Consider the following 57,671-nt stretch of genomic DNA (forward strand, 5'->3'; position numbering starts at 1 on the left):
CGACCGCAGCGTGTGAGGCATCGTCCGGGCCGCGTCCGCGATCACCGCGGCGTCCTTCGCGTCGGTTTTCGCCTCGCCGGATAGAGATCGGCGATCCGCCGCATCGCGAGTCCGGGCAGGTAGGCGACCTCGCAGCCCGCGTCGCGGGCCACGGTCAGCGGCAGGGCGCCGATGGACGCGGGCTGGTCCACGATCACCAGGACGGTGCCGAACTTGGTCTTGAGCTTGTCGAAGACGGCCCGCAGCTTGGGTTCGCTGTTGGGCATCGGCTTGTCGAAGACCTTCTTCCCGGCCGGGGTGAGCCCGTGGCCGTGGTGGGCCGTCCTGCCGACGTCCATCCCGAGGAAGACGCCCACGCCTTCGATGTCGAACATCGCACCCTCTCCAGGGTCGTTGACCATGCCGGCCATGGCGGTGGCACCGTGCTCGCGCATCCACGTTATGCAGACCTGCCGCCCACGTCTGTGCCCGGCATTGCGCCGGACCGGGCGGTGGCCGGGTCTCTCATCAGCGTCTCCGACGGCACCCCACAGGCCCGGCGACACCACCCCCCCCCAGGTCATCCGTTCGACAGAGGGGACACAGTCATACCGGGCCCGGAGGCCAGCGGCCCCATTGCAGGACCGCGAAAACCATAACGGGGGGCAGTGCCGGGGGCCGATGCCATTTGGGATCACCGAGGTTCATCAGTGCCCGCTATGGGCCCCTTACTGCACCAGTCATCGAGAATCCGTACTTTTTCCTCGAAGCGTCGGTCAGCGAGTGACATGGGAGCACGCAGCGATGCTCGCCCACCGCTCTTGAGAATTATCGATACTTGCCGTACGCCCAGGGTGCTTCGTACTTCGATTCCGTGGACGTCCTCGCGTGCTATCTGGGAGCGGCGGTCTCCGAGGACGATGAGGACATCCCGAGTGATTGTCACTCCGTAGCGGCGTGACAGCAGAGGAATCACCACGGTGGCAATCGCAGCAGCCACAAGGCATTGGATGAGTTCGGTGGGTTGCATCGGTGATGAAGTTGCCGCCGAGGCCGCGTAGACCAGGCCGCTGCCGACCAACGTGCCGACAAGGACGGGGAGCGCGATCTGGAGAGTACCCAGCCGGAAAGTGACCTCGGCGCCCGGTGAGCGCGGAACAGCAGGGAGGCCTGGACGATTCAGCATGACGCCTTCGATTCAGTGGACAGTTGGGTCGGGTGCCGGTGGTGTCGTGGACACCACCGGCACCCGTCAAGTCAATGCTGGGAAGTCACCGACTCGCTACTTGCGCTTGCAGTACTTGTTTTTCTTGCTCACGTTGCCGGGACGTGCCCAACCGTAGACTCCGTGGCCCACGGTGGCTCCGAACTTCCAGGTGAAACAACCTCCCCGCTTGACAGCCGCGTTGATGTTGTTGACTGACCACCAGGTGTAAGCCCAGGCGTAGGCCGTGCATGCCCCGGCAGCCACGGGGTGTATGAGCTTGGAGCACATGTACGCCTCGGCGACGGCTGCGCCCGCAGCCCCCATGGTGCTGATGTCGTCCTTGAGGATCTCCGTGTGGTAACGGGTGACGTAGAACTTGCACCAGAAGGAGTACCCCCTCCAGCCCCAATCGGTGCCGCACTTGCGCACCCAGCGTCGCTGCCCGTTGAGGTCGTAGCTGTTGACCGGATCCTGGTTGACGTAGTCGTAGGCCGTCGCCGAGCCGCCGTACACGGGGTCCGACTGCAGGAATCGTCCGGTCGACGGGTTATACAGGCGTACGCCCATCAGCACGTCGCCCGTCACCGTCTCCGTGGAACGCTGCTTGCTGCCAAGCCATCCGTAGCGGGCGGATGATTGTCCAGTGCGAGGATTACCGAATTCATCGTGGTCGAGCGCTACCGACGCCTTCGTGGTGTCCAGTGGCAGCAGCAAGGCAACGTCACCGTGGATGGTGCTCAGCTGTAGAACTGTGTCACCCGTCTTGCTCGTGGTGGCACCGAGGCTGCCTGTGGCGGAGGTGACGTTGCGAGTGACGGCTCCGGTGACGGTGTCCTCGACGATCCATCGAGGGCTGTCGCCGTCGTCACCGTAATGGTTCACCTTTGCGGCGGTCTGGGTCCAGCTTGTGCCGCTACCGGTCTCGACCTTCCAGGACCGCAGTCTCTGTGCGGCGTCAAGCTGCCACGTCTGTCGCTTGGTGCCGGCGGACTGCTGGTGGATCAGGTCGTTAACGTAGTAGCTGAGCGTGCTACCGGGCTCTGCTGTGGTGCGGCCCAACGCGTCGTAGGTGTACCCGGTGTCGACAAGGCGGTCAGCGCTGTCGTAGGTGTGGTTGGCTGCAGTGCCTCCAGAAGTCGGGCAGTCGGCGCCGGGGCCAGCGACTGCAGTGGTCAGAGACTTGCGGTTGCTGCGGGTGTCGTAGGCGTAGCTGCGTCGGGTGCAAATGGTGTCGGTTGTGTCTTGCACAGTGCTGAGCCGGCCCGCGTTGTCGTAGGCGTAGGTCTGGTCGGACCAACCAGCATGTGAGGTGACCTGGCCGTGCACGGATTCGGTCACGTTGTCGGAGTAGACGAGGGCCGAGTCGCTGTCCCGCGTGTACGTCCGCTCGACCAGGGCACCGGTGGTGTCCCGGCCTTGGGTGAGTGTGTACCCGCCGGGCAGTGTTTCGCTGCTGACGCTGCCGTCCGAGTCGTAGGTGGCCTGGAAGCTTCCAGCTATCGAGTCGGTGACCTTGGAGGTGAGTCCTCGCGGGTCGGTGTTCGTGTCGTAGGTGTAGGCAGTGGTGGAGGGGGCGCCATCGGTGACCTTGACGGGCCGATCGAGCAGGTCGTACTCGATGGTTGTGGTGCCGTTGTCTGCGTCGGTGTAGGAGACCTGTCGGCCGAGTTGGTCGTACTTCCTGAAGATGGTGCCCCCGGTCATCGACACGGTCTTGACCGGCTTGCCGGAAGTGGAGTCGTACTCGGTCGTTGTCTCTGGCAGGGCCTGGCCCAGGCCGCCGGTCACCGTGACCTTGCTCGGGCGTCCCGCACCGTCGTAGGTCGTGGTGGCGGTTCGGGTGACCCCATTGGCACTTGTGGTGACCTTGTTGGGGTTACCCCACCAGTCGTACTCGGTTGTGTTGGTGGGCAGTCCGGTGGGGTTCGAGCCTCCACCAGTGATCGCACCGCCCGCGCTTGTCTGGCAGGGCAGGTCTGCCCATTCGGGTCGACCGGCGCAGGTTCCGGTTCCGGTCGCGGACCAGTATTTGGTGATACGGGATCCTGCATCGGTGCCAGTGGCGCCGGGTTGGAGTTGCTTGGTCACCCGGCCTTGGGCGTCGTACTGGGCGGTCTCGGTGATGGCCGAACCTCCAGGGTCCTGGACGGTCTGGGTGTTGACCCCCTTGGTCCAGTCATAGACGGTCTGCACGGCTCGCTGCTCACCCTGCACCGTCGAGTGCTCACGCACCTGTGCGCCCGTGGTGGATGTGGTGAGCTGATCCTTGATCACCGCCGTGCCGTCGGTGGGCCGACCGGCGTCGAACTCGTTCTTCGTCCAGCTCCTTGCGGTCACTGGGGATCCGGCGGCTGCGAGAGTGGTCGAGCCGGACTTCAGATCTGCTGTGAGGTCGATGCGGTGAAGAGGGCCGAGTTCTTCCAGCTCTCGCGCACCCTTGTCATCGAACACCCAGCGGGTCGAAAGCAGATCCGCACGCTCGTCGCTGGCCAGTGCTGCTATGCCGAGCTCGGCCTGAGCCGCGCGGTCAGCTGCGGTGAGGCCCAGAGCGATGGCTCGGTTGGAGGCGGAGAGCTGGCGGACCGTGTTACCGAACCGGTCACCTTCAATCGTGGTGATGTGGCCGCCAGGAGCGGCGTTGTTGCTCTCCTCGCCGGAGACGCCGAGGTAGTGTACGCTGGCCCTTCGGTAGTCGGCCGTGGTCAGGCTGCCACCAGCGTGGGACGAGGGCACCACGTCAGGCGGGAGGATCGCGGTGGCGTCTGTCGGAGCGTCGAGCTGACCCCACTTCCGGACATCTGTGGCGCCCATCTGGAACGGGGCTTTGGTACCGGTCAGGGGGACGTCATAGACCACCGAGGTGGCCGCCGTGCCTTCCTGCACATCGACTGTGCCCTGCTTAAGTCCGCTGCGTGCGGCGGACAGCAGCATGCCGTCGGCCGCAGTCGCGCCGCTGCCCACCTTGCCGTAGGTAAACGTCCAGGGCAGCTCACCAGGTGGTGTGATCTTGGTGACCCGGCCGGCACTATCGTAGTTGTACTCGGTCTTGAGCGACGGGCTGACCTGTGGGTGCCATGCCTGCCGCAGACGGCCGTTGTCGTCATACAGATACGTCTGCACTGCCTTTGATGTGGCGTTAGCCGCTCCGGAGGCTGTCGACCACAGACGAATCTCCTTGACCTGCCCCGCGACGTCTCCCAGAGTACTGGCGGTGGCGGTCGTAGTGCTGGCGTAGACGAACTCCATCAGGCGGCAACCCTTGGTGGCCGGATCGGCCTTGCAGACTGCCAAAGTGGCCCCAGAGGTCGGGGCGAATACCTTCTTCGGGCGGGCCAGTTGCTTGCCGTCCACTGCGACGGTCTCGGACTCCATACTTGTGGTCGAGTCCTCCTGGCCGTTGTTGCGGGTGCTGCTGACCTGCCAGGTGCTCGCGCCGGCGGGCTTGGCGAAGTCGGTGATCGTGCCTGCCGTGTCGTTGAGGGTGAAGTTGCCCGTGACGCTGCCGGTCAGGATCAGAGCTTCCGAGCCCGGCTCAGGAACCCAGCCGTTCTTGGCCGCGTTGGCCGTGAAGTGAGTGGAATCACCGTCGATGGTGACCACGTCCACGGCGGTGTCGGAGATCTTGCGGATGTGACTGTAGCCGGACTCGGTGACCTCGGCCTCGATACCGGATACCCACTCCTTGCCGAAGATCGGCGCCTGACCGTCCTGGCGGGTGGCTGCATCGGGTGCACGCGAGGATGCCGTACGCGCGAGTGACAGACCCAGTCCGGACGCGTCGGTCGCGGTCAGGGAGTAGTCACCGGTCAGAAGATTGAGGCTGCCGGGACCTATCTCGTTGGTGGCGGCGCCTTCGGCGTTACGGTCGATGACCAACGTCAGTGGCTGCGTGCTGCCGGCGGCGCTGCTGGGCCCTGTGAAGTCGGCCTTGATCTGCACTGTGCCGTCGGGGTCGACGGTGTCGGTGGCGTTCCATACCAGGCCGCTGTTCTTGCCGCCGGTTAGTGGCACCGGCCATGCGGTGAGCGCGGTGCCGCTGGACGTGACGTCCCCGGCGGGGATCTTCACCCACGGGTCCGCCTCCGATCGGCGCCAGGAGAAGGACACAACGTTGTACTTGCTGCCGTCCGCCTCGGCGATTAGCGGCAGACGACGGGCCGTGCTCTCTCCCTCCGACGGCTGGATGAAGCCCCCGGGACCGGCATGGAAGTCGTACTCGAGAGGCTCGGACTTGTTGTCAGCCTTGTCCACACTGCGGACCTGCAGGGTGTGGCTGCCGTCCTTGGGCGGCTTGATCGAAAGGGCCTTATCGCCGACTGCGCCGTTGGTGGCTGCTTTGGTCCAGGTCGTGCCATCCAGCGACCACTCCAGCCAATTGTGGTCCGAGGCGGGCGGGGTGACGGTGAAGGTTCCCGCTTGACCCGCTCCCTTGACCCACGAAGCAGACGGGTAGTCCGTGGAGATGATCTTCGTCGGGGCGGAGGGGGTGGTGGTGTCAACGGTGAAGTTTTTCCACGCCGACCAGCCGACGTTGTAGTGAGCCCCGTCGTACGGTGAGGTGCGGAACTTGTACGTCTTGCCGTTGGTCAGCACACCGGTAGGGACCTTCACCGAGGCGACCTGCCCGGAGGACACGTACGGGGAGACGATGACCTCGCCGACCTGGGTGTTGGTGACGTTGTCGAAGATCTGGAAGGTGCCGTTGACCTTGTCACCGTTGGGATCGACGAAGGTGTCGCGCAGCGTCGGTGTCACAGTGTTGACGGTGTAGGCGCCGCCGTACGAGAAGTACGGGGGGCCGGCTTCCTGCTTGGTGCCGGTGCGAGGCCGGTAGTTGTACGTGACCACCAGCTTGGGCGGGTTGGAGACGGCGTTGGCGGAGTTGACCCGCTTCCACTGCCCCGTGACGCTCTCGTCCGTAGCACGCAGGCCCATGTGGCCACGGGTGGCCTTGGCCGAGGCCCACTCCTGCGCCAGCGTGGTCACGTTAGCGTTGATCCAGCCGTCGGGCTGGGCCGAGCAGGACGCGTGTCCTCGGGTTTCTGAGGAGGTGGCCTTCTTCGCGGTCCACGCCGGCTGATTCGGCGCTGCCCATCGCGACGAGGTCGATGCGGCCCCGGCGGACCACACCTCCCACGGCTGGATGGGACACGAAGAGCCGGTGTAGTTGCCGGAGTGGAAGTTCCACAGGGACAGCTTCGCGTCCGTCACCAGCGCGTCGGAGATCGGAGCGGTGTTCCAGGAGATGAACGACCGGGCGGTACGGAAGGTGCCGTCGGCGTTCGTGGTGCCCGGGTTGCCCAGGTCGAGCTCGACATCCGTGGACCAGTCACGAGTCTCGCCCTGCTGAACGTAGGTGTCGAAAACGTTGGAGAGCGCCGACGTGGACGGGTCGACGATCACCGGATACACGGTGGCCGGGTCGGCGAGGAACTCCGCATCAGGGGTGACGACCAGGTCGATGGACGTCCCCCTCTTCACGACCTTCATCGCCACGGGCACGCGGCGGGTGTGCTCACCGGATGCCTCGTCGACGGTGGAATCCCACATCACCGGCGCGGGCATCACCGCAGTCTTCTTGTTCCTCTTGTCCGTGAACACCACGCTGCCGTCGGCCTGCTGCTGGGCCTTCAGGCCCTTGGCCCTCAGTGGCAGCGTGTAGGTGTAACCGTCCGTCGTGGGCTTCTGCTTGATCTCGACGTACTGGTCGAACCCGGTACGCGTCGCCTCGACCACGACATCCGCACCGGGAACCGCATTGATGTACTCAGCCCGGTTCCCGTCCAGCTTCGGGGCGGGCAGTCCACCCTTCCACTGGAGGGTGATCTGCTCGTCGCCCTCGCCGAGGGTCACCAGATCGGCGGCCTTGACCGCCTGCGCCGCCTTCAGCGAGGCGGCCGGTGCACCGGTCTTGCCCGCCAGTTTCAGCCCCTCAGGGTGAGCCTTGGGCTCAACCCCGCCGCCAGCCACGGCGACCAGGTCCAAATCGACATCGCGCCACTTCCCGGTCACAGGGTCCTCGAAGCGGACTGGACCGGCCGTCAACTCGGTTGTGAGCGAACCGTCCTTGTTCGCCCAGGTCGAGGAGGTCTCCATACGCTCTGACAGCGCCTCGACCCGCTTGCCCGACAGCCGGGCGGCGACGCGGGCAGACGGAATGTCCGGGGCCTGCGTGACGGCCGTCGACTTGTCCGGTGCTGCGGGTACTGCAGGTGACTCACGTTCGGTAGCCATCGCGACGGTGCCATCGAGCAGCGTGACGGACAGGGCCAGGGCAAGACTTCCCGCTACGTAGCGCAGGCTTCCCCCGGACCAAGGCCGCCCGCGCCCCTCCGGCGCAGGTCTATGCATCGTCATGATTCCTCAGTCTCGTAAACACATCTACATCACCCATGTGACGCAGGTGTGAAGCTACCGGGGAATAAAAGACGGGTAACTGAGACAAGGACGTCAAGATCGACTTCGGAGTTCCTGAATGTGAAGTGACTTTCATCTCATGCGCTTTCAGTAGGATGAGCCTTTCCCTCTACGTTTGCTCGCGGATGCTCGCGCAGGGTCACATCAGCCCGGGGGGGCACGCACGAGAAGATCGTGTGGAGGATGCGCGGTCCCCTCGGGTGCGCGCCGTGCGCGGGCATTTGGCCTCTGCTGCTTTTGGGTGCGGCCGGATCAGTTGAAGGGGCGGGGCTGCGTGAAGCGGCGAAGAATCGCAGGGGGTATACCTGTTGTCGTGGCGGCGGGCATATCCGGGGTGCTGGTGTTCCACTCGGCGACCGGCAGTCCTGCGGGAAGTACCTCAGCGGACGCCAAGCCCGGTCCAGTGAAGCCCGACACCCGCACCGCAGCGCTGCGGGCGGGGATGGCCGCAGCGCAGTTCCCGGCGGTGAGAGTCACCGGGACGGTGGACTTCCGCACCCGTAGTGCTGACAGTGGCCGGTGGTCATCGTGGCTGCGGCTGGACGGTGACAGGGGGCAGGGCGAGAGCAGCGCGGCGGGACCGAGCCGACCTGGGTCAGCACGTCCAACGGGGTGGAAGTGAGGGTCAATTCCGGTGGGAAAACGTCTGCCGGGCTGCCCGCAGGACTGCGCCTGGACCTGGTCAACCCCGGCAAGGGAACCGTGTCCGCCATAGAGCCTGCGGCCTTCAGCATGGAGGAGAGCCAGGCTCCTTCACCGTCGCAGTCGGCGGCACCCGAGCCGGGCATCACCGGGACTCCCGAGCCCTCGGCCAGTGACGAGCTGAGCCCAGCTCCGTCGGTGAGCGGGTCGGCACGCACCACCACGGCGCCGAGCAGCACACCGTCGGGTTCGCCCTCCCCGTCGCTCAGGTGGAGCCCCGCACCGTCCCAGACACCGACGCCCTCTCCGAGCACGACGACGCCCTCGGTGCCGACCCCGACCATCACCTCGCGGGCAGAGTGGGGCGCGGACGAGTCGATCAGCCCAGAGGCTCCCGGGTACCTGCCGGGCGGCGTGGTCAAGGCGGTCGTCGTGCACCACACCGCCGAGACCAACAGCAGTCCCTCCCGGTCAAGCCGGTAGGCGGGACCGAGATCAGCCCCGAAGGCACCCTCGCCCAGACGGGATCCGACTTAGACCGACCGGCAAATGGATCACTTGAGGCGTCGGGTGGTGGGGCGGCCGTCCCAGCGGTAGCGGCTCGTCGAGCGTCGGATGAGCATGCGGAGCGTGACGAGAGTGGCGGCGAGGTAGAGGTAGAAGTCCACGACCTCGCCGCTCCTCTCGGTGCAGCGCCGGAGCTTGCCGTAGTCGTTCGTCCACGAGTGGGTGCGCTCGACCACCCAGCGCTTGCCGGCTTGGATCGGGGCGGGCACTCCCTTGCGGGCGATCTCGGCCGTGAAACCCAACTCGGCTATCAGTAAACGGGACTTGGCGCTGTCGTAGCCGCGGTCGAGGTTGACGTTGACGGTCTCCGGCATCGCGCCGACCTGCGCCTGCGCCGCGTCCAGGGTGGGGCCGAGCAAGGGTGAATCGTGCCGGTTGGCCCCGTCGGAGACGATCCCGAGCGGGACACCACAGGCATCGGAGGCGACGGAGCGTTTCAGCCCCTGCTTGCCCCGGTCCACCGGTGACCGCCCGGCCTTGTCACCGCCGGACGGGGCCTTGGTGATGCAGCCGTCCACCGAGATCTCGCTCAGCCCGAGGCCGATCATGCGGTCGTAGGCCTCGAGTGCGAGGGCATGGACCTTCTCGGATATCCCCAGTTCAGCCCACTGTTTGACGCGGCGTCGGATCGTTCGGTCGGAGCATCCGGCGCCAGCGATCCGCTCGTAGCCGGAGCCGTGGACCAGCGCGAGCACGATGTACTTGAAGACGGTCCGGTCTGGAACCCGTCGCCGGTGACAACCCAGCGGATGGCTCTCGGCGTATTCGTTCCGCACGGGCAGCAGAGAGGCGAATTGGTCCCACAAGGGTTCCAAAAGGCATGATGGGACCGCAGGCACGAGCCCTCCGGGTGATCACTGAGCGTCAAGAACTCCATGATCACTCAGGCTCGTGCCTGCCTTGCGTTCGGGCCCGGCTGGGCAGCCCCGCCCACCATTTGCCGGTCGCTCTTAACCTCCCCGTCATCGCCACCATCGGTGGCATCGCGATCCTCGCCGGTGCCGGAGTCATTTTCGGCCTCAAGCGCCGCCGCCCTAACACCACCTAGACAGCCTGACGCCGCGAAGGGGTGCCTCCCCGACCGCGCAGCGTAATGGGAGGCCCCCATGGACACCACCCGCGTCTCGCGAGCCGTTGCTCCCCAGTGCACCTCCGAGGTTTCACAGCTGGCGCATGACGCCGCCCAAAGCGACGGATGGGGCGGTCAGCTTCGGCTTCGGTCGGCCAGTGACAATCTGCCCCCGGCCGCGCGGACGGCCGGGGGCCTGTGCATGACCGCGGGGTCTTTCGGTGTTTCATGGGCCGGGTCGATTTCCGAGTCCAGGTGCGTGTACTTCCTGCGGCAGGTTGAGCCTTCAGGGCCCGAGGTGTGACGGCGGCTTCCTGCCGTCGCTGCAACCTTGCGCTAGAAGACGGGATCTCCGATGCACCCCGTAAAGGCATGATCACAGGAATGCGCGGCGCGGCCTTGGACCGAAAGACGCGGCAGCTGATCGAGAGCCTTGCACACGGGGGCCGGTATGGAGATCGGCCTGGCCCGCGGTCCGTATGGCGAGGCATCGGCCCTCGAAGCTGACGGCGCCATCCACCCGAACACCGGCAAGATCGAGAAGAAGATCCCCGGTGTGGGCGACTGGCAGGAGCGGTCCACCGCTGACCGCGAGCGAGCGCGAGACGGCCCGGGCGGTGTTTGCGCAGGTGGCTTCCGTCACCGTGGTGGATGGACACATGGTCGGCAAGACCTTGCTGGAACGCGCCCGCCGGATCTCCGCGGTTGCAGGGGCGGCCCGCCACTGGTGGATACCGCATGCTCCGGTGCCACCGCACGGGCGACGAGCTGTCAGCACCTACGACTCAATGCGTTCAACCTCAGTAGCCGGCTGGACAAACCTGGAAGAACTGTGACGACGGCATCACCGCATCCGGCTGTGGGAAATGATGACCGTGCGATCTGCAAGACTGAGCCGGAATTGGCCCCCCCAAACTATCTGGGGTGGGGTCTACGCCGTCGTATCGGGGTGGGGAATGCCGAAGCACCGGTTGTCCAGAAAGAACCGCTACATCGCCTTGGCTGTGACAAGTGCCGTCGTCGTCATAGGTGGTGCTGGGTTCGCAGCGCAGAGCTCGATAGCCGCCCCGGCGTGGCCGACGCAGAAGACCTACACGGGCCGCGCGTTCGACGCTTGTACAGCGCCCTCGCTCACTGCGATGAAGGCCTGGAAGAAGGACGCGTACTACGGCGGAGTCGCGGTCTACGTCGGTGGTAAGAACCGCGGCTGCACGCAGCCCAACCTGACCAAGTCTTGGGTGAAATCGGTCGACACGAGCGGCTGGCGCGTCATCCCCCTCTACGTCGGCGCCCAACCGCCCTGCCAGAAGAGCGCAAACAAGGAGAGGTTCACCGCGGCCTCCGCGGCCTCGGTCGGGGCGAACAACGCCAACGACGCGATCTCCAAAGCCTCAGCGCTCGGCATCAAGGCCGGAAGCCCCATCTACCTCAACATGGAGTCCTACGACACCGCCGACAAGGCCTGCAACGACGCAACCCTCACCTACGTGCGGTCCTTTACTAGAACGCTCCGCGCCAAGACCTACCGCGCTGGCCTCTACGGCTTCAGCAGCTCAAGCGCCAAGGCGATCGCAACCGCCAAGGACCGTACGGACCTACCAGGCAACCTCTGGTACGCCCTGTGGAACGGGCAGGAGACCACCACCAAGGACTGGCCTTGGAACCCGAAGCTGTACACCGACCACAGCCGCGGTCACCAGTACAAGGCCAACAGCAAGGAAACCCGCGGCGGTCACACCATCACCATCGACCGCAACTCCTGGGACGCACCGGTCGCCATCATCGGCTGAGTAGTCGACCGGAAAAGTACGACCCCGCTTCAAAGTCTCGTGACGGTCCGCCGACAGAGCCGGCGGACCGTTTTCATGCCGGGGGCTGAGGATGGGCGGGTCGAGAGCCCGCGGTCAGTCGGCGACCGGTCCACAGCAGCGGCCCCGGCAGTCCGCACGACCGCCGGGGCTGTCTCCGTGAGGGGGTGTGTCCAGTAGAGGGCTGATCCAGTTCTTGTAAGGGGTCAGTGGGCGGCCGGGGTGAGCCGGCCTTCGAAGGCGATCTGAAAGGCATTCAACGGTGCCTTCCAGCGCATGGTCCACCGCTTGCGGCCCTTGCCGGTCGGGTCCAGGCTCATCAGCGCCATGTAGACGCACTTGAGGGCCGCGGCTTCGTTGGGGGAGTGCCCGCGGGCCCGGACGGCCTTGCGGATGCGGGCGTTGACGGACTCGATCGCGTTCGTCGAGCAGATGACCTTGCGGATCTCGACGTCGAAGGAGAGGAAGGGAACGAACTCGGCCCAGGCGTTCTCCCAGAGCCGGATGACCGCCGGGTACTTCTTGCCCCAGGCTTCCTGGAACTCGCTGAACCGCTCGGTCGCGGCGGCCTCGTTCGGTGCCGTGTAGACGGGCTTGAGCACCTTGGCGATCTTGTCCCAGTCCTGGCGGGCCGCATGCCGGAAGCTGTTCCCCGCCCGCAGACACCATCGGACGGCTGATCCTGCGGAGCCCAATGCTGGCCCGGCTACTGCGGGTCGCTGCGGGCCGGGGGCTGGATAACCTGCACGTTCGAGATGCCGCCCTGATTCACGCAGTCTTGAGCGAGGTCGTGAACGTGCCAGTGGTAGTCCAATGGGGGCTCCATCGCGTTCACAGTGGTCTCAACAGGCGTGTAGCGATGCAGCGGGGTTGAGGCGCCGTCATAAGTACGCCCGAAATTATCCGTAGTGAGGATCGTGAGCGGTTCCTGGCCGGCCCATTCGATCCCTACACGAACGTCGTACTCCTCGTTGTCGGTTACTTCCGCAGTGGTGCGGAGGAGTGCCATGACATCCGCGATGGCGCACTCGATGGCGGAGGAGGCGACTTCCCAGCCCTCGAAGTAGGTGTCGTGGCTCTTGCGGTGCCCGCCGACCACAGCGGCGAGGGTGACCGAGCCGTCATGGTGGATGCTCATCCAGGCTTCTTTCCAGGACGAGCGATCGCCTATGGCCATGCTGACGGCAACCCAGCGGCGCAAACCTGGGCGGGGGCTATTCCGGTCGACGTTCTCCAGGGGGTGCACGCCGCCATTCCGCGAGGCGTAGGTCAGAGCCAGGGGCACCGTTTCGGACAGCACATAGCGTGCCATGTCGCGTGTCGTCCGGTCACGGAAGCGCGGGATGCGGGGGTGGGCGACCGCTATCAGCCAGGCGCGCGTGTCGGAGTCCCGTTCAGCGGACGCTTCACTGAACAGTGCGTCCAGCGCCTCGCTCGCGTGTCGGCGTTCCTCGAACCGGGCGCGGTACATGGCTTCGATCTGCCGTTCCTTCATCCACACGGTGTCGGAGTCATTCCGGATGGGCGCGCCGAAGTAGTCGTTCCTGTAGATCAGGTGGGGTCCATCGATGCTTGCGGGGACTTCCACGGCGATGGCCCGCTTGCCGCCACCTTCGAGACGGTGCACGTTCAGGCCGAACACGGGCGGGGAGATGGCGGTGATTGCGGCGCTGCGCAGCGTCCGTTCGTAGGTCTCATCGAACTCGCCGGCGTCGACGCGCCCGGTCGCTGCCTTCTGCGACTCTTCCACGCCGTAGACGATCAGGCCACCGCCGCTGTTCGCTATCGCTGCGACGTCCTTGGGGAAGTCTGTTTGCGTCAGCCCCTTCGCCGGAGGCAGCTTGCCTTTCCAATCCAGGTCGTTTGCCTCCGTCGTACCAGCAGCAACGGCCGCGTCGAGGAGATCGTCGGTCAGTGGGCCTGGTGTCGCTCCGACGGCGCGATGGAGTGCTGTGAAGCTCATGCGCCTGAGTGTAGGCATCGAGCGCGTACAGCAGCCGTCAGCCCGGCCTCGTCGCGTCCCCGCACAGGCGTGCATCCTCGCCGTCGCGTCCTGCCGAGGGGTGACAAACGTCCCTTTCGCCGCCTCCGGTGCGCCACTCTGGAAGGAGGCGGCCAGCGCCGTCGCCCAACCCGACGCGGTCGCTACCCAGTTGCTGGCGATCACCGAGGTACTCGCCCCCCTTGACCCGTACACCGAACGGAGCATGCGCGCCCACCACGCGCACGCCGCGAAGGCCCCGGACGTCCAGGTGGAGCCGGGCACGGAGTTCTGGGGGTGGGGCGGGCGCACCCTGGATGCCCCGACCTGTACCTATACTTCAATCTATGACCCCGTTTAGTAAGGGTGCGTCATACGAGCGCATCAGCAAGGCGGATGATGGCGACGAAGACGGTGTCATCCGTCAAGGCGAGGACACCGCAGAGTTGGCCGAACGGCGCGGAATCCCCCTGCAGGGGCGCCGCTTCCGGGACAACGACAAGTCGGCCACCCACGGCAAGCACCGCCCCCAGTACGAGCTGCTCATGGCTGCCGCACAGCGCGACGAAGTCGACGTCATCATCGTCTACATGCTCGGCCGGCTCTGGAGGAACCGGCGCGAACGGGCCGAGGGAATTGAGATTCTCCGCAAGCACGAGGTGTCCGTGCTGTGCGTCAAGGGACCCGAGCTAGATCTCACGACGGCCGCTGGCCGCCTCCTCGCCGGCCTTCTCGGCGAGGTCGACACGTTCGAGGTCGAGCAGATGTCGGAGCGGGAGCAGCGGGAGATGCGCCAGCGCGTCGAGCGCGGCCTGCCGCCGAGCGGGCCGCGTTGCTTCGGTTACACCGCAGACGGCACGGAACTCGTCGAAGACGAGGCCGCCGAGGTCAAGGACTGCTTTCACGCTCTGCTCGCCGGAGCGCCCCTCTCCGGCATGGCCGCCGGACTCAACGGGCGGGGCATCCTCAACCGCAACGGCAAACCCTGGTCATACAACGCCATCCGCGGCGTACTCCTGAACGAGCGCTACGCAGGGCTGCGTCAGTACCGCGGCGAGCTGCACCCGGGGAAGTGGCCGGTCATCGTGGACGAGGCCATATGGCGGGAGGCGAAGCACGTCCTTGAGGACGAGAGCCGGGCGACGAGCCCGGGACCGGGAAGGCGGTGGCTGCTGTCAGGGATCGCCCGGTGCGGTGTCTGCGACGACGGGACGACCGTAACGTCCGGGTCGCGGGGCGGCCCGAAAGGCACGCGGGGCATCACGACGCCGCTGTACCGGTGCCGGACGACAAAGCACCTGGCGCGCGGTACGGAACCGATCGACCTCACCGTCGAGGAGTACGTGATCCGGCGCTTGTCGCGCCCCGACGCCGTCGATCTCCTCGTCGACGAGAGCGCACCGGGGACGGAGGAGCTGCGGGCGAAGGCCGTTGCCCTGCGGTCCCGGATCAGCTCCCTGACCGACGAGTTCGCGGATGACGACGATGCGGACGCCGCCGAATTCAAGGCCGCTACCCGTAGGATCAAGGCCCGGCTGGCTGACGTCGAGACGCAGATGGCGCACCCGCAGCGGTCGCGCATCCTGGTGGACATCGTGACCGCCGAAGATCCCACCAAGGCCTGGAAGGATCTGACGCTGGACCGGCAGCGCGCGGTCGTCGTAACGCTGGCCACGGTAACGCTCCTGCCCGGCCGTCCGGGCAGGGCGCCGTTCGATCCGCGATCGGTACGGATCGAGCCGCTCCCGGGGATGGGCTGACCCCGCCGGCGACGCCGACGTATCTGCGGGTGGGAGGGCCGGTCACCCGGCCTTCCCGCGATATGATGCGCCGTCAGAACAGCGGCTCAGGTGCGACTTCCGAGAAGCATCCTCCGCGGTCATCTGTAGCGAGAACCCCGGGGGCGACCGGCGGCCCCCCCAGTCGACGAAGAGCACGACGACACAGGCGGCCAACGCTGACCTGAGCGTCCACACGGAGGCGCCGCGGTGAGCATCACGGGAGCCGCAGGGGCTGTCCGGGGCTCGCGGGGCGATGGTCCGTGGGCTGGTTCGGCACCGGCCCGTACAGGCCGGTGCAGGACTGCCTCGACGGCGTCTTGGGCGACTGACGTGTTCCCGAAGTGGCTGCTGCTGGTGCGTCGTTACAGGCGCTTCGCTGTGCGGTCGCGCAGCAGCAGCCACTGACTCGCGTCGGCGCCGCCTGAGCGCGCAGTCGGTTCACGCAGCAGCACGGTGTAAGCCGTCCTCTCCGCCTCGCTCGGGGCGGCATGCTGGCCTGGCGCCTCCGGAGCCGGGAATGACTTTGTCATGACTTTCCAGGCCCTGTCCGCTTTCGGAGTGCTGAGCATCGGCCCTCCCGGGCTCAATAGGGTCATGCAGTGAAGTACAAGCAGGCATGGGTGCAGCCCCGGTACGGGTTCACCGTCCATTCGAACGGCATCCGGGATGCCCCGGGCACCCGGTTCACGATCGAACGGGCCCGGATCTCATGAAAGGTGATCCCCCTGAATTCGGGGGTGTCGAACGTGCGCGTGGTCACCGCGTCCGCGGCGAAGAGCGCGCTGTTCCCGGTCATCGTGCCGTTCTCGACCAGATTGTCCCAGCGCATGGACGCCTCCTCGGTAGAGCTGGGCACAGAATAGAACACTTGTTCCCTTGATCGTGCGGGGCGGCACGCGGACCCCGATTTTGAGGGGCCGCACCCGAGGTGGTTGGCTCAGCTCACCCCCCGAACAACCGAGTGCTGGAGGAACAGCCATGGCGCAGGTCGAGGCCACGACAGAGCGGATCATCGCGGCGGACGCAGAGACGGTGTTCGATGCGCTGGCCGACTACCAGGAGGTCCGGGGCAAGGTGCTGACCGGCCACTTCAGCGAGTACGAGGTGCGCGAGGGCGGCGACGGCGAGGGCACCCTCGTCCACTGGAAGCTCCAGGCCACCAGCAAGCGGGTCCGCGACTGTCTGCTGGAGGTCTCCGAGCCGACCGACGGGCAGCTCATCGAGAAGGACCGCAACTCCTCCATGGTCACCACCTGGACCGTCACCCCGGCCGGTGAGGGCACGTCCCGGGCCGTCGTCTCGACCGTCTGGAACGGCGCGGGCGGCATCGGCGGATTCTTCGAGAAGACCTTCGCGCCCAAGGGCCTCGGCCGCATCTACGACGAACTGCTCCAGAACCTCGCCAACGAGGTCGAGAAGTAGGCACCGACGCGGCCCGGCCGGCACCACGTCCGGCCCGGCCGCACGCTCGACGGCCGGCCTCACCGGAACGGGTGGTCTTCCGGGGTGGCCGGTCGCGCGCCGTAGTGGCTCCGACCGGCGCATAAGCCCTCTGTACGCGCCGTACGCGCCCCTGCCCGCGTTTGCCCCGCCCCGCCGCGCGGTGCGAGAAATGGGCGGCGCAGGTGCGACGAGGGGAGCGTTACGTGGTGGGCGGGGTCACGCTGACAAAGGACGGGCCGGGCGACACGGCGGGGGACCACGGCACCGGGACCGTGGCCCTGCCCGCGGCGTCACCACCCGTACGCGGCCCGGCCGGTGCCGCCGGGGCCCCGGCCGGAGAGCTCGGCCCGCGCCGGGTCCGGCTGATCTTCCTCGGGCTGATGCTCACCCTGCTGCTCGCGGCGCTCGACCAGATGATCGTCGCCACCGCCCTGCCGAGGATTGTCGGTGAGCTGCAAGGCCTGGAGAAGATGTCGTGGGCGGTCACCGCCTATCTGCTCGCCTCCACCATCGGCCTCCCGATCTACGGAAAGCTCGGCGACCTCTTCGGCCGCAAGGGCGTCTTCCAGTTCGCCATCGTCGTCTTCGTCATCGGCTCCGCACTGGCCGGCTGGTCCCGCACCATGGACGAGCTGATCGCCTTCCGCGCCGTCCAGGGCATCGGCGGCGGCGGACTCATGATCGGCGTCCAGGCGATCATCGCGGATGTCGTCCCGCCCCGGGAACGGGGCCGCTACATGGGCCTCATCGGCGCCGTCTTCGGCCTCGCCTCGGTCGCGGGCCCGCTGCTCGGCGGTTTCTTCACCGACCACGCCTCCTGGCGCTGGTGCTTCTACATCAACGTGCCGTTCGGTCTGGTCACCCTCGCCGTCATCGCCGTCGTGCTGAAGCTCCCCAAGCCCGCCGTCCGCCCCCGCCTCGATGTGCTCGGCGCACTGCTGCTCGCCGCCGCCTCCACCTTCCTGGTCCTGCTCACCAGCTGGGGCGGGACCGAGTACGCCTGGGGCTCGCGCACCATCCTGGGCCTCGCGGCGGGCGCCGCGGGAACGGCCCTGCTCTTCATCGCCGTCGAGCACCGTGCCGCCGAACCCATCATCCCGCTGCGGCTGTTCCGGGACTCGATCTTCAACATCACCGGCCTGGTGGGCGCCGTCGTGGGCGTCGCGCTCTTCGGGGCCGCCAGCTATCTGCCGACGTACCTCCAGATGGTCGACGGGGCCTCCGCCACCGAGTCCGGGCTGCTGATGCTGCCGATGATGGGCGGGATCGTCGCGGCGTCGGTCGCTTCCGGGCACCTGATCTCCAGGACCGGCCGCTACCGGATGCACCCGCTCGTCGGCAGCGGTGTGTCCGCCGTCGGCATGTGGCTGCTCTCGCGGCTGGAGCCCGGCACCTCCCGGCTGGAGTGCGGCCTCGGACAGGCCGTCCTCGGGCTCGGGATCGGAATGGTCATGCCCGTCCTCGTGCTCGCCGTGCAGAACTCCGTACGGCCCGCCGACCTGGGCACCGCCACCAGTGCCAACAACTACTTCCGGCAGATCGGCGGCAGTGTCGGCGCCGCCGTCTTCGGGACCCTGTTCGCCGGGCGGCTCGCCGACGCCCTCGCCGTGCGCCTGCCGTCCGGCGCGGACCTCCCCGACCCCGAGTCGATCACCCCGCAGCTCGTCCACGCGATGGAGCCCGCGCTGCGCGACGCCTACATCCGCGCGTACGCCGACGCGATGCCGCGCGTCTTCCTCTACCTCGTGCCGGTGCTCGTGCTCGGCCTGTTCCTCGCCTTCTTCCTCAAGGAGAAACCGTTGGTGTCCCCTCACAGCCCCGAAGCGGCCGCCGAGCCCTCGCCGATCCCCGCCGCCCGTACCAACTCCGCCCCGCCGTCCGTCGGTTACCTGTCCGGCGTGCCCGTCTGCGGGAACGTCCAGCACCCCGACGGAACCAAGGTCCCCCGGGCGGCCCTGACCCTGATCGACGTCCAGGGGCAGCAGGTGGGACGCGGCGCGAGCGGTGACGACGGCCGGTACGCGCTGAGCGTCCCGGGCGCCGGCTCCTATGTGCTGATCGCCGCCGCGGGCGGTCACCAGCCGCAGGCCGTCAGTGTCACGGTGGGCGAACGGCCCGTCGAGCTCGATGTGGTGCTCGGCGGCGCCGGACGGCTCGCCGGTACGGTCGTCACGGCCGACGGGACGCCGGTGCGGGACGCCGCGGTGACCCTCACCGACGTACGCGGCGAAGTCGTGTCGACCACCCGCAGCGGCCGGGAGGGCGGCTATGTGATCACGGAGCTGGTGGCCGGTGAGTACACCCTCGCCGCCAGCGCCCCGGCCTTCCGGCCCGCCGCGCTGCCGGTCAGTGTGCAGGCCGCCAGGGAGACCCGTCAGGACATCGAACTGGCCGGCGGCGCGGTCCTGCGCGGGATCGTCCGGGCGAGCGGCGGCAGGCCGGTCGAGGACGCCCGGGTCACCCTCCTCGACGCGGCGGGCAATGTGGTGGACACCCTCACCACGGGGCCGGACGGTGCGTTCCGGTTCGTCGATCTGTCGTCCGGCGAGTACACCGTGATCGCCGCGGGCTATCCGCCGGTGGCGACCGTGCTCCAGGTCGCGGGCGGCGGGCGCACCGAGCGTGATCTCCAGCTCGGGCACGAGGACTGACTCCGGCCCCCGCCCCGGGAACCCGCCCCGGTCGCCCCGCCCGCGGTCCGATACGGTGCCGTGCGCGGGGCGCACACGGCGCGCAGGGAGCGCGTAAGGATCGAACGCGCGGTAAAGGAATGCGCCGGTTGCTTGTCGCTGCAACCGGGGCGCGATAAACCGTCCCTGACAACGAGTCATGACAGTTGTGCGGACGCCCTGGGGAGCAGGCCATGAGTGTGACGAGCCGGTACAAACGTGCCTGGGAGAGTTTCTGGAGCGAAGCCTCCGATGATCCCGGTGCCGTCTTCTGGGACGCCGAACCCGCTCTGACATCGGGGCTCCACCTCGCGCTCTTCGAGCCTCACCTGATGGCGGCGGACCTTCCCCTGGTGGACCTGGGCTGCGGAAACGGCACTCAGACGTTCTTCCTCGCCGAACGGCTGCCCGGGGTCACCGGAGTGGACCTCTCCGCGGCGGCGCTCGCCCACGCCCGGCGCCGCGACCCGCTCGGCGCGGTTCCCTTCCGTGAACTCGACGCGGCGGACCCGGAGGCCGTGCGCCGCCTCCACGGCGAACTGGGCGACACCCATGTCTATATGCGCAGCGTGCTCCATCAGTGCGACCCCGCCGACCGGCAGCCGCTGATCGACTCCATCGCGACCCTGGTGGGGGAGCGGGGCCGGGCCTTCGTCATCGAACTGGCCGAGGCCGCGGGTGCCGAACTGTCGGTGCTCGCACAGGGACCCGCCGGGCCGCCGCCGAAGCTCCGTCCGGTCCTCACGCACGGCATCGCCGCAGGCCGGGTCCGGGACGCGGCCGTGCCCCAGTACTTCCGCGAGGCGGGGCTCTCCGTCCTCGCCGAGGGCGAACTGCCCCTGCTGACCACGGAGTACGTGGCCGACGGCACCCGTATCGAGCTGCCCTCCAACTGGCTGGTCGTCGGCCGGAGGGCCTGACGTCCACACGGGCGGGTGCGGCCGGGACAATGCCGTGATGAGCAACAATCAAGTCGTTCTCGGCTGCGGTCTTCCCTTTGAACAGCGCGTCGGGCAGGCCGTCGGGGTATGGATACGCGAGGGCCGCGACCACGGCCATCTGCTGACCGGCAAGGCGTTCTTCGCGGTGTACTCCTGGTACTTCCGCCACCGGACCGGCCTCGACATCGCACAGGCGGAATTCGTCACCGCCTCGTACAGGTTCAACGGAGGCAGCGACGGCTGGAACGCCATGCTGCGGCTGCGGACCACATGCGAGAGCTGCCAGGACACCTTCCGGCTGGAGAACATCGGCGTGTGCACCGGATGCATGCGGTACACCTGCTATGCCTGCGGCGCCCACGGGTCCTGTGCCGGCGAGATCGTCTGACCGGGCTCACCGGGACCGAAGCACCACATCCCCGCCCACGCCCCCGCCCACGCCCCCGTCCGGGGCTCCCCGGCCGGGGGACCGGCTCGCCGCGCCACTCCAATGGGCTGACCGCGGCGGCGAACGCGATGCCGAGCCGCCCCCCCGGCCACCCCGTCCCCCGCATCCGCCGGAGGGACCTTCAGCGGACTCGACCTGTGGAGGTGCGGAACCCCCTGGCCCGGGAGTACGCGGGCGCGTACGGTGTGGCGGCATGAAGATCCTCATCAGCGCCGACATGGAGGGCGCCACCGGAGTGACCTGGCCGGCCGATGTGCTGCCCGGGACTCCGCAGTGGGAGCGCTGCCGCTCGATGTTCACCTCCGACGTGAACGCCGCGGCCCTCGGGTTCTACGACGGCGGCGCCGACGACGTGCTGATCAACGAGGCGCACTGGTCCATGCGCAACCTGCTGCTGGAGCACCTCGACGACCGCGTCCAGATGCTCACCGGCAGGCACAAGTCCCTCTCCATGGTGGAGGGCATCCAGCACGGCGACGTCGACGCCATCGCCTTCGTCGGCTACCACACGGGGGCCGGCGCGGAGGGGGTGCTCGCCCACACCTATCTGGCGAACTCCATCACCGGGGTCTGGCTGAACGGGGTCCGCGCCAGTGAGGGCCTGCTCAACGCCCATGTCGCCGCCGAGTACGGCGTCCCGGTCGTCCTCGTCACCGGCGACGACCTCACCTGTGCGGACGCCGAGGGCTACGCCCCCGAGGCCCGCAAGGTCGCCGTCAAGGACTACGTCTCGCGGTACGCGGCGGTGTGCCGCACCCCGGCCCGTACCGCCGCCGACATCCGGGCCGCTGCCCGGGAGGCCACCGCGCTCGCCGTCCGGCACGAGCCGGTGACGGGTGGCTCCTTCACGGTGGAGCTGGAGTTCGACGCCGAGCATCTGGCGGCCGCGGCGACCGTCGTCCCCGGCGTGGCGCCGAGCGGCGAGAGGCGCGTCGCCTACACCAGCGCGACGATGTACGAAGGCATCCGCACGTTCAAGGCGGTGACCACCATCGTGTCGTCCGCCGTGGAGGAACAATATGGCTGAGACCCGCGACCTGCTCGGACCGGTGGACGACCGGGCACTCGACGAAGTGGTGACGTTCACCTCCGAACTCATCCGGATCGACACCACCAACCACGGTGACGGCAGCTGCCGGGAGCGCCCGGCAGCCGAGTACGTCGCGGAGCGGCTGGCGGACACCGGCCTGGAGCCCGCCCTGCTGGAGCGCACCCGGGGACGCACCAACGTGGTCGCCCGGATCGAGGGCACCGACCCGTCCGCCGACGCCCTCCTCGTGCACGGACATCTGGACGTGGTGCCGGCCGAAGCGGCCGACTGGACCGTGGATCCCTTCTCCGGGGAGGTGAGCGACGGTGTCGTGTGGGGGCGCGGCGCGGTCGACATGAAGAACATGGACGCGATGGTGCTCGCCGTCGTCCGCGGCTGGGCGCGCGCCGGTGTCCGGCCCCGCCGCGACATCGTCATCGCGTACACCGCGGACGAGGAGGCCAGCGCCGACGACGGCTCCGGATTCCTCGCCGATCGGCACCCGGGGCTCTTCGAGGGCTGCACGGAGGGCATCAGCGAATCGGGCGCCTTCACCTTCCACGCCGGGGACGGTCTCTCGCTGTACCCGATCGCCGCGGGCGAACGCGGCACCGGCTGGCTGAAGCTGACCGCCGAGGGCCGGGCGGGCCACGGCTCCAAGGTCAACCGGGACAACGCCGTCACCACCCTGGCCGACGCCGTCGCCCGCATCGGCCGGCACGAGTGGCCGGTGCGGCTCACCCCGACCGTGCGCGCCGCCCTCACCGAGATCGCCGCACTCCACGGCTTCGACGTGGATCTGGACGCCCCCGGCTTCGACGTGGACGAACTGCTGGCCAAGCTGGGCCCGGCCGCCGAACTCGTCGCGCCGACCGTCCGCAACAGCAGCAACCCGACGATGCTGGACGCCGGATACAAGGTCAATGTGATCCCCCGCCGGGCCACCGCCCTCATCGACGGCCGCATCGTGCCGGGCTGCGAGGACGAGTTCCGCGAGACCATGGACCGGCTGACCGGGCCCGCCGTCCAGTGGGAGTTCCACCACCGGGAGGTCGCGCTCCAGGCCCCCGTCGACTCACCCACGTACGCCAAACTGCGCGCCGCCGTCGAGCACTTCGACCCGGACGGGCACGCCGTCCCGTACTGCATGTCGGGCGGGACGGACGCCAAGCAGTTCTCCCGCCTCGGCATCACCGGCTACGGCTTCTCACCGCTGAAGCTGCCCGTCGGCTTCGACTACCAGGCGCTGTTCCACGGCGTCGACGAGCGCGTGCCCGTGGACGCCCTGCACTTCGGCGTCCGCGTCCTCGACCGCTATCTGCGCACCGCCTGATCCGACCGGGGGGACAGCCCAACGTGACCACAGAACAGAACGCGTCCACGGAACAGAACGCCTCCACGGAACAGAACGCCTCCACGGCCGCATACGGAACCTGGCCGTCGCCGATCGACGCGGCACTCGCCGCCTCGCACGACGGACGCCCGGAGTACGTCGGAACCGTCGGTGAGGAGGTGTGGTGGACCGAGCCGCGCCCGGCCGAGGGCGGCAGGCGCGCCCTGGTGCGCCGCCGCGCGGACGGCGGCACCGAGGCCGTGCTGCCCGCGCCCTGGAACGCCCGCAGCCGGGTCATCGAGTACGGCGGACAGCCGTGGGCCGGGGCCCCGCGCGCCGAGGGCGGCCCGCTCGTCGTCTTCGTCCACTTCGCCGACCAGCGGCTGTACGCCTACGCCCCCGACGGCCCGGACGAACCCCGGCCGCTCACTCCCGTCTCGGACACCGGCGGCGGCTTGCGCTGGGTGGACCCGGAACTGCGCCTGGAACAGGGCGGACAGGGCGAAGTCTGGTGTGTCCTGGAGGAGTTCACCGGCGAGGCGCCGACCGATGTGCGCCGGGTCATCGCCGCCGTTCCGCTGGACGGCTCGGCCGCCGACGACCGCTCCGCCGTACGGGAACTCTCCGACGACCGGCACCGGTTCGTCACCGGCCCGCGGCTCTCGCACGACGGGCGACGGGCCGCCTGGATCGCCTGGGACCACCCTCGGATGCCGTGGGACGGGACGACGGTGATGCTGGCCGAGGTCACCGAGGAGGGCACCTTCACCGGCGTACGCCCGCTCGTCGGCGACATCGACGAGTCGGTCTGCCAGATCGAGTGGGACCGGGACGGCACGCTGCTCTTCGTCTCGGACCTCGGCGACTGGTGGGAGCTCCAGCGCATCCGGCCGGACGCCGTGGCGGGCGGGGCCGTCCCGGCCAGCCGGCTCTGCTCCGGCCGGGGCGAGGAGTTCGGCGGGCCGCTGTGGAAGATCGGGCTGCGCTGGTTCCGGCCGCTGGACAACGGGCTGATCGCCGTCATCCACGGCCGGGGCACCACCCGGCTCGGCGTGCTCGACCCGGAGACCGGGGAACTCGCCGACGTGGCGGGACCCTGGACGGCCTGGGCCGACACGCTCGCCGTACGGGGCAGCAGGGTCATCGGCGTCGCCGCGAGCCCGCGCAGCGGGGCCGAGGTGGTGGAGCTGGACACCGCGACCGGACACACCCTGACCATCGGCGCACCCCACCGCGACGCGGTCGATCCCGCGTACTACCCCGACCCGCGCGAGCGCACCTTCACCGGCCCCGACGGCCGCGAGATCCACGCCCATGTCTACCCGCCGCACAGTCCCGTCCGCACCGGCCCCGACGGCGAACTCCCTCCGTATGTGGTCTGGGCGCACGGTGGCCCGACCGGACACGCCCCGCTCGTGCTCGACCTGGAGATCGCCTACTTCACCTCGCGCGGCATCGGGGTCGCCGAGGTCAACTACGGGGGCTCCACCGGCTACGGCCGCCGCTACCGCGAGCGGCTGCGCGGGCAGTGGGGCGTCGTCGACGTCGAGGACTGCGCCGCGGTCGCCGAGGCGCTGGCGGCCGGGGACGAGGCCGACCGGGACCGGCTCGCGATCCGGGGCGGCAGCGCGGGGGGCTGGACGGCGGCGGCCTCACTGACGGCCACCGGCCTGTACGCCTGCGGGGCCATCAGCTACCCCATCCTCGACCTCGCGGGCTGGGCCACCGACGAGACCCATGACTTCGAGTCGCAGTACCTGGAGTCGCTCGTCGGCCCGTTCGCCGAAGTGCCGGAGCGCTACCGCGAGCGTTCCCCGATCTACCGCACCGACCGCCTCACCACACCGTTCCTGCTGCTCCAGGGGCTCGACGACGTGATCTGCCCGCCCGCCCAGTGCGAGCGCTTCCTCGCGGCGGTCGCGGGGCGCGGCATCGCGCACGCGTACCTCGCGTTCGAGGGCGAGAGCCATGGCTTCAGGCGCGCGGACACCATGATCCGCGCACTGGAGGCCGAACTCTCCCTGTACGCCCAGACGTTCGGCATCGACCGTCCCGACGTACCGCCGCTGGAGCTGAGGAAGTGACCCGGCGACCGCCGGCCTCCACCGCCGCGCCCGGCCCCGGAGCCCCGTTGGAACCTCTCGCCCGGCCCGCGCGGCTGCGGCCGGGAGCCCGGGTCGCCGTGGTGGCCCCCAGCGGTCCGGTGCCCGCCGACCGGCTGGAGGTGGGCCTCGACCTGCTGCGCGGCTGGGACCTGGAGCCGGTGGTCGCACCCCATGTGCTCGACGTCCACCCGGAGTTGAACTACCTCGCGGGTACCGACGAGCACCGTGCCGCCGACTTCCAGAACGCCTGGTGCGATCCGTCCGTCGACGCCGTGCTGTGCGCCCGTGGGGGATACGGGGCGCACCGCATGGTCGATCTGCTGGACTGGCGCGCGATCCGGGCGGCCGGGCCGAAGGTGTTCGTCGGCTACAGCGACATCACCGTGCTCCATGAGGCGTTCGCGCTGAGGGCGGGGTTCGCGACGCTGCACGGCCCGATGGCCGCCACCGAGGTCTTCCTGAAGGACGCGGCCACCCAGGAGCACCTGCGCGCCACGCTGTTCGCGCCCGAGACCGTGCGCACGCTGGGTCTGGACACGGCGGGCGCCCTGGTACCGGGCCGCGCCCGGGGCATCCTCCACGGCGGCTGCGTCAGCATGCTCGCCGCCGACCTGGGCACCCCGCGGGCCAGGGCGTCGGCCCGGGGCGGGCTGCTGGTCATCGAGGACATCACGGAGGATCCGTACCGGCTCGACGGCATCCTCACCCGGCTGCTCCGGGCCGGGGCGCTCGACGGGATCTCCGGTGTGGTGTGCGGCTCCTGGCAGGACTGCGGGCCCTACGACCGGGTGCGGGCGGTCCTCGCCGACCGGCTCGGGGGCCTCGGCATACCCGTGGTGGAGGAGCTGGGCTTCGGGCACTCGCCGACGGCTCTGACCATTCCGCTGGGCGTCCCCGCGGTGCTGGACGCCCCGGCGGGCGGCGGCCGTTGCACGCTGACGGCCGAGGTCCCGGCCCTGGTCTGAGCCTTCGGCGCGGGACGTCCGTACCGGCGTCGGCGTCCAGCCGCGGCACCGGGGCGCCGACGCCGGATCCGGCCCCCGCTCCGGCCTCCGTTCCGGCCTCCGTTCCGGCCTCCGTTCCGGCCTCCGTTCCGGCCCCCGCTCCGGCCCCCGTTCCTGTCTCCGCTTCCTTCTCCGAAGTCGCCCGCGTTCCTGCCGCGAGGCCGGCCCACCCGCTCGTCTTCGCATCGGCGGTCCTGTCCTGTGTGCAGAAGGTGAACATCCGTCAAGAAACGTTGCCTTGTGCGTTGACACGGCTATGACGCCTGTCACACCATGAGCGCGGCCCAATACTTACCGGTCGGTAAGGTGTCCTCGGCGTGGAGGTCTACGTGTCAGGTGCTGTCTCCGGATTCCGCAAGCCGCTCGTCGCCGTCGCGGGGGCGGCCCTCGCCGCACCGCTCGCCCTCGCCGGGCCCGCCCACGCCGACGCCGGCCGGTACACCGTCACCCCACTGAAGTTCACCGTCCAGGCGGGCGGGCGCTCCTGCACCGTCGACGCCGACCTCTACCGGCCCGCCGGGGTCGACGCCACCCATCCGGCCCCCGCCGTGCTCGCCACCAACGGCTTCGGCGGCAGCAAGTCGGACGGCTCGACGGATGTGATCGGCAAGGCGTTCGCCGGGCGCGGCTATGTGAGCCTCGTCTACTCCGGCCTCGGCTTCGGCAAGTCCGGCTGCCTGATCACCCTGGACGACCCCGCCGTGGACGGCCGCGCGGCGAGCGGGCTCATCGACTTCCTCGCCGGGACCCGCGCGGCGGACGACGGCACCCGGGCGGACTACATCACCAAGGACGGTACGGGCGACCCGCGCGTCGGCATGATCGGCGGTTCGTACGGCGGCGCCATCCAGCTGGCCACGGCCTCCGTCGACCGCCGGGTGGACGCGCTCGTCCCGCTGATCACCTGGAACGACCTCGGCTACGCCCTCGCGCCGAACAACACCGGGGCGACCACCGGGGTCTCCTCCGACACTCCCGGTGTCTTCAAGTGGCAGTGGACCAACGGGTTCTATCTGATGGGCGAGGGGCAGACCATCCTCAACCCGAGCCTCGATCCCTCCCGGTTCGGCAGTCTCGACTGTCTGCACTTCGCCGCCCGCGCCTGCGAGACCATCCGACTGCTCAACTCCGGCCGCTACCCCGCCGACCGGGCCGCCGCGATGCTCGCCTACGCGCGCAGCGTCTCCCCCGTCTCCTACCTGAGCCGGGTCGAGGCGCCCACCCTGCTGGTCCAGGGCCAGGCCGACAGCCTCTTCAACCTGAACGAGGCCACCGCCACGTACAAGACGCTCAAGGCGCGGGGCACCACGGCGAAGATGATCTGGCAGGCCTGGGGCCACAGTGGCGGCCAGGCTCCCGGCGAACTCGACCTGGGCCAGGGGAATCTGGAGACGAGCTACGTGGGACAGCGGGTCCTCGCCTGGTTCGACCGCTACCTCCAGAAGCGGACGGACACCGACACCGGCCCCGACTTCGCCTACTACCGCGACTGGCAGAGCGGCTACGGCACCGCGGCCGGAGTGCCCTCCCTGTCACGGAAGATGTATCTCTCCGGCGACGGCAAACTCGTCGACAACACGTCCAAGGTGATCCGCGGCAGTCGCCAGTACTCCAACTGGCCGGTGCCGACCAGCCATTCCGAGAACTCGCTCGCCGGTCTCATCGGCCTGCCCGACCCGGAGCCGTACGACACCAAGGGCACCTACCTCGGCTGGACCAGCGCCCCACTGACCGCGCCCCTCGATGTCGTCGGTGCCCCGAAAGCCACCCTGAAGGTCGTCTCGCCGAAGACGGAACGCGTCCAGAACAGCGGTGACGCGGCCGACAAGCTCGTACTGTTCGCCAAGGTGTACGACGTGGCCCCCGACGGCAGCAGGAAGCTCGTCAACCGGCTGGTCTCGCCGGTCCGGGTGCCGGACGTCACGCTGCCCTTCACCGTGGAGCTGCCGGGCATCGTCCACCGGTACGAGGCGGGGCACCGGCTCGAATTCGTGATCGCGGCCAGCGACACCGCGTACTTCGGCAACCGCGGCATCAAGCCCGTCACCGTCGTCAGCGCGCCCGAGGACACGGGAACGCTGGAACTCCCGGTGGTGCCCGCCGGCTGACCGGCCGCGCGTCACTCGAACGGACGCGCAGCGACCGCCCCCGGACCGAGGATGGAGACATCCTTGGATCCGGGGGCGGCTGTCGTAGGGCGGTACGGCGCCGGGCCGGACACGAGGAGCCAGCGAAAGGGCCGGACCATGAGCCCCAAGGACGTATCGAGCGGCGGCAAGGGCGGTACGGGACTGGTCACGCCGGGGCGCGTCACGGTGGCGGTCGTGGCCGTACTCGCGGTCGTCTTCATCTGTGTGAACACCGAGGACGTCACCATCCGGCTGCTGATCCCCGAGGTCTCGATGCCGCTCTGGCTCGCGCTGCTCGGCGTGTTCGTGGCCGGGCTGGTGTGCGGCGGCTATGTGCTCCGCCGGCGGGAAAAGTGACGGTGAACGGGGCGCGGGACGGGGCGCGGGTCACGTGACGGCCCACGGGGCAACGACGGGCGGGGCAACGGTATGAGACGCATCGGCATGCGGCGTGGTGGCACACGGGCGGGCGGTGAGGGTCCCGGCGGTGTGCCGGGCGGCGGTGACCGGCGGCGGCGTGTGGACCGGCCGGGCACCCCGTCGTACGCTGGCCGGATGCCCGAGACCACCGACCTCCGCCCGGCCGCCGCGTACCTGGCCCGGGGGCCGAGAACGGCGTTGCGGCGCTTCACGGCGGCGGACGCCGAGGAGTTCACCACCCGGGCCCGGGAGAGCCGCGCCCACCACCGTCCGTGGCTGTTCCCGCCGGAGCACCCCGACACGTACGCCGTCTACACCGGGAACCTCGCCGACGATTCGTCCAGGGAGGGCTTCCTCGTCTGCGAACCCGACGCGGGCGGCGCCATCGCCGGGTTCATCAACATCAACAACATCGTGCTCGGCGGATTCTGCTGCGGCGCCCTGGGATACGGCGCCTTCGCGCACGCGGCCGGCCGCGGACTGATGTCCGAGGCGCTCGGCCTCGTCCTCGCCCACGCCTTCGGGCCGCTCGGACTGCACCGCCTGGAAGCCAACATCCAGCCCGGCAACGCGCCTTCGATCGCGCTGGTCCGGCGGGCCGGGTTCCGGCTGGAGGGTCTCTCGCCGGACTTCCTCTTCGTCGACGGGGCCTGGCGCGACCACGAGCGGTGGGCGATCACGGCCCGTTGAGGTACCGGCCGGCGGGGGCGAAGTGCTGTTCGGCCGGGTGCCGATCGGCATGTTCCATATGCCCAGAATTCACTGTTCGCTAGTGCGCTCTGTGGACGTCACGGACTGTTCGGGAAACCCCGGATGGGCGTGGAGCTGCTGCGCTACGATGCCGATGTGGACAGCACCTATGAATCTCACGTGAGCACCACCGCCCAGGCCTACGACACCATTGCTGCTGAATATGTCACCCTTGTCGGGGACGGTCTCGCTTCGCTTCCGCTGGATCGATCCATTGTCTCGGCATTTGCGGATCTCGTCCTTCGGGACGGCACCGGCCCGGTGGGCGACCTGGGGTGCGGACCCGGCTATGTTTCGTCCTACCTGCACGGACTCGGCCTCAAGGTGTTCGGCGTCGATGCTTCTCCCGAGCTGGTCGGGCATGCGCGCAGGATTTATCCGGATCTGCAGTTCTCCGTCGGTTCGATGACCACACTGGACAATGCTGACGAAACTCTCGGTGGAATTGTCGCGTGGTATTCGATCATCCATGCCCCGCCGGTGGAAATCCCCAAGTATTTTGCGGAATTCCATCGGGTATTGGCGCCCGGGGGACACCTTCTTCTTGCATTCTTCGAATCGGAGGAGGGGCCCCTGGTGCCGTTCGACCACAAGGTCACCACCGCGTACCGGTGGCCGGTCGGCCACCTCGCGGAAGTGGCGGCGGCCGCCGGATTCCAGGAGGTGGGCCGCATGCTGAGGCAGCCGCTGGAGAACGAGCGATTCCGGCGGGGGCACCTGATCCTGCGGAAGGTGTGAGGGCTGTCCCACAGGTCCTGACGGGCGCGGCCCCCGGGAATCCGCGTTCAGTGCTTCCGGGTGATGGCCGGCCCGTCGGTGACCGGGGGCGGGACGGCGGTCATCCGCCGGCCTCCGTCGCCGTGCGGCGGTCATCGGGGCGCGGCAGCCTCCTGGCCGGTGCCGCCGTCGAGGGCCGCGCGGAGTGCCGCCACGCCCGGGGCTCCCGCCACGGCGCCGTCCCCTCCCGGTACAGCCGGCAGGACACGCTGGGCACCGCTCCGGCCGGCGCGAACGGGTCGACGCCGTCCAGCAGGACCGTCGGCGAGCCGTTCATCCCGCGTTCGGCGGCCTGCGCCTCGTCGTGGACCTCGACCAGCTCCACCTCCGCCTTCCGGCCCGCCAGCGCGGCGGTGACCCGCGACAGGGCCAGCGGGGCGTTCGGGCACCCCGGAACCGTCAGTACCGTGATCCGCGTGCTGCTCGTCCTCCCGGCTCATCCAGTCTTCGCTCTGCAACGCCGGACCTTCCGGGGCGCTGGACGGCCGGGCCGTACGCCGGAGGCCTGACGAAGCCCGGCGCGGGGGCGGCCACCGGCGCCGACCGCCGCATCAATAGTCCATGGTTTCATGAATTCAGGTTTGCGTGTACTTTCGTGGAGTGCTCACCGCTGCCCCCGACATCGAGGTGCTGGCCCGCTTCGGCCGCGCGCTCGCCGACCCGATTCGCTGCCGACTGCTGCTCGCGCTGCGCGAGGCCCCGGCCCACCCCTCGGACCTTGCAGACGCCCTGGGCATCTCCCGCACCCGGCTGTCGAACCACCTGGCCTGCCTGCGCGACTGCGGCCTGGTCGTCGCCGTGCCCGAAGGGCGGCGCACCCGCTACGAACTGGCCGACGAACGCCTCGGCCAGGCCCTGGACGACCTGCGCCACGTCGTGATCGCCGTGGAGACCGGCAGGACCTGCCCGGACGCGGAGACGAAGGGCTGCTGCTGAGGTGACCGCGATATCCCTGGAGCCGTCGCCGGCCCGCCGCGACGCCCTCGCCCGCCGGATACGGCTGCTGGTCGCGGCGACCCTCACCTACAACGTCATCGAGGCGATCGTCGCGATCACCGCCGGGACGCTCGCCTCCTCCACGGCGCTGGTCGGCTTCGGCCTGGACTCGGTCATCGAGGTCTCCTCCGCCGCAGCTGTCGCCTGGCAGTTCTCCGCCCGTGACCACACGGTGCGCGAAGCGCGGGAGCAGACCACGCTGCGGATCATCGCCGTCTCCTTCTTCGCGCTCGCCGTGTACGTGGGGGCGGACGCGGTGCGTGCCCTGGCCGGTACCGCGGAGGCCGACCGCTCGATCCCCGGAATCGTCATCGCCGCCCTGTCCCTGGCGATCATGCCGTTCCTGTCCGCCGCCCAGCGCCGGGCGGGCCGCGAACTGGGCTCCGCCAGCGCGGTCGCCGACTCCAAGCAGACCCTCCTGTGCACCTATCTCTCCGCGGTGCTGCTGGTCGGCCTGGTCCTCAACGCCACCCCCGGCTGGTCCTGGGCCGATCCCGTCGCCGCCCTGGTCATCGCCGTCGTCGCCGTGAAGGAAGGCCGCGACGCCTGGCGGGGCAAGGGCTGCTGCGCACCCCCCGCTCGCCCCACTGACACGGCGGTGGCCGACAGCGGGGCGGACGCGCGCGGCTGCCGACCCGGCTGCGCCTGCTGCGCCTGACCGGCCGGGGCGGGCCGGGCCGGCGTCGAAGGTGTCCGTCAGGAGCCCGTATCAGTCTCCGGCTCCTCCGTCAGGGACGCGGCAACAAGCCGTGAACGGCGGGCACATCGGCGCTTCGATGGGAGGACAGGAACCGACTCGGGAGTGATGGCCCATGGACGAAACCGTCTGCCGTCGTGTGGTGGTCGGGGTGAGCCGCTCGCAGGGAAGCCTCGCCCCGCTGCACCGGGCCGCGGCCGAAGCCCGGCGGATCGAGGGCGAGTTGTGGGCCGTGCTCGCCTGGGAGCCGCCCGGCGGGGAACTCGGTCACCGCAGCCTGCCCTGTCCGCCGCAGCCGGCCGAGTGCCGCAGTTCGGCGGGAGAGCGGCTGTGCACGGCGCTCGATGCCGCTTTCGGCAGCGGTGGCCCCGATGTCCCGCTGCGGCGCCTGGTCGTGCGTGGTTCGCCGGGACGGGTACTGGTGGAGACCGGCGGCCGGGAGGACGACCTCCTGGTCGTCGGCACAGGATCGCGCCGATGGGTGCACCGCGTGCTCAGCCCGTCCGTGGCACGTTACTGCCTCGCACACGCGTCGTGTCCGGTGCTGGCCGTTCCGCCCTCGCCGCTGGAGAAGGAGCTCGGGGTGGTGCGACGCAGCATCGTCTGGCGGCTGCCGCTGGATACCCGGGAGCTGACCGGCCCGGTGCGTCCGAGGCCCGGCAAGGGGGATGTGTCATGACGTCACGGTCGCCGGGAGATCGGGTCTGACCGGGGGACCACCCTCCGCGGCGCGCAGGGTGAACACCATGGTGAAACCCCCTCCCGGGGTGTCCTCGGCGGCGAGCGTTCCCCCCATCGCCTCCACGAAACCGCGGGCCACCGCGAGGCCGAGGCCGACTCCGGCGCCGCGCGGTGTGTCGCCGTAGCGCTGGAAGGGGGCGAAGATACGCTCCTTGGCCTCGTCCGGTACGCCCGGCCCGCGGTCGATGACCCGGACTTCGACGCGGTCGGCCATGGCACTGACGGCCACCAGCACCGCTTCGCCCCGTGGGCCGTACTTCACCGCGTTCTCGACGACGTTGGCGACGGCGCGCTCCAGCAGCCCCGGGTCCACGGCCACCAGGGGCAGCTCCTCGGGGATGTCCAGCCGGACGCTCTCCTCCGGAACGCCGCCGAGCGCCATGGGAACGACCTCGTCGAGGTCCGTCGCACGGATCAGCGGCCGAACCGTCCCGGTGTCCAGCCGGGACATGTCCAGAAGGTTGCCGATCAGATGGTCGAGGCGGTCGGCGCCCTCCTCGATTCCGGCCAGCAGCTCGCCGCGGTCCTCGTCGGACCACTCCACGTCGGCGGAGCGCAGGGATGTGGCGGACACCTTGATGGTCGCCAGCGGAGTCCGCAGATCGTGGCTGACCGCGGCCAGGAGGGCCGTGCGGATTCTGTCGCCCTCCGCGTGCTCACGTGCTTGCTCGGCCTCGCCCCGCAGGCGTTGGCGGTCGAGTACGACGGCGGCCTGGGCGGCGAACGCGGCGAGCACCCGGCGGTCCTCGGCCGGCAGGACCCGCCCCGAGAGGGCCAGCGCCATGTGACTGCCGACGGGCATGTCCACGTCCGCGTCCTCGGGGCGGGCGACGGGCGCCGGCCCGACACTCCCCGTACAGCTCCACGGCCGCACCTCGCTCTGCCGCTCCAGCAGGGCGACGGATTCCATGGCGAAGGTCTCGCGGACCCGGTCCAGGAGGGCGTCCAGGGTGGTCTCTCCGCGCAGGACGCTGCCCGCGAGGAAGGAGAGGATCTCCGATTCGGCGCGCAGCCGGGCCGCCTGGTGGGTACGGCGGGCCGCCAGATCCACCACCGAGGCAACCGAGACCGCCACACTCACGAAGATGGCGATGGCGAGGATGTTCCTCGGATCGGCGATGGTCAGCCGGTGCAACGGTGGGGTGAAGTAGTAGTTCAGAAGGAGAGACCCGAGGGCGGCGGAGCCGAGCGCCGGAAGCAGCCCGCCCACCAGCGCGGCGGCCACCGTCAGCGCCAGGAACAGCAGCATGTCGTTGGCGAGCCCGAGATCCGCGTCGATGTGGGTGAGCAGCGCGACCAGCAGGGCCGGGCCGGCCAGACCGACCACCCAGCCCCAGACGCTCCGCGCCGTACTCAGGCGGGCATGCCGGGGCACGGGCAGCCTCCGCCCGCGGGCGACCTCCTCGTGCGTGACGATATGGACGTCCAGGTCGGGTCCGGAGTCCCTGGCGACCGTGGCGCCGACACCCGGCCCGAAGACGTACTGCCAGGCCCTGCGGCGGCTGGAGCCGAGAATGATCTGGCTCGCGTTCACCCCGCGTGCGAACTCCAGCAGGGACTGCGGCACATCGTCGCCGATGACATGGTGGAACGTACCGCCCACGTTCTCGACCAGCGTGCGCTGGACGGCCAGGTCCCGGGGAGAGGCGGAGGACAGTCCGTCGCTCCTGGTGATGTACACCGCGAGCACCTCGCCGCCCGCCCCCTTCTCGGCCAGCCGTGCGGCCCGGCGGATCAGCGTCGCACCTTCGGGGCCGCCCGTCAGCCCGACGACGATGCGTTCGCGGGCCTGCCAGGTGGTGCGGATGTTGTGTTCGCCGCGGTACTGCTGGAGGTATTCGTCGACCCGGTCGGCGACCCAGAGCAGGGCCAGCTCGCGCAGGGCGGTGAGGTTGCCGGGACGGAAGTAGTTCGACAGGGCCGCGTCGAGCTTGTCCGGTTTGTAGATGTTGCCGTGGGCCATCCGCCGCCGGAGGGCCTGTGGGGACATGTCGACAAGCTCGATCTGGTCGGCCCGTCGGACGACCTCGTCGGGCACGGTCTCCCGCTGCCGCACACCGGTGATGGACTCGACCACATCGCCCAGCGACTCCAGATGCTGGATGTTCACCGTCGAGACGACGTCGATACCGGCGTCGAGAAGCTCTTCCACGTCCTGCCACCGCTTGGCGTTCCGGCAGCCCGGTACGTTGGTGTGGGCCAGTTCGTCGACCAGGGCGACGGCCGGGGCCCGTTCCAGGACCGCGTCGACGTCCATCTCGGTGAAGACCGCGGAACGGTACTCCATCGTGCGGCGCTGGATCTGCTCCAGACCGTGGAGCATCACCTCGGTACGCGGCCGGTCGTGGTGCTCGACGAACGCGACGACGCAGTCGGTGCCCCGCTCCACCCGGCGGTGTGCCTCGGACAGCATCGAGTACGTCTTGCCTACCCCCGGCGCCGCGCCGAGGTAGATCCGGAGCTTCCCGCGTCCCATGGTTCCGACAGGTTCCGTTCTCTGAAGTCGACTGGATGGGCAGGAGAGTCTCCAGGGATGTGTTCCGGCTTCTCACTGCACGAAGCGGTATCCCATGCCCGGGGCGGTGATGAAGTGACGCGGGTGCGCGGGGTCGGGTTCGAGTTTCCGCCTCAACTGGGCCATGTAGACGCGGAGGTAGTTGCTGTGCGTCCGATAGGTGGGCCCCCACACCTCGTCCAGCAGCTGTCGCTGGCTGACGAGCCGGCCGTTGTTGCGGATCAGGATCTCCAGCAACTGCCATTCGGTCGGCGTCAGCCGGACGGTGTGCCCGTCGCGTCTGGCCTCCTTCGTGACCAGGTCGAGGACGAACCCCTCGGTGACGACGGTCCTCTCGCCGCCCGCAGGGGAGGCGGAGCCCGTACGCCGCCGGGTCGCGACCCGCAACCGGGCGAGGAGTTCGTCCATGCTGAACGGTTTGGTGATGTAGTCGTCGGCACCCGCGTCGAGTGCTCTGACCTTCTCGTCGGAAGCGCTCCGCGCGGAGACCACCAGGATCGGCGCCCGGGACCACCGCCGCAGCGCACGCATCACCTCGATGCCGTCCATGTCCGGGAGCCCGAGGTCCAGCAGCACGGCGTCAGGGGGGTGCGCCGCGGCCAGCCGGAGTGCCGTGTTCCCGTTGGGCGCGGCGTCCACTTCGTATTGGCGGGCGTGCAGATTGATCGCGATCGCACGGACGAGCTGCGGCTCGTCCTCCACCACCAGTACCCGAGTCACGGCGTGCCGCCTTTCTGTCGTGCGCGAGCCGTGGTCACCGGGAACGAGGGCGGGAGCCGGGAATCCGCCGACTGCGCTCACCGTCTCGGCTCCCGCCCGTTCCGGTAAGCCGATCACTGCTCGACGAGCTTCTTGAGTGCGATGTTGAGTTGGAGGACGTTGACGCGGGGTTCGCCCATGAATCCGAGGACGCGGCCGTCGGTGTGTTCCTTGACGAGTTTCTGGACCTGGTTGATGTCGAGGTGGTTGTTCTGGGCGACGCGGCGGGTCTGGAGTTGGGCGTAGGCGGGTGAGATGTGGGGGTCGAGGCCGGAGCCGGAGGAGGTGACGGCGTCGGCCGGCACGTCGTCGGGGTCGATCGTGTGTCCGGGGACGGAGTTGTCCTTGACGACGGCGGCCTTGGCGGCGGTGACCCAGTCGATGAGTTCCTCGTTGTCGCCGGAGCGGTTGGTGGCGCCGGAGAGGATCAGTTCGTACTGGGTGTTGACGCTGTTGGTGCCCAGGCCGTTGGAGGGGCGGGGCTGGAACCAGTCGAGGTCGGGTGCGGGGGTTTCCTGTCCGTCCTTGAGGGGGAGGTCGTAGCGCTGGCCGATGAGGGAGGAGCCGACGACCTTGCCGTCCGCGGTGATCTCGGAGCCGTTGGCCTTGCCGGGGAGGAGGGCCTGGGCGGCGCCGGTGACGGCGAGGGGGTAGAGGACGCCGCAGACCAGGGTGAGGACGAGGAGGGCGCGCAGTGCGGCCCCGAGGAGCCGGGTCGTGTTTCCTGCGGAGTTGTTCATGGCGGTTCAGCCGATTCCGGGGATGAGGGAGAGGAGCAGGTCGATGATCTTGATGCCGATGAACGGGGCGATCAGTCCGCCGAGTCCGTAGATCCCGAGGTTGCGGCGGAGCATGCTGTCGGCGCTGGAGGGCCGGTAGCTGACGCCCTTCAGGGCGAGCGGGACGAGCGCGATGATGATCAGGGCGTTGAAGATCACGGCGGACAGGATCGCGGACCTCGGGGAGGAGAGGTCCATGATGTTGAGCTTGTCCAGGCCCGGGTGGACGACGGCGAACATGGCCGGGATGATCGCGAAGTACTTCGCGACGTCGTTGGCGATGGAGAACGTGGTGAGCGCGCCGCGGGTGATCAGGAGCTGTTTCCCGATCTCGACGATCTCGATGAGTTTGGTGGGGTTGGAGTCGAGGTCCACCATGTTCCCGGCCTCCTTCGCGGCCGAGGTCCCGGTGTTCATCGCGACGCCGACGTCGGCCTGGGCGAGGGCGGGGGCGTCGTTCGTCCCGTCGCCGGTCATCGCGACGAGTTTCCCGCCGGCCTGTTCCCGTTTGATGAGGGCCATCTTGTCCTCGGGGGTGGCCTCGGCGAGGAAGTCGTCGACCCCCGCCTCCTGGGCGATCGCCTTCGCGGTCAGCGGGTTGTCACCCGTGATCATGACCGTCCTGATGCCCATCCGCCGCAGCTCGTCGAACCGCTCCCTCATCCCCTCCTTGACGACGTCCTTCAGGTGGATGACACCCAGGACCCGGGCACCCCGGTCGTCGTGGACGGCCACCAGAAGTGGTGTCCCGCCTGCTTCGGAGATGGTGTCGGCCAGCCGGCCGGCGTCCTCGGAGACCGTGCCGCCCTGGTCACGGACCCAGGCGAGCACCGATCCCGATGCCCCTTTACGGGTCCTGCGCGCGGTGCCGTCCTCGGTGAGGTCGACCCCGGACATCCGGGTCTGGGCGGTGAACACCACCCATTCGGCGTGGGCGAGTTCGCCCTGGTGGCGTTCGCGGAGCCCGTACTTCTCCTTGGCGAGGACGACGACGGAGCGGCCCTCGGGGGTTTCGTCGGCCAGGGAGGAGAGCTGGGCGGCGTCGGCGAGTTCGGCCTCCGTGACCCCCTTGACCGGGACGAACTCGGCGGCCTGCCGGTTGCCCAGGGTGATCGTGCCGGTCTTGTCGAGGAGGAGGGTCGACACATCGCCGGCCGCCTCGACCGCCCGCCCGGACATCGCGAGGACATTGCGCTGGACCAGGCGGTCCATGCCCGCGATCCCGATGGCGGAGAGCAGCGCACCGATCGTGGTCGGGATGAGGCAGACCAGCAGCGCGGCCAGCACGATCATCGACTGCTCGCTGCCCGCGTAGATCGCGAACGGCTGGAGTGTCACCACGGCCAGCAGGAACACGATGGTGAGCGAGGCCAGCAGGATGTTGAGGGCGATCTCGTTGGGCGTCTTCTGCCGGGCCGCGCCCTCGACCAGGGCGATCATCCGGTCGATGAACGTCTCACCGGGTTTGGTGGTGATCTTCACGACGATCCGGTCGGAGAGGACCTTCGTGCCGCCGGTCACCGCGCTGCGGTCGCCGCCGGACTCCCGGATGACGGGGGCCGACTCGCCCGTGATCGCGGACTCGTCGACACTCGCGACACCCTCGACGACGTCCCCGTCACCGGGAATGATGTCACCGGCCTCGCACACCACCAGATCACCGATACGCAGCTCGGTCCCCGGGACCCGCTCCTCGTTCTTCCCGATGACCCGCCGGGCGACCGTGTCGGTCTTCGCCCGGCGCAGCGTGTCGGCCTGCGCCTTCCCACGCCCCTCCGCGACCGCCTCGGCCAGATTCGCGAAGACCGTGGTGAGCCACAGCCACACGGTGATCGCCCAGCCGAACCAGTCCGTCGGGTCCAGCACCGCGAGCACGGTCGTCAGCACCGACCCGATCAGCACGACGAACATCACCGGGGACTTCACCATCACCCGGGGATCCAGCTTCCGCACCGCGTCGGGGAACGACCTGAGCAACTGCCCGGGGTCGAACAGACCCCCGCCGACACGCCCTTCGGACCGGTGCCCGGTGGGTGTGTCCTGGTGCGGTGCCCGGGAGGGAGTAACGGTGGACATCGCGTCCTCTTGGTTCAGACGAGTGGTCATGACGCCAGCCCCTCGGCGAGCGGACCCAGCGCCAGGGCCGGGAAGTAGGTCAGTCCGGTGATGATCAGGATCGTGCCGACCAGCAGACCGCTGAACATCGGCTTCTGCGTGCCGAGCGTCCCCACGGTCGCCGGGACGGGTTTCTGCTCGGCCAGCGACCCGGCCAGGGCCAGGACGAACACCATCGGCAGGAACCGGCCCAGCAGCATCGCGATCCCGATCGTGCTGTTGAACCACTGCGTGTCCGCGTTCAGCCCGGCGAACGCCGAACCGTTGTTGTTCGCACCCGAGGTATAGGCGTACAGGATCTCCGAGAAACCGTGCGCCCCCGAGTTCGTCATCGAATTTCCCGGTGTCGGCAGCGCCATCGCCACGGCGGTGAAGCACAGCACCAGCGCCGGAGTGATCAGGATGTAACAGGCCGCCAGCTTGATCTGACGCGTGCCGATCTTCTTGCCCAGATACTCCGGCGTACGGCCGACCATCAGACCCGCGATGAACACCGCGATGACCGCCATGATCAGCATGCCGTAAAGGCCGGAACCCACACCACCGGGCGCGATCTCACCCAGCTGCATTCCCAGCATCGTGATCCCGCCGCCGAACCCCGTGTACGAGGAATGGAACGAGTTCACCGCACCCGTCGACGTCAGCGTCGTCGCGACCGCGAAGAGCGAGGAGCCGCCGATACCGAACCGGTTCTCCTTGCCCTCCATCGCCCCGCCGGCAATATCGAACGCCGGCCCGTTGTGGGCGAACTCCGTCCACATCATCAGGCCGCTGAAACCCAGCCAGATGACACCCATCGCGGCAAGGATCGCGTACCCCTGCTTCACACTCCCGACCATCCTGCCGAACGTCCGCGTCAACGCGAACGGGATCACCAGGATCAGGAAGATCTCGAAAAGATTGGACACCGGGCTGGGGTTCTCGAACGGGTGCGCCGAGTTCGCGTTGAAGTAACCGCCCCCGTTCGTCCCCAGCTCCTTGATGACCTCCTGCGAAGCCACCGCCCCGCCGTTCCACTCCTGCGACCCGCCCATGAACTGACCGACCTCATGAATGCCGGAGAAGTTCTGGATCGCACCGCAGGCGACCAGCACCAGAGCACCCACCACCGCGATCGGGACCAGGATGCGCACAACACCCCGCACCAGATCGGACCAGAAATTGCCCAGCTCACCCGTCCGGGCACGGGCGAAGCCCCGCACGAGCGCCACCGCGACGGCCATACCGACCGCCGCCGACACGAAGTTCTGCACCGCCAGACCACCGGTCTGCACGACGTGGCCCATGGCCTGCTCGCCGTAGTACGACTGCCAGTTGGTATTCGCGACGAACGACGCCGCCGTATTGAACGCCTGATCCGGATCGATCGACGAGAAACCCAGCGAACCGGGCAACACCCCCTGCACCCGCTGCAACAGATACAGGAAGAGAACACTCACAGCCGAGAACGCCAGAACTCCGCGCAGATACGCGGGCCAACGCATTTCGGTAGTGGGATCGGCACCAATCGCCTTGTATACCCACTTCTCCACCCGCAGATGCTTCGGAGAGGAATACACACGGGCCATGTGGTCACCGAGCGGACGGTACGCCAGACCCAGCGCCACAACGAGCGCGAGCAACTGGAGCACACCAGCAAGGACGGGGCTCATTTCGGGCTCAGAACCTCTCCGGGTAAAGAAGGGCGAGGACGAGATAGCCCAGCAGGGCAACGGCCACGACCAGACCGACAACATTCTCGGCAGTCACAGCTTCGCCACCCCCCGCGCGACCAGAGCCACCAACGCGAACACCGCGATCATGGTGACGACGAAGGCCACATCGGCCATCGTGAGCTCCTAGATGAGATTCGGACACTCGGACAACTTGAGCAAAGACCCGAAACGAGCGTTTGTGCTCTCTGTTGACAGGTCCCTTACGGTCGTTGGCGCGTCTTTGACGGGACCCTTACGCCGCCGCACCCGTCTGCGGAAAAAACGCTGCTCCTGGGCTGTCCGGGTTGTCAGAGGGGTGTCAATACTCGTGGCCGCATCCGGGCGGGTGCCCGACGGTCGCCTAGATTTCGTACGCCGCTCAAGGTGGCGAACGCCGACGACATCGCCGGGGGCCGGGATCCTTCCCTCCCCGCCCCCGGCGTCGTCGGCGGTGGAACGCGGCGGCGTACCCCGCTCTGCGTTCGCGCACGTCCCTGCCGGTATCGGAAACCGGCATACCGGCAGGGACCAGCGGCTCTCTCCCCATCGACCGATCAGGTCCCCTCAGAAGGTCTTCCGCGATGCATCCCGCCGCACCTCACCAGAGCCCGCCCTCGTCAGAGGAATCGCCTTCCCCGAAGGCGCGCTCATCCGGCCGGGCCACTCAGCCGGGCGGTCCTTTCGACCCCATGCAACTCCTGACGTCGTTCCCCGAGGCTCTGCGCAAGCTGCATCCGCGGGACCTGGCCCGTAACCCCGTGCTCTTCGTCGTGGCCATCGGATCGGCGCTGACCACGGTCTCGGCCCTTGTCCACCCTTCCGTCTTCACCTGGGTGGTCAGCTGCTGGCTCTGGCTGACAGTGATCTTCGCCAACCTCGCGGAGGCCGTTGCCGAGGGACGGGGCAGGGCGCAGGCCGAGTCCCTGCGCAGGGCGCGCACCGACACGGTCGCGCTGCGACTGCGGGGATGGCGCGTCGGCATGGATCTGGGGTACGCGGAGACCGAGACGGTGGCCGCGACCGAGCTCGGGCTCTTCGACTTCGTCGTGGTCGGGGCCGGGGAGATGATCCCGGCGGACGGCGATGTGGTCGACGGCGTCGCGGCCGTCGACGAATCGGCGGTGACGGGCGAATCGGCCCCCGTCATCCGGGAGTCGGGCGGGGACCGCAGCGGTGTCACCGGGGGTACGACGGTGCTCTCCGACCGCATCGTCGTCCGGGTCACCTCGCGCCCCGGTCACTCGTTCCTGGACCGGATGATCGCCCTGGTGGAGGGCGCCTCCCGGCAGAAGACGCCGAATGAGATCGCGCTCAACATCCTGCTGGCCGCCCTGACGCTGGTGTTCGTGCTGGTGGTGGTCTCGGTGCAGCCGATGGCTTCGTACGCGAACGCGGCCCAGTCCACGACGGTCCTGGTCGCCCTCCTCGTCACCCTCATTCCGACCACCATCGGGGCTCTGCTCTCCGCGATCGGGACCGCCGGCATGGACCGGCTCGTCCAGCGCAATGTGCTCGCCATGTCGGGCCGTGCCGTGGAGGCGGCGGGGGATGTCGACACCCTGCTGCTCGACAAGACCGGCACGATCACCCTGGGCAACCGGGAGGCCGTGGGTTTCGTGCCGATGCCCGGTGTGGAGGAGACCCATCTCGCCGACGCCTCCCGGTTCGCCTCGCTGGCCGACGAGACACCCGAGGGCCGCTCCGTTGTCGTACTCGCGAAGGAGCGCCACGCGCTGCGTGAGCCCACCGGGGTGGACCTGAGCAGGGCCAGGTTCATCGGCTTCACTGCCAGGACCAGGATGAGCGGGGTCGACCTGCGCTGGGACAACGGGGCCGCGACCCACATCCGTAAAGGCGCCGTGACGCAGGTGATCGGCTGGGTGCGCTCCTACGGAGGGCATGTCCCCGACGAGGCGCTCCGGTACACCGAGTCCATCGCCGCCTCCGGAGGAACCCCTCTCGCGGTCGCGGTGCACGACGGGAACGGGCCGCGGATCCTCGGCCTGATCCATCTCAAGGACGTCGTCAAGGAAGGCATCGGCGAGCGTTTCGCCCAGCTGCGCCGCATGGGTATCCGCACCGTCATGATCACGGGTGACAACCCGCTGACCGCCAGGGCCATCGCCCGGGAGGCCGGGGTCGACGACTTCCTCGCCGAGGCCACCCCCGAGGACAAGCTCGCGCTGATCAAGCGGGAACAGGAGGGCGGGAAGCTCGTCGCGATGACCGGGGACGGGACCAACGACGCCCCGGCACTGGCACAGGCGGACGTCGGTGTCGCGATGAACACCGGGACCTCGGCCGCCAAGGAGGCCGGGAACATGGTCGATCTCGACTCCAACCCGACCAAGCTGATCGAGATCGTCGAGATCGGCAAGCAACTCCTCATAACCCGGGGCGCGTTGACGACGTTCTCCATCACGAACGACGTGGCGAAATACTTCGCGATCATTCCCGCGATGTTCGCCGGTACCTATCCCGGTCTCGACGCGCTGAACATCATGGGCCTGCACAGCCCGACCTCCGCCATCGCGTCGGCGATCATCTTCAACGCACTGATCATCGTGGCGCTCATCCCGCTCGCGCTGCGCGGCGTGCGCTACGTCCCGGCCTCCGCTCACGATCTGCTGCGTCGCAACCTCGCGCTCTACGGTCTGGGCGGGCTGGTCCTTCCCTTCGTCGGCATCAAACTGATCGACCTGGCGGTTTCCGGGATACCGGGGATCGGCTGACCACGCGCCTCGTTCCCCTTCGAGGTGTCAGCCACCAGGCCCTGCGAGCCCGGAATCCACCGGCGGCCACGAACCCGTGCTTCACAGGAACTCCTGCACGGCGGCGGGCAGCGACAGTGCCATGGTCAGGCCACCACCAGGGGTGTCCTCCGGCGTCAGGGTGCCGCCCATGGCCTCGGCCAGGCCCCGGGCGAGAGCGAGACCGAGCCCGACCCCGGTCGTGTTGTCGGTGTCGCCCAGCCGCTGGAAGGGTACGAAAGCCCGGTCACGCTCGGCGGCCGCCAGGCCGGGGCCGCGGTCGATGAAGCGGAACTCGACCCGGTCGGCCAGGGCGCTCGCGGTGATCACGACCGGCCGGCCGGCCGGGCTGTACCGGACGGCGTTTCCGACGACATTGGCGATGATGCGTTCCAGCAGGGGCGGGTCCGCCACGACGGGCGGCACCCCGTTGGGGATACGGACCGTCACACCGGCCGGGTCGCAGGGCAGCGAGTCCAGCGCCGCCGGAAGCACCTCGTCGAGAGTGGTGGGCCGCAGGTCGAGAGTGAGGGCCCCCGCCTGGAGCCGGCTCATGTCGAGCAGGTTGTCGACGAGCCGGTTCAGCCGGGCCATGGACTCCTCGGCCGTCGACAGCAGTTCGGACCGGTCCTCCTCGCTGAATTCGACCTCGGTGCTGCGCAGGGAACTGATGGCGGCCCAGCCGGCCGCCAGCGGGGTGCGCAGATCGTGGCTGACGGCGGCGAGCAGCGCCGTACGCATGCGGTCGGCCGCCCGCACGGGCTCGACCTCGGCGGCGGCCTCGACGAGACGCGCGCGCTCAAGGGCCGCGGCCACATGCGCGGTGAAGGCCGTCAGGACACGCAGTTCGGACGCGGGAAGGGTGCGGCCCCGCAGGACCAGATGAGCGTCCGGGCCGACCGGCAGGTTGACGGCGCCGCCGTCCGCCGCCGGCCGGTCGAGCAGCTCCACGGAGGCCATCGCGAAGGTTTCCCGCGTGCGTTCGAGCAGGACCGGCACCGCCTGGTCCCCGCGGACGATGGATCCCGCCAGCGAGGACAGCGTCTCCGCCTCGGCGGTGGCCCGGGCCGCCCGGCGCGACAGCCGCAGCGACCGGTCGACGATCGCGGCCACGGTGGCCGCGACGACCGCGAACACCAGGAGCGCGAGGATGTTGTTCGGCCCGGAGACCGTGAACTCACCGACCGGCGGTATGAACCAGTAGTTGAGCAGCAAGGACGCCGTCACCGATGCCACGAGTGCGGACACCACCCCGCCGACGCAGGCCACCCCGACCACCACCACGAGGAACAGCAGGGCCTCACTCGTCAGATTGAGGCTGCCCCTGCTGTTGTCCAGCAGGAAGGTCAGAGCCACCGGGAGTACAAGGCCCGACACCGGCCCTGCGACGAGTCGTGCGGTCGGCAGGGTGCGCCGCCGTGAAGGCAGCAGCCGGCCTTCGCCGACGCGCTCATGGGTCACCATGTGCACGTCGATGTCCTGCGACAGTTCGACGATCGTTTCGCCGATACCACGACCGGTGAGAAACCGCTCCAGGCGTCTTCGTCTGCTGGTGCCGACCACGAGCTGCGTGGCGTTCTCGGCCCGCGCGAACTCGGAGAGCGCGGCGGCCACGTCGTCACCCACGACGGAGTGGTAGCTGCCACCGAGACTCTCCACCAGCGCCCGCTGGCGGGCCAGCGAAGCCGATGACGTACCGCCGGTCAGCCCGTTGCTGCGGATGATGTGCACGGCCAGCAGGTCACCGCCCGCGCTGCGGTCGGCGATCCGGGCCGCGCGGCGGATGAGGGTCTCCCCCTCGGCACCCCCGGTGAGCGCCACGACGACGCGTTCGCGCGTCTCCCAGACGCGGTCTATGCCCTGTTCGGAGCGGTACTTCTGCAGCGCCTCGTCTACCCGTCCGGCCACCCACAGCAGCGCCAGCTCCCGCAACGCGGTGAGGTTCCCCGGCCGGAAGTAGTTGGACAGCGCGGCGTCGATCTTCTCCGCCTCGTAGATGTTCCCGTGCGCCATCCGGCGGCGCAGCGCCTCGGCGGGCATGTCGACGAGTTCGATCTGATCGGCGCGGCGCACCACGTCGTCGGGAACGGTCTCCCTCTGCGGTACACCGGTGATCCTCTCGACGACATCGCTGAGGGACTCCAGGTGCTGGATATTCACCGTGGTGACGACGTCGATGCCGGCGCTCAGAAGCTGCTCGACCTCCTGCCAGCGCTTGGCGTACCGGCCGCCGGGCGGATTGGCATGGGCGAGTTCGTCGATGAGCGCCACCTGAGGACGCCTCCGCAGCACAGCGTCACCGTCCAACTCGGCGCGCCCGCCGCTCCGGTGCGCGCCCGCCGCGCGAGGGATGACCTCCAGCCCGTTGAGCCGCTCCTCGGTGAGAGGGCGCCGGTGGCATTCCACGAGGGCCGCCACGACATCGGTGCCCCGCCGCGCCCTGCGGTGTCCCTCGTCGAGCATCCGGTAGGTCTTGCCGACGCCGGGGGCCGCTCCGAGGAAGACCTTGAGTCTTCCCCGTCCCACTTCTGATTCCGTCACCGCAGGCGCCTCCTCGCGCCGCACGCGCGGCCGGTTGCGGGGGCGTTCCCGCGTGGCCGCGGCGACGGGTGCTGCTGATCAGGATCGGCCGTGGACGACGGTCGGGGGGCCCGGCACGGCAACCTTGACGCGACCCTGATCCTGGCCGCGGGGGAGGCGTCGTTCTCCGCCGGAGCTCCCGCATCGCCGCCCGCCGGCTCGTGATGTCCCCGGAGCCGGGGCACCCCCCCGGGCAGGCCCATGGCAGACCGAACGGCGGGAACGGCCCGATCAGAGCCCCGGCGGGAACGTGCCGCCCGGTGTCATGCCCGCCCGGCCCCCGGTGTCAGACCCGCCCCGGCCCCCGGTGTCAGACCCGCCCCGGCCACGGTGTCATGCCCGCCCCGGTCCCCGGCGCCCCTTGTCATTGATCTTCATCGTGTCCATGTCCGTCACCGTGGAGCGCAGCTCGCCGTGGCCGTAGCCCTGTTCCCGCAGCGCGGTCTGCGCGCGGTCCTCGGCGATGGCCCCCGCCATCTCCTCGCCGTCCGCCGCGTCGGAGACCACCACATAGCGGAAGCTGAAGTGCTTGAGCACGGCGTCGTACGTCAGGGAGCCGTCCTCGGTGAACCGCATCGCCGTCAGACCGTGCGCTTCCACCTCCGACAGCAGCCGGGCACGGGCGCTGTCCGTCAGCCCCTCCCAAGTGCCCCGGACGATCACCCGGTAGGTGTGCTGCGTGCCCATCCTGTTGCCTGCCCTCCGTCCGGAACCCTTGCGGACCGAAGGGTACGGCGGGCCGGCCGGGCGGGCCCAGGGAATTTCCCCCTGCCGGAAGGCCGGGGGAGGCAGTCCGCCTTTTCCGAAGTCTGACGGCTCCGCCCCTGGCCGGGGCGGCATCCAGCGTGTTCCATGGTCATCGGGGGCGCCCGGACCTGTGGCGGCCCGCGCGAGGGAGCGAGGTTGTCTTGGCCACGACCGTACGACGTGCCGTACTGACTCTGCCCGCGGCGTCACGGGGACCGGAGAATCCGCTGCCCGCCCTGCGGACGCTCGACGAACTGCATGCCGTGGACGAGCGCGAGCGGGCCGGACTGCCCAGGGACATGGCGCGCCAGCTCGGCCATGAGCCGCTGCGTACGGTCCTGCCGGTGCGCGTCCTCGACGGGTACGGGCGTGAGCGCACCCCCACCGGCCTCGACGCGATCGTCATCGAGAACGACCGGCTGCGCGCCACCGTGCTGCCCGGCCTCGGCGGCCGGCTGCACTCCCTGCACCACAAGCCGACGGGCCGCGAGCTGGTCTACCGCAACCCCGTGCTCCAGCCCGCCGATTTCGCGCTCAACGGTGCCTGGTTCTCCGGCGGCGTCGAATGGAACATCGGTGCCACCGGCCACACCACCCTCTCCTGCGCCCCCGTCCACGCGGCCGTGGTCCCGGCCCCGGACGGCGGCCGGATGGTCCGGCTCTGGGAGTGGGAGCGGCTGCGGGACCTGCCCTTCCAGGTGGACCTGTGGCTTCCCGACGACTCCGACTTCCTCCATGTCGGCGTACGGATACGCAACCCGCACGAGCACCCCGCGCCCGTCTACTGGTGGTCCAACATCGCGGTGCCCGAGAGCGAGGGCACCCGGATCCTGGCCCCGGCCGACGAGGCCTGGCACTTCGGGTACGAGCGGACCCTGACCCGGGTTCCCGTCCCGGAGACCGGCGGCACCGACCGCACCTACCCGCTGCGCAGCGAGTATCCGGCCGACTACTTCTACGAGGTGCCCGACGGCGCCCGCCGCTGGATCGCCGCCCTGGACGAGGACGGCCACGGACTGGTGCAGACCTCCACCGATCTGCTGCGCGGCCGCAAGCTCTTCCTCTGGGGCAGCGGCGCGGGCGGACGCCGCTGGCAGCAGTGGCTGACCGAACCCGGCACCGGCGGCTACGCCGAGATCCAGGCCGGTCTGGCCCGCACCCAGCTGGAGCACGTCCCCCTCGAACCCGGCGCCGAGTTCAGCTGGCTGGAGTCGTACGGACCGCTGTCCGCGGACCCCGCCGTCGTGCACGGCGACGACTGGGGCGCGGCCCGCGCCGAGACGGAGCGGCGGCTCGCGGACGCCCTGCCGCGTACCGATGTCGACGCGGCGTACGCGGCCTGGCTGCCGTTCGCCGACACCGAGCCGGCGGAGGCGCTCGCCACCGGCTCCGGCTGGGGCGCCCTGGAGGTGCGGCGGGCCGGCCTCGATCTGCCCGGCACCCCCTTCGCGGAGTCCACCCTCGGTGAGGAGCAGGGCCCCTGGCTGGAGCTGCTGCACCAGGGCGTCCTGCCCCGGCCGCGCCGGACGGGCCCGCCCGGACCCTCGCTGGTCTCCCCGCACTGGCGCGACATGCTGGAGACCGCCCCCGCGGACGCGCTCACCGAATACCACCTCGGAATCGCCCAGTGGCACGCCGACGACCGCGCCCAGGCCGTCCGGAGCTGGGAGCGCGGCCTCGCCCTCGCCACGTACCGCTGGCCGCTGCTGCGCTGCCTCGCCGTCGCCGCCCAGGACAGCGGTCAGGCCGACCGTGCCGCCGGCCTCTACACCGAGGCGTTCGAGGACCTGTGCGCGGAACGCCGTGACGACGAGTCCGAATCCTGGGCCGTCGCGGCCCCGGCGCTGGCCCGTGAGGCGATCGAGGCGCAGCTCGCCGCCGGGCGGCCGGCGGCGGCCCGCACGGTGTGGGCGGCCCTGGACCCCGCCGTCCGTGCGCGCGGCAGGTTCCGGCTCCTCGACGCCCGCATCCTGGTCGCCCAGGGGGAGACCGGGGCGGCGCGGGCGCTCTTCGACGCCGGGTTCGAGGTCGCCGACCTGCGCGAGGGAGCCGAGATCCTGGGCGACCTGTGGGCCGCGGTCAGCGAGGAGCCGCTGCCGGACGCGTACAACTACCGGATGCGCCCCAAGGACTGAGCGTACGGAACCCGGACGGCCGGGTCAGACGGGTACGTTGCGGTCGACGTACTCGAAGACCGAACCGTCCGGGTGCAGCGCGATGAGATTGCGGCCCGCCGGGGTCGGGACCGGGCCCGCGACGATGTGCGCGCCGACGCGGGTCAGGGCCGCGTGTGCCTCGTCGACGTCCTTGACCGCGATGGTCGCGGTCACCTTGCGGAGGATCTCCAGCTCCGACTCCGGTCCGCTCATCAGCAGGAAGCAGCCGATCGCGGCGACCGAGACCCCGCCGCGCTCGAAGCGCAGCGCCGGAGTGCTCGTCAGGCTCTCGTAGAAGGCCACCGAGGCCTCCAGGTCGTCGACGCAGATGCGCAGAGTGGTTCCGATGATTTCCATGCGTACGAGGGTAGTTGGCGGCCCCGGGGCGTGTGATCGGTTCGGTGCGGCCGGACCGTGGCTTTCCGGTTCGCGGTCCGGCCGGCAGGCGCAGGCGTCAGGCGCGGCACAGCAGTTCGCCGTGCGGGACCATGAACCAGCCGTCGTCCTCGGCACCCCAGGCGTGCCAGGCCCCGGCGATCTCCGTCAGCTGTTCCGGGCTCGCGTGGCCGCCCTCCACCGCCCGCTTCGCGTACGGCGAACCGGTGGTGCGGTCCGCCCACATGGTGCTCCACCAGGCGCGGGACTCCGGTGTGGCGAAGCACCAGGCCGCCGCGGTCGGGGTGAGGTCGGTGAAGCCCGCCCGCCGGGCCCAGGAGACCAGCCGGCGGCCCGCGTCGGGCTCGCCCCCGTTGGCGCGCGCCGTACGGCGGTACACCTCCAGCCACTCGGTCAGACCGGGCACCTCCGGATACCAGGTCATCGCCGCGTAGTCGCTGTCGCGTGCGGCGACGAGGCCGCCGGGCCGGCAGACCCGCCGCATCTCGCGCAGGGCCTGGACCGGATCGCCCACGTGCTGGAGCACCTGATGGGCGTGGACGACATCGAAGGAGTCGTCCGGGTAGTCCAGTGCGTGGACATCGGCGGTGGCGAACGTGACGTTGTCCAGGCCGCGTTCGGCGGCCGCCCCGGCGGCCTGCGCGAGGACGCCGGGCGAGCTGTCGACGGCGGTCACCGGGCCGGGTGCGACCAGCGCCGCCAGATCGGCGGTGATGGTCCCGGGGCCGCAGCCCACGTCCAGCACCGCCATACCGGGGCGGAGTTCGCCGATGAGGTACGCCGCCGAATTGGCGGCGGTCCGCCAACGGTGCGAGCGCAGCACCGACTCGTGGTGGCCGTGGGTGTAGACGGCGGTCTCCTTCGGCATGGCCGTGCGTCCTCTCTCGACAATCTCTTCCGGCTCTTCCGGCGTTCTCTCCCGCGAGCGGTACGGCCACGGTACGCCGCGATGTCGAATATTGAGATAGGCGTCTCGCCATGTGGTCGGCAGCAGCTGTGTCACACGGTCATCGGGCAGTAGACGGTGAGTGCTTCCGGCAGCTTGTCGATCATCAACTCCTTTTCGGAGTGCGCCACTTCGCCGTCGTACGCGTACGGGGTTCCGGGTGCCAGTCCGGCGATCCGCACCCGCTGCCGCCGTACCGCCGCGTGCATCGGGGAACGGGTCAGCGGTCCGGCCACCGCCGTCGCGAGCAGTCGCAGGCCGGGTGTCCGGCCGCCGTGGACCACCCTGATGTCCAGCAGGCCGTCCGCCAGGTTGTGCCGGCGCCCGGGAGCGGGTCCCACCCGCTGGAAGAGCCCGTTGCCCACGAACAGCAGCCACAACGGCCGCCGCCTGCCCTGGAGTTCTGCCTCCAGAGGGCTTTGCCCGCGCAGCACTTCGAAGGCGGCGAGCACCCCGGCGGGCCAGCCTCCGATCCGCGGTGCCCAGCGCTCCCGGGTCCGTACCAGCTCCGGATAGACCCCCAGGCTGAACGCGTTGAGGAAGTAGCCGTCCGCCCCGTCGGGCCCCTCGGGACCGGGCCGGAACCGTCCCAGGTCCACCCGGACGGCAGCGCCCGAGGCGAGCGCGGCCGCCGTGTCGTCGACCGTCTCGATGCCCAGGTCGTAGGCGAAGTGGTTGAGCGTTCCGCCGGGAAAGACGGCGAGCGGGATGCCGTGCGTCGCCGCGACGGCCGCCGCCAGGTTCACCGTGCCGTCACCTCCGCAGATGCCCAGGGCCCTGCCCCGGCCCGCCGCCCTGTCCAGCGCCTCGGACAGCTCGCCGGGCGCGCACTCCACGACCTCGGCGAGCGGCAGCGCGTCGCGCACCAGTGACGCGGTCGCGGTGGCCGTGCCGGACTCCTCGTTGACCACGACGACGAGATCCCTGCCGGACGCCAGCGCCGGAGCCGTGGCCGGAGGCCTCCCCGGCGGGGGCAGCTGTCCCCGGGTCGGTACGACTCCGCGCAGGGCGAAGGCGGCCCCCACGCCGAGCGCCGCGCCGGCCAGCACATCGCCCGGATAGTGCACGCCCGTGTAGACCCGGGAGGCGGCCACAGCCGCGGCGAGGGGGGCGACGACAGCACCCCAGCCCTTCGACTCCAGGGCGACCCCCGTGGCGAAGGCCGCCGCGGACGCCGCGTGGCCGGAGGGGAAGGACGTGGTGAACGGCTGCCTCTTGAGCTGCCGCACCAGCGGGACCAGGTCCAGTACCGGCCGTTCCCTGCGCACCGCCCGCTTGCCGACGGTGTTGATCACCGCCGAGGCGACGGCCAGCGAGGCGACGCCGCGCAACGCGGCCCGGCGCGCGCGGGCGCTGCCGCCCAGCGCCGCCATCCCGGCCGCCGCGCCGAACCACAGCAGCCCGTGATCGGCGCCGCGGCTCAGCCGGGGCAGCACCGTGTCGCCGGCCGGCCAGCTCCGGGCGGCGACGTTCCGGAAGAGGGCGAGGTCACCGCTGTGCAGCAGACCGCGCAGCCGGACCGCCACCGACGCGGGGAGGGAGGACCGGCCGGAGGACCGGCCGGGGAGGGAAGCGGGGAAGGGAAAGGACGAGGGGACGGAGGGCATGGCGCGTGGTGAGGGCATGGGTCAGCGAATACCCGGCCGGGCCGTGATGAACCGGCCGGCTCGCCGCGGCGAAGGTCACACCGGCGGTGGCCGCCCCGCGGAGCCGGGCCGCGGAAGCGAATCCGTACGATGACCGGGCGTCGAACGCGTGTACAAGGGTGGGCGCGGAGCGGCCCGGACATCACCTGGAGCAGTCATGAACATCCGACCGGAAGTGGCCGTGCGCGAACAGGCGCAGCTCGGTGAGGGACCCACCTGGGACCCGGCGACCGGGCGGCTGATCTGGGTCGACATCCTCTCCTGCCGCGTCCACACCTACGAACCGGAGACCGGCCGGCGCACCGTCATGGCCACCGGGCAGCACGTCGGAGCGGCCAAGCCGCGCGCCGGTGGCGGCCTGGTCGTCAATCTGCGCGAGGGCATCGGGCGCTACGACGCGGACGGCACCTTCTCCTGGCTGTTCCACGACCCGGTCCCGGGACGGCGCGGCAACGACGCCGCCGTGGCGCCGGACGGCTCCCTGTGGGCGGGCACCATGCGGGACGACGCGGCCGAGACCGGCGGCGGCCTCTGCCGCGTCGCGCCCGACGGCACGGTGACGGACACGCTGGGCGCGGTGGCGTGCAGCAACGGCACCGGGTGGAGCCCGGACGGCCGGCTCATGTACTACATCGACACGCCCACCCTCCGGATCGACGTCCTGGACGTGGACGGGGAGCACGTGCGCGACCGCCGCCCGTTCGCGACGATCGAGCCCGGCGCGGGCGCCCCCGACGGGCTGACGGTCGACGCCGAGGGCTGTGTCTGGGTCGCTCTGTGGAACGGCTGGGCCCTGCGCCGCTACACCCCCGACGGCAGGCTGGAGCGCACGGTCGCCCTGCCCGTGCCGCGCCCGACGTCCTGTGCGTTCGGCGGCCGGGACCTGCGTGACCTGTACATCACCTCCGCCCGGACCGGTTCCGACGCCCCGCCCCCGCTCGCCGGCTCGCTGCTGGTCCTGCCGGACGCGGGACTCGGTCTGCCCGGCACACCGTTCGCGGGCTGACCGGGGGACCGGCCGGCTTCGGCCTGTTCGCACACCTGGACGGGCGCCGCGCCCCGAACCTCCGTATAAAGGGCCCTGAGGGCAGCGCGGGTACGGCAGGCACGGAGTGCGAAGGCACGACGGTACGAAGCGGGCGTGACACAGGCACGCGTACGGACGGGGGCAGGAGCGGGCGGGGCCGCGGAGGCGGACGACGGAGGAGGACCGGGATGCACGGGACCGGGAGCACCGGGCGCGACGGGAGTTCCGGAAGCACCGGAAGTGCCGGGCGCGAGGGGCCTGTGGCGCATCATGTGCGGGAGGACCACGGCCCCGTCCGGTTCGGTCCGCCCGCCCCCGACCCGGGCCTGCCAGTACTGCCCGAGCTGGCCGAGGTCCTGGCCGCCGCGGCGGACGGCGCCCGGCCCGAACCTCCCGGCGGCGGAAGGGCACTGCGCGAGGCGGCCTGTGCCTACTGGTCGCGGCGCGGGCTGCGCGGCGGCCCCCGGCACGTCGCGGCCGCCCCCGGCGCGCAGCCCCTGCTCTTCGCGCTGATCGCCGCACACGGCGGCGACGTCCTGATGCCACGACCCTGCCCCGCCACCTGGATGCCGCAGGCGCGGCTGCTCGGCCGTCCCGCCTACCATGTGCCGACCCCGGCCGAGTGCGGCGGCATCCCCGACCCGTACGCCCTGCTGGAGACCGTGCGCCGGGTGCGGGCCGAGGGCGGCAGGCCCCGGCTGCTGCTGCTCTCCGTGGCCGACGACCCGACCGCCACCGTCGCACCGCCCGAACTGGTCAACGAGGCGTGCGAGGCCGCCGTCGCCGAGGGGCTGCACATCATCAGCGACGAGACCTGGCGCGACACCCTGCACCGGCCCCATGACACGGTCCTGCTGAGCCCCGCCGAGATGTTCCCCGGCGAGGTCACGGTGCTCAGCGACCTGGCCGGTGCGCTGACCCCGGCCGCCTGGCCCGTCGCGGTCGCCCGCTTCCCGGACACCGAGCGGGCCGCCGTACGCCATGCCCGTACCCTCGACATCCTCACCGCGCTGGGCGCACTGGTCGCGGGACCCGTCGCGCACGCGGCGGCCCACGCCCTGGGGGAGCCGGAGTCGGTCACGGCCAGAATCCGGCAGACCGCGGAGCTCCAGGCCCAGGTCGCCGCCGCCGCGCACCGCGCCGTGCTGGCCTCCGGGGCACTGGCCAGACCCCCGCAGGCGGGCCGCCATCTCTACGCCGACCTAGGCCCGCTCCGCTCCCGGCTGGCCTCCCGGGGCGTCACGGACTCGATGGAGCTGGAGGAGTACCTGACGGGCCGCCTCGGAGCCCCGGCTCCCGGCGGACACCGCTTCGGGGACGAGCTGGGCGCCCTGCGGGTACGTCTGGGCACCGGGCCGCTGCTCGGAGCGACGCCGCAGGAGGAACGGGAGTCCCTCACCGCGGTGGAGCCCCTGAAACTGCCGCACGTGGCGAAGGCGCTGAGTGCTTTCGCGGCGGCCTTCGACGAACTGAGATGAGCGCCGCCGACGGGAACCGTTCCGGCGGCCGGTCTCAGTGACCGCTCTTCGTCCGCAGCCTGCGCCACACCGCCGGGGCGCCGCTGATCAGCAGCGTCAGCCCCACCGCCGCGACCACGCCCTGCCACGGTTCCGGAAAGAGCGAACCGCCCAGAATGCCGATCAGCTGGTACGTCGCCGCCCACGCCAGACACGCCGGTACGTCGCCCCGGGCGAACCGCCGCAGCGGCATCCGGCCGAGCAGGCAGGCCAGCATCACCGGTATCCGGCCGGCCGGCACCAGCCGGGACAGCACCAGCACCACCACACCGTGCTCGTCGAGCTTCCGCCGCGCCTGCGCCAGCCGCTCCGGAGCGGCCCGGCGGCTGATCGTCTCCAGCCACTTCGAACCGTTCCTGGAACGCACCCCGCGCTGCCCCAGCCAGTACAGGCAGATGTCCCCCAGGAACGCCGCGGCCGACGCCACGACGAACACCACGAGCAGCGCGAACGGCGCCGTCTGGTGGAAGGCCACCACCGCGGCCGAACTCACCAGAGCCCCGGTCGGCACCACCGGAACCAGCGACCCCAGGGCCACCAGCAGGAACAACGACGGATAGCCGACCACCTGCTGCGTCGACTCGGTCGGCAGCTCGCGCACGACCCCCTGGATCTCATGGATCACGGGCCGGCCTCCGGCCGTACCCGTTCGCCGTGCCCCAGCAGGTGCACCGCGACCTTCGGGGCCGCCAGCGCCGCCTTCCGGACGAACTCGTCGCCCGGCGAGTGGAACTCGTGCGGACGGACTCCGTCCAGCCCGATCGGCCAGTACGTGCCGTAGTGGACCGGCACCGCGGCACTCGGCTCCAGCCGGGTCAGCGCCTCGGCGGCACGGGCCGGATCCAGATGGCTGTGGCCGAGGTTCGGGCCCCAGCCGCCCACCGGCAGCAGCGCCACGTCCACCGGCCCCACCGCTTCGGCCATGGCGTCGAACAGTCCGGTGTCCCCGGCGAAGTAGGTCCGTACCTCACCCTCCACCACATAGCCGAGCGCGGGCACCCGGCGCGGACCGACAGGCAGCCGCCGCCCGTCGTGCAGCGCGGGAACCGCCCGTACGCGTACCTCGCCGACCCGGACGACATCCCCCGGCGCCACCTCGGTGATCCGGAACTCGCGCATCCGGCGCAGCATCCGCAGACCGGGCACGGTGGCCACCGCTCCGCTGGGCACGATCAGCCGACTGCCGGGAGCGAGCCGCGCGAGCGAGGGCAGATGCAGATGGTCGGAGTGCAGATGGGAGATCAGGACCACATCGGCCACCGTCGCCCGGGGCGGCGGAAGCTCGCCCCGGCGCCGGCGCAGATGTGCCAGACGCCGTACGAACAGCGGATCGGTCAGCACCCGTACCCCGGAGTCCTCGACCGTGCAGGTGGCATGACCCCACCAGGTGACCTCCACCGGCAGTCCCGCCTCCTCGCTCGTCGCCCGGGAGCCGCGGTGAACCGCGCTCCGGGTACGAGCGTAAGCGCCGCGCGCCGGTGGCACGCCGGAGTGCGCCTTGTCGCCCGATTCCGCGGCGGTACGACCGGTTACGGAGGGCTACCGACCGGGTAGGGTCGGGCCCGGGATCTCACCTACGGGGGGCCGTTCATGGGGGATGTACGGGTGGCGGCCATCGCCAGCCTCACACCGCTCGAGGAGCTCGACGGCGACCCGTTCCTCGTCGACACCCGCAGTCAGCACGCCATGTGCGCGCGCTGGGCCGCGGGGCACGGCTACGCCGTCACCCGGCAGCTGCGCCTGTACGGGCTCCGCTTCGACCACCGCGCCCTGTGGAGCGATGTCGAGGACGGTCAGGTCGAGCTGTTCGTGGCGCCCAACGACCGGGTGCTCGCACGGGCGATCACCTCGGTGTCCGATTTCGCCGCGGAGTGCGAGCGCCGGGGCGTGCGCCTGGAGCTCGCCGGTCTGGACGAACCGGACTACACGGCACGGTCGAAGGCAGGCGTCCACCGCAGGCTCTCCATGCCCACCGCCGGTTACGACGGCTGCTGATCACCCCGGGAGCGGCCGCGGCCCTGCTCCGCACTCAGGCTCCGCCGTCCGGGGGACCCGCTGTGAAAGGCTGGGTCCGGGTCCACGACGGACGGACCCGGACGTGAGGTGGAACGGCGTGGGTGACGGGCGATGGCGTACGGCTGGCAGCGCCCTGATGCGGGTGGTCGCGGTGTGGGCGGTGTCCACCCTGACGATGCTGGTGCTCGCCGGGATCCTGCCCGACTTCCAGCTCCAGTCCGACGACGGCGACAGCATCACCAAGACCGCGTTCACCGCGGCGTGGGGCGCGGGCGCCTTCGGTCTGCTCTCCGCACTGGTCTGGCCCGTTCTCGTCCGGGCCCTGCTCATCGTGCCCGCCCTGGTCCTGGGCATGCTGGTCTTCTTCCTCAACGGCTCCCTGCTGCTGATCGCCCTGCGGCTCATCCCGGACGGGCGCGGGGCGGCCGACCCGGAGACGGCGGTGGCCGTCGCCGCCGTCATGTCCGCCGTCGCTTCCGCGACCTCCACCGCCCTCGCGGTGCGGGACGACAACGCCTACCGGCGCAGGCTCTCCCGGCTCGCCGACCGGCGCCGCCGCCGCAGCGGCACGGCCGGCACCGCGGACGGCGGGCGCGGCGGACCCCCCGGCATCGTCTTCCTCCAGCTCGACGGGGTCGGCCATGACGTCCTGACCAGGGCGGCGGCCGACGGGCTGATGCCGACCGTGGCGGGCCGTCTCGCGGACGGATCCGGTCACCGGCTGACCCCGTGGCGCACCGACTGGTCCAGCCAGACCGGTGCCAGCCAGCTCGCCATCCTGCACGGCAGCAACCACGACGTGCCCGCCTTCCGCTGGTACGAGAAGGAGACGGGGACCGTCATGGTCTCCAGCAGACCGGCGAGCGCCCTCGACATGCAGCGCCGGGCCATAGCGCACACCCATGACGGCGGGCTGCTCACCGTCGACGGCGCGAGCCGCGGCAACCTTTTCAGCGGCGGCGCCGACCAGCTCGCGCTCGTCCTGTCGATGGCCGCCCGACGGGGCAAGGGCCGCCGGTCGCGCGCCGGATACTTCGCGTACTTCTCCGATCCGGCCAACGCCGTCCGTACGGCACTGTCCTTCGTCGCCGAGG

Annotated in this window: 42 protein-coding genes and 3 pseudogenes (2 of these 45 only partly in view); 25 read left to right on the top strand and 20 right to left on the bottom strand. The window is 70.1% G+C overall.

All coding sequences use genetic code 11. The annotated features are described in order from the left end of the window. Positions 1 to 374 (bottom strand): annotated as a pseudogene (locus tag OHA98_RS13305) (IS110 family transposase) (it extends 839 nt beyond the left edge of the window). An 887-nt stretch (positions 375 to 1,261) separates the two neighbouring features. Next, positions 1,262 to 7,420, bottom strand: coding sequence for an RHS repeat-associated core domain-containing protein (locus OHA98_RS13310; protein ID WP_266927905.1), 6,159 nt, complete (start codon positions 7,418 to 7,420; stop codon positions 1,262 to 1,264). Positions 7,421 to 8,221: 801 nt separating this feature from the next. Between OHA98_RS13310 and OHA98_RS13315 the strand changes: the two genes are divergently transcribed. After that, a complete protein-coding gene (locus OHA98_RS13315; RefSeq protein ID WP_266925489.1) occupies positions 8,222 to 8,728 on the top strand; it encodes a hypothetical protein in 507 nt (168 codons plus the stop codon). A 71-nt stretch (positions 8,729 to 8,799) separates the two neighbouring features. Here the strand turns inward: OHA98_RS13315 and OHA98_RS13320 are convergent, their stop codons facing one another. After that, a complete protein-coding gene (locus OHA98_RS13320; RefSeq protein ID WP_266925491.1) occupies positions 8,800 to 9,651 on the bottom strand; it encodes an IS5 family transposase in 852 nt (283 codons plus the stop codon). 1,186 nt (positions 9,652 to 10,837) lie between these two features. Here OHA98_RS13320 and OHA98_RS13325 point away from each other — a divergent pair. Continuing rightward, complete coding sequence (locus OHA98_RS13325) at positions 10,838 to 11,671, top strand: glycoside hydrolase domain-containing protein (protein WP_266925493.1); 834 nt, start codon at positions 10,838 to 10,840, stop codon at positions 11,669 to 11,671. Between the two features lie 224 nt (positions 11,672 to 11,895). Here the strand turns inward: OHA98_RS13325 and OHA98_RS13330 are convergent. Further along, positions 11,896 to 12,351: pseudogene (locus OHA98_RS13330) on the bottom strand (transposase); the annotation flags it as partial. Positions 12,352 to 12,395: 44 nt separating this feature from the next. Further along, positions 12,396 to 13,652, bottom strand: coding sequence for a helix-turn-helix domain-containing protein (locus OHA98_RS13335; protein WP_266925495.1), 1,257 nt, complete (start codon positions 13,650 to 13,652; stop codon positions 12,396 to 12,398). A gap of 100 nt (positions 13,653 to 13,752) precedes the next feature. On the opposite strand from OHA98_RS13335, the gene OHA98_RS13340 reads away from it, so the two are divergent. Further along, positions 13,753 to 14,031 (top strand): hypothetical protein, encoded by a 279-nt coding sequence (locus tag OHA98_RS13340; protein ID WP_266925497.1) that lies wholly within the window; start codon positions 13,753 to 13,755, stop codon positions 14,029 to 14,031. Next, positions 14,018 to 15,430, top strand: a complete 1,413-nt coding sequence (locus OHA98_RS13345; RefSeq protein WP_266925499.1) for a recombinase family protein — start codon at positions 14,018 to 14,020, stop codon at positions 15,428 to 15,430. The genes OHA98_RS13340 and OHA98_RS13345 overlap by 14 nt, the downstream gene beginning before the upstream one ends. Before the next feature lie 625 nt (positions 15,431 to 16,055). Here the strand turns inward: OHA98_RS13345 and OHA98_RS13350 are convergent. Continuing rightward, positions 16,056 to 16,280 (bottom strand): annotated as a pseudogene (locus OHA98_RS13350) (radical SAM protein); the annotation flags it as partial. Positions 16,281 to 16,429: 149 nt separating this feature from the next. Here OHA98_RS13350 and OHA98_RS13355 point away from each other — a divergent pair. The 12 genes from OHA98_RS13355 to OHA98_RS13410 all read left to right on the top strand — a co-directional run bounded on the left by OHA98_RS13355 (position 16,430) and on the right by OHA98_RS13410 (position 30,461). After that, positions 16,430 to 16,873, top strand: a complete 444-nt coding sequence (locus OHA98_RS13355; protein WP_266925501.1) for an SRPBCC family protein — start codon at positions 16,430 to 16,432, stop codon at positions 16,871 to 16,873. A gap of 224 nt (positions 16,874 to 17,097) precedes the next feature. Continuing rightward, positions 17,098 to 19,545, top strand: coding sequence for an MFS transporter (locus OHA98_RS13360; RefSeq protein ID WP_266925503.1), 2,448 nt, complete (start codon positions 17,098 to 17,100; stop codon positions 19,543 to 19,545). A 212-nt stretch (positions 19,546 to 19,757) separates the two neighbouring features. Beyond that, entirely contained in the window at positions 19,758 to 20,483 is a 726-nt protein-coding gene (locus tag OHA98_RS13365) for a class I SAM-dependent methyltransferase (protein WP_266925505.1), read from the top strand. Between the two features lie 37 nt (positions 20,484 to 20,520). Beyond that, on the top strand, positions 20,521 to 20,892 hold the full coding sequence (locus tag OHA98_RS13370; RefSeq protein WP_266925507.1) for a hypothetical protein: 372 nt from the start codon (positions 20,521 to 20,523) through the stop codon (positions 20,890 to 20,892). Positions 20,893 to 21,145: 253 nt separating this feature from the next. Further along, positions 21,146 to 21,979 carry a M55 family metallopeptidase gene (locus OHA98_RS13375; RefSeq protein WP_266925509.1) on the top strand — a complete coding sequence of 278 codons (834 nt, stop codon included), beginning with the start codon at positions 21,146 to 21,148 and terminating at the stop codon, positions 21,977 to 21,979. Continuing rightward, positions 21,972 to 23,315 carry a M20/M25/M40 family metallo-hydrolase gene (locus tag OHA98_RS13380; protein ID WP_266925511.1) on the top strand — a complete coding sequence of 448 codons (1,344 nt, stop codon included), beginning with the start codon at positions 21,972 to 21,974 and terminating at the stop codon, positions 23,313 to 23,315. Before OHA98_RS13375 ends, OHA98_RS13380 begins: the two co-directional genes overlap by 8 nt. 113 nt (positions 23,316 to 23,428) lie before the next feature. Then, positions 23,429 to 25,399 (top strand): prolyl oligopeptidase family serine peptidase, encoded by a 1,971-nt coding sequence (locus OHA98_RS13385; RefSeq protein WP_266927906.1) that lies wholly within the window; start codon positions 23,429 to 23,431, stop codon positions 25,397 to 25,399. A gap of 47 nt (positions 25,400 to 25,446) precedes the next feature. After that, complete coding sequence (locus tag OHA98_RS13390) at positions 25,447 to 26,385, top strand: LD-carboxypeptidase (RefSeq protein ID WP_266927907.1); 939 nt, start codon at positions 25,447 to 25,449, stop codon at positions 26,383 to 26,385. Between the two features lie 356 nt (positions 26,386 to 26,741). Beyond that, positions 26,742 to 28,532, top strand: coding sequence for a CocE/NonD family hydrolase (locus tag OHA98_RS13395; RefSeq protein ID WP_266925513.1), 1,791 nt, complete (start codon positions 26,742 to 26,744; stop codon positions 28,530 to 28,532). A 138-nt stretch (positions 28,533 to 28,670) separates the two neighbouring features. Then, a complete protein-coding gene (locus tag OHA98_RS13400; protein ID WP_266925515.1) occupies positions 28,671 to 28,910 on the top strand; it encodes a LapA family protein in 240 nt (79 codons plus the stop codon). Positions 28,911 to 29,108: 198 nt separating this feature from the next. Next, the gene (locus OHA98_RS13405) at positions 29,109 to 29,663 is read left to right on the top strand and encodes a GNAT family N-acetyltransferase (RefSeq protein ID WP_266925516.1); all 555 of its coding nucleotides are present in this window, start codon (positions 29,109 to 29,111) and stop codon (positions 29,661 to 29,663) included. 123 nt (positions 29,664 to 29,786) lie between these two features. Beyond that, complete coding sequence (locus OHA98_RS13410; protein ID WP_266925518.1) at positions 29,787 to 30,461, top strand: methyltransferase domain-containing protein; 675 nt, start codon at positions 29,787 to 29,789, stop codon at positions 30,459 to 30,461. Positions 30,462 to 30,561: 100 nt separating this feature from the next. Here OHA98_RS13410 and OHA98_RS13415 read toward each other — a convergent pair whose 3' ends face one another. Continuing rightward, the gene (locus tag OHA98_RS13415; RefSeq protein ID WP_323179601.1) at positions 30,562 to 30,912 is read right to left on the bottom strand and encodes a hypothetical protein; all 351 of its coding nucleotides are present in this window, start codon (positions 30,910 to 30,912) and stop codon (positions 30,562 to 30,564) included. A gap of 188 nt (positions 30,913 to 31,100) precedes the next feature. Between OHA98_RS13415 and OHA98_RS13420 the strand changes: the two genes are divergently transcribed. The 3 genes from OHA98_RS13420 (at position 31,101) to OHA98_RS13430 (ending at position 32,872) form a co-directional block, all read left to right on the top strand. Next, on the top strand, positions 31,101 to 31,436 hold the full coding sequence (locus OHA98_RS13420) for a helix-turn-helix transcriptional regulator (protein ID WP_266925521.1): 336 nt from the start codon (positions 31,101 to 31,103) through the stop codon (positions 31,434 to 31,436). Between the two features lies 1 nt (position 31,437). Next, positions 31,438 to 32,154, top strand: a complete 717-nt coding sequence (locus OHA98_RS13425) for a cation transporter (RefSeq protein WP_266925523.1) — start codon at positions 31,438 to 31,440, stop codon at positions 32,152 to 32,154. Between the two features lie 154 nt (positions 32,155 to 32,308). Continuing rightward, positions 32,309 to 32,872 carry a universal stress protein gene (locus OHA98_RS13430; protein ID WP_266925524.1) on the top strand — a complete coding sequence of 188 codons (564 nt, stop codon included), beginning with the start codon at positions 32,309 to 32,311 and terminating at the stop codon, positions 32,870 to 32,872. On the opposite strand, the gene OHA98_RS13435 is transcribed toward OHA98_RS13430, so the two are convergent. The 6 genes from OHA98_RS13435 to kdpF all read right to left on the bottom strand — a co-directional run bounded on the left by OHA98_RS13435 (position 32,867) and on the right by kdpF (position 40,851). Next, positions 32,867 to 35,410: a sensor histidine kinase KdpD gene (locus OHA98_RS13435; protein WP_266925526.1), complete on the bottom strand. Its 2,544-nt coding sequence runs from the start codon at positions 35,408 to 35,410 to the stop codon at positions 32,867 to 32,869. The genes OHA98_RS13430 and OHA98_RS13435 overlap by 6 nt on opposite strands. 72 nt (positions 35,411 to 35,482) lie before the next feature. Further along, positions 35,483 to 36,169 (bottom strand): response regulator, encoded by a 687-nt coding sequence (locus OHA98_RS13440; RefSeq protein WP_266925527.1) that lies wholly within the window; start codon positions 36,167 to 36,169, stop codon positions 35,483 to 35,485. 113 nt (positions 36,170 to 36,282) lie between these two features. Further along, positions 36,283 to 36,948, bottom strand: a complete 666-nt coding sequence (locus OHA98_RS13445; RefSeq protein WP_266925528.1) for a potassium-transporting ATPase subunit C — start codon at positions 36,946 to 36,948, stop codon at positions 36,283 to 36,285. 6 nt (positions 36,949 to 36,954) lie between these two features. Continuing rightward, a complete protein-coding gene (kdpB, locus tag OHA98_RS13450) occupies positions 36,955 to 39,093 on the bottom strand; it encodes a potassium-transporting ATPase subunit KdpB (RefSeq protein ID WP_266925530.1) in 2,139 nt (712 codons plus the stop codon). Beyond that, complete coding sequence (gene kdpA, locus OHA98_RS13455; protein WP_266924706.1) at positions 39,090 to 40,754, bottom strand: potassium-transporting ATPase subunit KdpA; 1,665 nt, start codon at positions 40,752 to 40,754, stop codon at positions 39,090 to 39,092. The genes kdpB (OHA98_RS13450) and kdpA overlap by 4 nt, the downstream gene beginning before the upstream one ends. A 7-nt stretch (positions 40,755 to 40,761) precedes the next feature. Beyond that, the gene (kdpF, locus tag OHA98_RS13460; RefSeq protein WP_037777601.1) at positions 40,762 to 40,851 is read right to left on the bottom strand and encodes a K(+)-transporting ATPase subunit F; all 90 of its coding nucleotides are present in this window, start codon (positions 40,849 to 40,851) and stop codon (positions 40,762 to 40,764) included. Between the two features lie 634 nt (positions 40,852 to 41,485). Here kdpF and kdpB (OHA98_RS13465) point away from each other — a divergent pair. Continuing rightward, positions 41,486 to 43,528, top strand: a complete 2,043-nt coding sequence (gene kdpB, locus OHA98_RS13465; RefSeq protein WP_266925531.1) for a potassium-transporting ATPase subunit KdpB — start codon at positions 41,486 to 41,488, stop codon at positions 43,526 to 43,528. 81 nt (positions 43,529 to 43,609) lie between these two features. Here kdpB (OHA98_RS13465) and OHA98_RS13470 read toward each other — a convergent pair whose 3' ends face one another. Both OHA98_RS13470 and OHA98_RS13475 read right to left on the bottom strand, forming a co-directional pair. Next, positions 43,610 to 46,087 (bottom strand): ATP-binding protein, encoded by a 2,478-nt coding sequence (locus OHA98_RS13470; protein ID WP_266925532.1) that lies wholly within the window; start codon positions 46,085 to 46,087, stop codon positions 43,610 to 43,612. 372 nt (positions 46,088 to 46,459) lie between these two features. Then, entirely contained in the window at positions 46,460 to 46,813 is a 354-nt protein-coding gene (locus OHA98_RS13475) for a DUF6204 family protein (protein ID WP_266925534.1), read from the bottom strand. A gap of 221 nt (positions 46,814 to 47,034) precedes the next feature. Between OHA98_RS13475 and OHA98_RS13480 the strand changes: the two genes are divergently transcribed. Continuing rightward, positions 47,035 to 49,008 (top strand): DUF5107 domain-containing protein, encoded by a 1,974-nt coding sequence (locus OHA98_RS13480; protein WP_266925536.1) that lies wholly within the window; start codon positions 47,035 to 47,037, stop codon positions 49,006 to 49,008. Between the two features lie 24 nt (positions 49,009 to 49,032). On the opposite strand, the gene OHA98_RS13485 is transcribed toward OHA98_RS13480, so the two are convergent. From OHA98_RS13485 to OHA98_RS13495, 3 genes are all read right to left on the bottom strand, one after another. Beyond that, positions 49,033 to 49,386 carry a VOC family protein gene (locus OHA98_RS13485; RefSeq protein WP_266925538.1) on the bottom strand — a complete coding sequence of 118 codons (354 nt, stop codon included), beginning with the start codon at positions 49,384 to 49,386 and terminating at the stop codon, positions 49,033 to 49,035. Between the two features lie 97 nt (positions 49,387 to 49,483). Then, positions 49,484 to 50,293 carry a class I SAM-dependent methyltransferase gene (locus tag OHA98_RS13490; RefSeq protein ID WP_266925540.1) on the bottom strand — a complete coding sequence of 270 codons (810 nt, stop codon included), beginning with the start codon at positions 50,291 to 50,293 and terminating at the stop codon, positions 49,484 to 49,486. A gap of 131 nt (positions 50,294 to 50,424) precedes the next feature. Next, positions 50,425 to 51,996 (bottom strand): bifunctional phosphatase PAP2/diacylglycerol kinase family protein, encoded by a 1,572-nt coding sequence (locus OHA98_RS13495; RefSeq protein ID WP_266925542.1) that lies wholly within the window; start codon positions 51,994 to 51,996, stop codon positions 50,425 to 50,427. Positions 51,997 to 52,174: 178 nt separating this feature from the next. Between OHA98_RS13495 and OHA98_RS13500 the strand changes: the two genes are divergently transcribed. Next, positions 52,175 to 53,023: an SMP-30/gluconolactonase/LRE family protein gene (locus OHA98_RS13500; protein WP_266925544.1), complete on the top strand. Its 849-nt coding sequence runs from the start codon at positions 52,175 to 52,177 to the stop codon at positions 53,021 to 53,023. A 293-nt stretch (positions 53,024 to 53,316) separates the two neighbouring features. Beyond that, positions 53,317 to 54,522, top strand: coding sequence for an aminotransferase class I/II-fold pyridoxal phosphate-dependent enzyme (locus OHA98_RS13505; protein WP_266927908.1), 1,206 nt, complete (start codon positions 53,317 to 53,319; stop codon positions 54,520 to 54,522). 34 nt (positions 54,523 to 54,556) lie between these two features. Here the strand turns inward: OHA98_RS13505 and OHA98_RS13510 are convergent, their stop codons facing one another. Together OHA98_RS13510 and OHA98_RS13515 are read right to left on the bottom strand one after the other, a co-directional pair. Continuing rightward, a complete protein-coding gene (locus tag OHA98_RS13510) occupies positions 54,557 to 55,186 on the bottom strand; it encodes a DedA family protein (RefSeq protein WP_266925546.1) in 630 nt (209 codons plus the stop codon). Beyond that, a complete protein-coding gene (locus OHA98_RS13515; RefSeq protein ID WP_266925548.1) occupies positions 55,183 to 55,959 on the bottom strand; it encodes an MBL fold metallo-hydrolase in 777 nt (258 codons plus the stop codon). The genes OHA98_RS13510 and OHA98_RS13515 overlap by 4 nt, the downstream gene beginning before the upstream one ends. A gap of 192 nt (positions 55,960 to 56,151) precedes the next feature. On the opposite strand from OHA98_RS13515, the gene OHA98_RS13520 reads away from it, so the two are divergent. Both OHA98_RS13520 and OHA98_RS13525 read left to right on the top strand, forming a co-directional pair. Beyond that, positions 56,152 to 56,556 (top strand): hypothetical protein, encoded by a 405-nt coding sequence (locus OHA98_RS13520; RefSeq protein WP_266925550.1) that lies wholly within the window; start codon positions 56,152 to 56,154, stop codon positions 56,554 to 56,556. Positions 56,557 to 56,713: 157 nt separating this feature from the next. Then, on the top strand, positions 56,714 to 57,671 hold the start of the coding sequence (locus tag OHA98_RS13525; RefSeq protein ID WP_266927909.1) for a phage holin family protein. It continues 1,205 nt past the right edge of the window; only the first 958 of its 2,163 coding nucleotides appear in the window; its start codon is at positions 56,714 to 56,716; its stop codon lies off the right edge, out of view.

The organism is Streptomyces sp. NBC_00654 (genome assembly GCF_026341775.1).
In the GTDB taxonomy this organism is placed as follows: domain Bacteria; phylum Actinomycetota; class Actinomycetes; order Streptomycetales; family Streptomycetaceae; genus Streptomyces.

Coding starts and splice junctions, on each gene's coding strand:
- OHA98_RS13310 (WP_266927905.1), bottom strand. CDS start 7,420: ATGGCTACCGAACGTGAGTCACCTGCAGTACCCGCAGCACCGGACAAG.
- OHA98_RS13325 (WP_266925493.1), top strand. CDS start 10,838: ATGCCGAAGCACCGGTTGTCCAGAAAGAACCGCTACATCGCCTTGGCT.
- OHA98_RS13335 (WP_266925495.1), bottom strand. CDS start 13,652: ATGAGCTTCACAGCACTCCATCGCGCCGTCGGAGCGACACCAGGCCCA.
- OHA98_RS13345 (WP_266925499.1), top strand. CDS start 14,018: ATGACCCCGTTTAGTAAGGGTGCGTCATACGAGCGCATCAGCAAGGCG.
- OHA98_RS13355 (WP_266925501.1), top strand. CDS start 16,430: ATGGCGCAGGTCGAGGCCACGACAGAGCGGATCATCGCGGCGGACGCA.
- OHA98_RS13365 (WP_266925505.1), top strand. CDS start 19,758: ATGAGTGTGACGAGCCGGTACAAACGTGCCTGGGAGAGTTTCTGGAGC.
- OHA98_RS13370 (WP_266925507.1), top strand. CDS start 20,521: ATGAGCAACAATCAAGTCGTTCTCGGCTGCGGTCTTCCCTTTGAACAG.
- OHA98_RS13375 (WP_266925509.1), top strand. CDS start 21,146: ATGAAGATCCTCATCAGCGCCGACATGGAGGGCGCCACCGGAGTGACC.
- OHA98_RS13380 (WP_266925511.1), top strand. CDS start 21,972: ATGGCTGAGACCCGCGACCTGCTCGGACCGGTGGACGACCGGGCACTC.
- OHA98_RS13400 (WP_266925515.1), top strand. CDS start 28,671: ATGAGCCCCAAGGACGTATCGAGCGGCGGCAAGGGCGGTACGGGACTG.
- OHA98_RS13405 (WP_266925516.1), top strand. CDS start 29,109: ATGCCCGAGACCACCGACCTCCGCCCGGCCGCCGCGTACCTGGCCCGG.
- OHA98_RS13410 (WP_266925518.1), top strand. CDS start 29,787: ATGGGCGTGGAGCTGCTGCGCTACGATGCCGATGTGGACAGCACCTAT.
- OHA98_RS13430 (WP_266925524.1), top strand. CDS start 32,309: ATGGACGAAACCGTCTGCCGTCGTGTGGTGGTCGGGGTGAGCCGCTCG.
- OHA98_RS13435 (WP_266925526.1), bottom strand. CDS start 35,410: ATGGGACGCGGGAAGCTCCGGATCTACCTCGGCGCGGCGCCGGGGGTA.
- OHA98_RS13445 (WP_266925528.1), bottom strand. CDS start 36,948: ATGAACAACTCCGCAGGAAACACGACCCGGCTCCTCGGGGCCGCACTG.
- kdpB (WP_266925530.1), bottom strand. CDS start 39,093: ATGACCACTCGTCTGAACCAAGAGGACGCGATGTCCACCGTTACTCCC.
- kdpA (WP_266924706.1), bottom strand. CDS start 40,754: ATGAGCCCCGTCCTTGCTGGTGTGCTCCAGTTGCTCGCGCTCGTTGTG.
- kdpB (WP_266925531.1), top strand. CDS start 41,486: ATGCAACTCCTGACGTCGTTCCCCGAGGCTCTGCGCAAGCTGCATCCG.
- OHA98_RS13475 (WP_266925534.1), bottom strand. CDS start 46,813: ATGGGCACGCAGCACACCTACCGGGTGATCGTCCGGGGCACTTGGGAG.
- OHA98_RS13485 (WP_266925538.1), bottom strand. CDS start 49,386: ATGGAAATCATCGGAACCACTCTGCGCATCTGCGTCGACGACCTGGAG.
- OHA98_RS13490 (WP_266925540.1), bottom strand. CDS start 50,293: ATGCCGAAGGAGACCGCCGTCTACACCCACGGCCACCACGAGTCGGTG.
- OHA98_RS13495 (WP_266925542.1), bottom strand. CDS start 51,996: ATGCCCTCACCACGCGCCATGCCCTCCGTCCCCTCGTCCTTTCCCTTC.
- OHA98_RS13500 (WP_266925544.1), top strand. CDS start 52,175: ATGAACATCCGACCGGAAGTGGCCGTGCGCGAACAGGCGCAGCTCGGT.
- OHA98_RS13520 (WP_266925550.1), top strand. CDS start 56,152: ATGGGGGATGTACGGGTGGCGGCCATCGCCAGCCTCACACCGCTCGAG.